The sequence below is a fragment of the Roseateles saccharophilus genome (assembly GCF_004342485.1).
In the GTDB taxonomy this organism is placed as follows: domain Bacteria; phylum Pseudomonadota; class Gammaproteobacteria; order Burkholderiales; family Burkholderiaceae_C; genus Pelomonas; species Pelomonas saccharophila.
In genome coordinates this window covers 56,613-114,283 of record NZ_SMBU01000013.1, presented here as the reverse complement: position 1 = coordinate 114,283, position 57,671 = coordinate 56,613, and the positions used below count along the sequence as shown (strand labels likewise).

Below are 57,671 nucleotides of genomic sequence, written 5' to 3'. Positions count from 1 at the left end.
GAGGCGTTGGCTTCGTCCGGCCGGGCCTGGCCCAGCGCCGGCGCGCCGGCGAGCAGGACCGGCAGCGCTTCGAGTACGGTGCGGCGGCGGAGGTCCGCCGGGCTGTCGGTAGTCATGATCGGATTGCCTGGGTTGGGACTCATGGCTCGCAGCCGAGCGTCGCGGTCGGCGTGCAGCCCTCGGGCGGGCGTATGCCTTCCTTGCCGATGGTGGCCGGGCGGCCGGCGCCGACTTCCGCGATGACGCCGGAGCGCAGCCGGATGGCGACGTTCTCGGTGCGCACCGCTTCGTCGAAGCGATCCTTGCGGGCGCCCTCAGACACCGCGACGGTGGCGGAGATGGAGCCCTGGGCTTCGGGCGTCGACGGTGCGACGCCGTTGTACACCACCGGCACTTCGGTGCTGCGGCGGGCGCCGTCGTAGAAGAACTGGTAGCCGTTGGTGCCGACCGCCGGCCCGTTGGCGTAGATGGCGGTGGCGCCCAGGTTCGCCGGCTTCTTGGGCAGGATGGTGATGAAGCCGGCCGGGGTCGTCGAGGCGCTGCTGCCGACATCGATGCCCAGCGCGTTGCCGTCACCGGGCGCGCCGAAGCTGTAGGTCTGCGTGAACGCGGCATCGCGCAGTTTGAGCGTCAGGCCGGGCAGCTGCACGGCGAAGCCCAGCGCCGAGCTGTAGGGGATGCGGGCGCGGATGCTGCTGCCGGTCGCGGCGCTGAGCTTGGCAGCGTCGATGACGACGAGGTCGCCGTCGATGCCCGCGCCGTTGACGCGCAGCGCGTCGCCGCTGAGGCTGATGCGGCTTTGCCGAGCCACGGTCTGGTCGGCGCTGGAGTTGGCGGTCCAGGCCGCGCCGGCGGTGCCGCTGACCGCGGATATGCCGCCGCTGAGGTCGTTGGCGGAGCCGTCCAGCAGCGTGATGGAGCCGCCGCCCTTGGCCTGCAGCGCCAGTGCGCCGGATGCGGCGTGGATGAGGCCGCCGGTCTGGCTGATGGTGGCCCCGGCGACGGCCAGTTGCTGGGCGTTGGCGGCCTGCTTGCCGGCTTCGGCCCCATAGGCGGCGGGTGCGGCGGTGGCCACGAGGCTGGTGGTGCCGCCGGTCAGCGTGACGTTGCCGGTCAGCTCGATGGTGCCGGCCGCGATCGCCGAGTCCGCCGCGAGGCTGACGGTGCCGAGCTTGAGCGCGGCGCTGTCGGCGGTCTTGAGCTGCACGGACTGCGCGCTCAGCGACAGTGGCTGGCCGCCCAGCGCGTTGCCGGTGTTCTGCGCGTCCAGGTGGCTGACGCTCAGGCTCTGCGGGCCGCTGCCGGTCAGGCCCAGTGTGCCGCTGATCTTCACGTCGCCGGCGCTCGTGAGGTTGCCCTTGAGCTCGACGTTGCCGGCGCTGGTGAGCGAGCCCAGCGTCTCGTTGCCGCCCAGCTGCAGCTGCGCGCCGGCGTCCACCACGACATTGCTGGCGTTGGCGATGCGTTCGTCGCCGGGGGTGACGAGGCTGCCCTTGCTGACCTTGGTGACGCCGGAGGTCTGCAGCGCGGTGGCCAGCGTCAGCGTGCCGGTGCCGGCCTGTTCGACGCTGCCGCTGCCGGAGACGGCCTGGTTCAGCGTGACGGCGTCGCTGCGCTGCAGGCGCAGCAGGCCGGCGTTGTCGACAGCGCCGCTGCCCAGCGAGCCGCTGCTTCCGTCCGCGCCGACCTGCAGCGTGCCGGCGGCGATCTGCGTGCTGCCGGTGTAGCCGTTGTTGCCGGTCAGGACCAGCGTGCCGGCGCCTTCCTTGCGCAGCGAGCCGGCGCCGCTGTAGACGCCGTCGTACTGGCTGTCGCCACGGCTGCCGACGGCCAGCGTGCCGGCGCCGGCCGTGATCGCGCCGGCGCCGGCCAGGCTGCCCAGCGTCTGGCTGCCGTTGAGCGCCAGCGTGGCGCCCGCGGCCAGCGTCGTCGCCGGGGCGGCGCCGAGCTGGTTGCCGCCGTCCAGTTGCAGCGTGCCGCCGTTGACGTTGAGCGTCTGCGCGCCGACGTTGCCGGAGATGTAGACGGCGCCGCTGGTGGCCAGGGCGCCGCCGCCCAGGCTGGCGAGCAGGCGGGCGCCGTTGCCGGCCGTCGTCGTCGTGGCGCTCAGCGTGTCGGCCGCGCCGGTCCTGTCCAGCGTGCCGGCGATGGCCAGCGTGCCGACCGTGCCGTTGCCGTTGAGTTTCAGCGTGGCGCCGCTGGCGACGGTGACCGCGGCGGTGTCGGCCAGGCGGTCCGCGGCGCCGAGGCTCAGCGTGCCGGTGGCGACGTTGACCGTGGTGGCCGCCGCCGTGCCGTTGAGGGCGACGGCGCCGTTGCTCGTCAGCGTGCCGGCGCCGAGGTTGGCGTTGACGGCCGCGCCGTTGTTCAGCGCGTAGCTGGCTGCGCTGAGGGTGTCGCCCGCGCTGGTGCCGGCGAGCGTGCCTGCGGCGGTCAGCGTGCCGACCGTGTCGTTGCCGCCCAGCTTGAGCGTGGCGCCGTTGGCGACGCTCACAGCGGCGCTGCTGGCCAGTCGGTCGGCGGTACCCAGGGTCAGCGTGCCGCTGGCGACGGCGATGTCGGCGCTCGCGGTGCCGTTGAGGGCCACCGCACCGGTGCTGGTCAACGCGCCTGCGCCGAGGTTGGCGACGACGACGGCGCCATCGTTGAGTGCGTAGCTGGTGGCGGTCAGCGTGTCGGTGGCGCCGGTCTTGTCCAGCAAGCCGGCGGACGTGAAGCTGGCGACGGCGTCGTTGCCGTTGAGTTTCAGCGTGGCGCCACTGGCCAGCGTGACGGCGGCGCCACCGGTCAAGCGATCGGCTGCCCCCAGCGTCAGCACGCCGGTGGCGATGGTGATGGCGCTGGCCGCGGACGTGCCATTGAGCGCGACATTGCCGTTGCTGCTCAGCACGCCGCTGCCGAGGTTGGCGTTGACGACGGTGCCATCGCCGAGCGTGTAGGTCGTGGCGGTCAGCGTGTCGTTGGCGCCGCTCTTGGCCAGCGTGCCGGAACTGTTGAGCCTGCCGACGCTGTCGTTGCCGTTGAGCTTGAGCGTCGCGCCGCTGGCCAGCGTGACGGCGACGGTGTTGGTCAGGCGGTCGGCGGCGCCCAGCGTCAACGTGCCGGTCGCGATGTCGAGGTCGGCGGCAGCCGTGCCGTTGAGGGCGACGCTGCCGTTGCTGGTCAGCGTGCCGGCGCCGAGGTTGGCGTTGACGACGGCGCCGTCGTTCAGCGTATAGCGGGCGGCGGTCAGCGTGTCGCCGGTGCCGGTGCCGGCGAGCGTGCCGGCGCTGGTCAGCGTGCCGACGCGTTCGCTGCCATTGAGCTTGAGCACTGCGCCGCTGTCGATGACGACATTGGGCAGCAGCGTGAAGCGGCCGGCCGAGCCCAGCGTCAGCGTGCCGGTCTCCACCGTCACGCTGGTGGCCGAGGACTGGCCATTGAGCACGCTGTTGTCGCGGCTGATCAGCGTGCCGCCGGTCAGATTGCCGTTGTAGGTCGCGTTGTCCAGCACATAGCTGTTGGCGTTGAGCGAGCCGCTGCCATTGACGATGGCGCCGGTGCCCAGGCTGATGGAGGTCACCGTGTTGTTGCTCTGCAGCGTCAGCGTGCCGTGGTCATTGACCGTGATGGCAGGCGCGCCGATCAGGCGGTTGTCGGGCGCGGCGAGCACCAGCGTGCCATGGCTGGCGACCGTCAGCGTCGGCGCGCCGAGGCTGCCGTTGATCGTGCTGCTGCCGGCGGCCGTCAGCGCGCTCTGGCCGCCCAGGTTGGCGCCGGCGAGGGTGGTGGCGTAATTGAGCGCATAGCCCGCCGTCGCGGTCAGTGTGGACGGGCTGGCGGCTTCGAGCTGGGCGGGCAGGTTGAGCTGGCCGGACAGGTTGAGCTGGCTGATGGTGGCGTCGCCGCCCAGCCTGAGGGAGGCGCCGCCGCTGACGTTGACCGTCGCGCCGCTGGCCAGCAGATTCATGCCGACAAGACTCAGGCGGCCGGACAACGCATTGACGCTGAGCGCGGCCATCGGCGCATTCACGGTGACGGTGGCGCCATCGCTGTTGACGGTGCCGATGCCCAGGTTCGCGTTCACGACGGCGCTGTCGTGCAGCGTATAGGTGTTGGCCACAAGCGTGTCGCCGGGGGTGGTCACGTCCAGCGTGCCGCTCAGGCTCAGGCCGCCGGTCGCGATGTTCTCGCCGCCGTTGAGCTTCAGCGTCGCGCCGCCGGCCACCGTGATGGCCGGCGCATTGGCGAAGCGGTCGGCTGCGCCCAGGCTCAGCGTGCCGCTGTCCACTTTGACCGCCGTGGCGCTGGAAAGGCCCAAGAGTGTCGCGTTGCCCTGGCTGGTCAAGGTGCCGGTGCCGAGGTTGGCATTGATGATGGCACCGGTGTTGAGGGTGTAGTTGCCGGTCAGGGCGGTCAGCGTGTCGGTCGCACCGGTCTTGTCCAGCGTGCCGGCGGTGGTGAGCGAGCTGACGGTGTCGTTGCCGTTGAGCTTGAGCGTGGCACCGTTGGCAATGGTGACGGCGGCGGTATTGGCCAGGCGCTCGGCCGAGCCCAGCGTCAGCGTGCCGCCGGCGACGGCGACGCCGGTGGCGGCGGACGCGCCGTTGAGGGCGACCGTGCCGGTGCTGCTCAGCGTGCCGGTGCCGAGGCTGGCGTTGACGATGGCGCCGTTGTTCAACGCCTGTATTGGCGCGGTCAGCACACCGGTCGTGCCGTTGACGATGGCGGACTGCACCGTGAGGCTGCTGACGGTGTTGGTGAACGTGGCGATGTCCAGAATGCCGCCGTTCACCGCGAGGGCGCCGCTGCCCAGCGCGCCGTTGGCACCCAGCGTCAGCTGGCCGGCGTTGATCGAGGTGCCGCCGCTGAAGCTGTTGCTGCCGGACAGCGTTAGCGTGCCGGCGCTCTGCTTGACGAGGTTGCCGCTGCCGCCGATGTTGTTGGCGACGGCCGAGGCATCGCTGCGGTCGAGGATCAGCGTGCCGTTGTTGTTGACGGCGCCGGAGCCCAGCGAGCCCGTGGTGCCGCCATTGCCGACATCGAGGCTGCCGCCCGACGCGATGCTGGTGCTGCCGCCGTAGCTGTTGGCGCCGGTCAGCGTCAGCGTGCCGGCACCGGACTTGGTCAGCGAGCCGCCGCTGCTGGTGAGCGCCGAGGCGAGCGTGACGGCCTGGCCGTTGGTGTCGAGGTTGTAGGCCTGGCTGGCGGCGTTGCTGAAGCGGGCGGAGTAGTCGGTGGTGTTGCCGGCGGAGAACTGCAGCGTGCCGCCGTTGAAGGCAATGCTGCCGGCGGAGCCGAGGGCGGCAGCGCTGCCCAGGGCCAGCGTGCCGGCCGCGAGGGTGGTGCCGCCGCCATAGCTGTTGGTGCCACCGAGGGTCGCAGTGCCGGAGCCGGCCTGCTCCAGCGTGCCCGAGCCGGAGATGTTGTTGTTCACCGTCAGCGCGTCGCTGCGGTCCAAGACCAGCGTCGCGTTGTTGCTGACATTGCCACCACCCAGGCTGCCTGTCATGCCGCCCGCGCCGATTTGCAGGCTACCGGCGCTGATGGTGGTGCTGCCGCCGTAGCTGTTGGCACCGGTCAGCGTCAGCGTGCCGGCACCGGACTTGGTCAGCGAGCCGCCGCTGCTGGTGAGCGCCGAGGCGAGCGTGACGGCCTGGCCGTTGGTGTCGAGGTTGTAGGCCTGGCTGGCGGCGTTGCTGAAGCGGGCGGAGTAGTCGGTGGTGTTGCCGGCGGAGAACTGCAGCGTGCCGCCGTTGAAGGCAATGCTGCCGGCGGAGCCGAGGGCGGCAGCGCTGCCCAGGGCCAGCGTGCCGGCCGCGAGGGTGGTGCCGCCGCCATAGCTGTTGGTGCCACCGAGGGTCGTGGTGCCGGAGCCGGCCTGCTCCAGCGTGCCCGAGCCGGAGATGCTGTTGTTCACCGTCAGCGCGTCGCTGCGGTCCAAGACCAGCGTCGCGTTGTTGCTGACATTGCCACCACCCAGGCTGCCTGTCATGCCGCCCGCGCCGATCTGCAGCGTGCCGGCGCTGATGGTGGTGGCGCCGTAGCTGTTGGCGCCGGTGAGCGTGGTGGTGCCGGACCCGGCCTGTTCCAGCGAACCGGAGCCGGAAATGGCGTTGGCGACCGTCAGTGCGTTGCTGCGGTTGAAGACCAGGGCCGCGTTGTCGCTGACGTTGCCGCTGCCCAGCGTGCCGGTGCTGCCAGCGGCGCCGACCTGCAGCGTGCCGGCGCTGATGGTGGTGAGGCCGGCGTAGGTGTTGGTGCCGGACAGCACGATGGTGCCGGTGCCGGACTTGGTGAGCGCAAGCGCGCCGCTGCTGTTCTGGATGGCACCTGCGAAGTTGCCCGTGCCGTTGTTGGCGCCGACGGTCAGCGTGACGGCGCTGGTGTTGGAGTTGTCGATGACGCCGCTGCCGGACAGGCCGTTGATGGCCTGGCTGAGGCCGGCCAGGTCCAGCCTGCCATTGACGACCAGGTCGCCCTTGCCGCTGCCACTGGGCAGGGCGGTGGCCGAGCCGAGCGCCAGCGTGCCGGCACTGATGGTGGTGTTGCCGGCGTAGCTGTTGTTGCCGCTGATCGTGGCGGTGCCGGTACCGGCCTGCGCCAGCGAACCGGCGCCGGAAATGGCGTTGGCGACCGTCAGTGCGTCGCTGCGGTTGAAGACCAGGGCCGCGTTGTCGCTGACGCTGCCGCTGCCCAGCGTGCCGGTGCTGCCAGCGGCGCCGATCTGCAGCGTGCCGGCGCTGATGGTGGTGGCGCCGTAGCTGTTGGCGCCGGTGAGCGTGGTGGTGCCGGAACCGGCCTGCTCCAGCGAACCGGAGCCGGAAATGGCGTTGGCGACCGTCAGTGCGTTGCTGCGGTTGAAGACGAGCGCCGCGTTGTCGCTGACGTTGCCGCTGCCCAGCGTGCCGGTGCTGCCAGCGGCGCCGATCTGCAGCGTGCCGGCGCTGATGGTGGTGAGGCCGGCGTAGGTGTTGGTGCCGGACAGCACGATGGTGCCGGTGCCGGACTTGGTGAGCGCAAGCGCGCCGCTGCTGTTCTGGATGGCACCTGCGAAGTTGCCCGTGCCGTTGTTGGCGCCGACGGTCAGCGTGACGGCGCTGGCGTTGGAGTTGTCGATGACGCCGCTGCCGGACAGGCCGTTGATGGCCTGGCTGAGGCCGGCCAGGTCCAGCCTGCCATTGACGACCAGGTCGCCCTTGCCGCTGCCACTGGGCAGGGCGGTGGCCGAGCCGAGCGCCAGCGTGCCGGCACTGATGGTGGTGTTGCCGGCGTAGCTGTTGTTGCCGCTGATCGTGGCGGTGCCGGAACCGGCCTGTTCCAGCGAACCGGAGCCGGAAATGGCGTTGGCGACCGTCAGTGCGTCGCTGCGGTTGAAGACCAGGGCCGCGTTGTCGCTGACGCTGCCGCTGCCCAGCGTGCCGGTGCTGCCAGCGGCGCCGATCTGCAGCGTGCCGGCGCTGATGGTGGTGAGGCCGGCGTAGGTGTTGGTGCCGGACAGCACGATGGTGCCGGTGCCGGACTTGGTGAGCGCAAGCGCGCCGCTGCTGTTCTGGATGGCACCTGCGAAGTTGCCCGTGCCGTTGTTGGCGCCGACGGTCAGCGTGACGGCGCTGGCGTTGGAGTTGTCGATGACGCCGCTGCCGGACAGGCCGTTGATGGCCTGGCTGAGGCCGGCCAGGTCCAGCCTGCCATTGACGACCAGGTCGCCCTTGCCGCTGCCACTGGGCAGGGCGGTGGCCGAGCCGAGCGCCAGCGTGCCGGCACTGATGGTGGTGTTGCCGGCGTAGCTGTTGTTGCCGCTGATCGTGGTGGTGCCGGTACCGGCCTGCTCCAGCGAACCGGAGCCGGAGATGTCGTTGGTGATCGTCAGCGCATTGCTGCGATTGAAGACCAGCGCCGCGTTGTCGGTGACGCTGCCGCTGCCCAGCGTGCCGGTGCTGCCAGCGGCGCCGACCTGCAGCGTGCCGGCGCTGATGGTGGTGAGGCCGGCGTAGGTGTTGGTGCCGGACAGCACGATGGTGCCGGTGCCGGACTTGGTGAGCGCAAGCGCGCCGCTGCTGTTCTGGATGGCACCTGCGAAGTTGCCCGTGCCGTTGTTGGCGCCGACGGTCAGCGTGACGGCGCTGGCGTTGGAGTTGTCGATGACGCCGCTGCCGGACAGGCCGTTGATGGCCTGGCTGAGGCCGGCCAGGTCCAGCCTGCCATTGACGACCAGGTCGCCCTTGCCGCTGCCACTGGGCAGGGCGGTGGCCGAGCCGAGCGCCAGCGTGCCGGCACTGATGGTGGTGTTGCCGGCGTAGCTGTTGTTGCCGCTGATCGTGGTGGTGCCGGTACCGGCCTGCGCCAGCGTGCCGCTGCCGGAGATGTCGTTGGTGACTGTCAGCGCATTGCTGCGGTTGAAGACCAGCGCCGCGTTGTCGGTGACGCTGCCGCTGCCCAGCGTGCCGGTGCTGCCAGCGGCGCCGATCTGCAGCGTGCCTGCGCTGATGAGGGTCGTGCCGGAGTAGGTGTTGGCCCCTGATAGCGTAGCGGTACCCGAGGTGGTCTTCGTCAGGCCGACGTTGCCGTCGAGGATTGCGCTGGCGCTGCCGGCCCGCACGTCAAAGTCGGTCGTGCTGGTGAGCACGCCCGTCGTGCCGGTGATGGAGCCAGTTTGCAGCGACACGCCGGAAACCGTGTTGGTGCTCGTGTTGATGTCCAGCGTGCCGCCGTTGACGACAACCGCGGCGTTGGGCAGCGTGCCGCTCGCGCCGAGCGTCAGCGTGCCTTGACTGATGGTGGTGGTGCCGGTGTAGTTGTTGTTGGTGTTGGACAGCGTGACCGAGCCATTGGTCGTCTTGGTCAAGCCCACGCTGCCGGCCAGTTGGGCACTGACCGTGCCGGCCTGCATGTCGAAGGTCGACGTGCTGGTGAGCGCGCCAGTGCCGCCGGTGATGCTGCCGCTTTGCAGCGACACCCCCGCCACGGTGGGATTGCGATTGGCAATGTCCAGCGTGCCGCCGTTGATCGTGACGGCGCCGCTGCCCAGCACGTTGCTGGCCCCCAGCTTCAAAGTGCCCGACGTGACGGACGTGCCACCGCTGTAGGTATTTGAACCGCTGAGCGTGAGGATGGCAGAGCCGGCCTGGGCAACCGCCAGGCTGCCGGTGAAATTGGCACTGACGGTCTGGTTGTTGCTGCGGTTGAAGGCCAGCGTGCCAGAACCGTTCACCGTGGCGCCGTTGTTGATGCTGCCCGTGGTGCCGCCATTGCCGGCGGTGAGCGTGCCGGACCCGATGGTGATCGTGCCTGCGCTGGCCGCACCAGTGAGCGTGCCGTTGCCGTTGAAGGTGAGCGTGCCGTTCGTCGTGATGTTGCCGCCCAAGGAGTGGGCGTTCGTGCTGCCGTTGCTGGTGATGGAGATCGCGGCGCCACCAGTGCTGGTGAGGTCCGCGGTCGTCACCACGCGGCCGTTGGCTTGTGTGCCCCCGAGGTCGTTGGCTGAGAGCGTGATGCCATTGGCAGTGACGGCCGCGTTGATGGTGATGTCACCACCGGCCTGCAATGTCAGCGCCCCTGTGCCGGCGCCACCGGAACCGTCGACCGTGTTTGAAACCGTGATGGTGTTTTTTGCCTGCAGGACAACGCTGGTCGACTGCAGCAGCTTGCCCAGGCCGCCGGGCACGGTGCCAGCTTCGACGGTGACGGCTCCTGAGGTTCCGAAGCTGAGGTTGCCAGCCGCAGAGCCGCCGGTTGCGATCGTGATGTCGTCCGGATCCAGCAGCAAGCTTCCGGTCGCCCCCTTGGTCGCCCGCAGGTCCGCGTCACCCCGGAATTCGAGGGACTCCCTGCCCGAAACCTCGGCTGAACCACCGTCGCCGCCGAGTGAGCCGCCCTTTGCACTGAGCGAGCCATAGAAGCGGGTGGACTTGTCTGACCACAGCACGACCTGCCCGCCATTGCCGGACACGCCCGCGTCTGCCGTCAGCGTCGCGCCCGGTCGCGCCACGAGCATTTCCGCATTGCGCACTTCGGCATTGGCGCCATGGAAGTCCCCGCCCACGCGGATGCGCCCGCCGCCCGTGTCGCCCGAGGCGTCGAGCTGCGCATGGCCGTCGAGCATGACACGCTGGCCCTGCACCAGCACATCGCCGCCGGCGTGCCCCGTGCCGCCGCTGGCGTCGATCTTGCCGTTCACCCAGGTCACGCCCTGGCTGCCGCCGTCGATGACGACGCGGCCGGACACGCCTTCCAGCGAGCGGGCGCGCACCATGCCTTCCATGTTGAGCACGGTGTCGGCAAATCCGGCGCGGGCCACGGCGCGCAGTTCGGCGCTTTGCGAGGCGTTGATGGTGCCGAGCGCGTCCAGCCGCGTCTGCAGCTGGTCGTCGTTGCGGACCTTGAACAGCACGAGGCCGTCGCCCTCGACGTCGACGCTGACCTGGCTGGCCGCGGCCAGCGCCACGCGGCGGGCGTCGATGTTGCCGCCGACGGTGAGCCGCGGCGCGACGAGGGCCACGGTGTCGGCGGCGCGGATGCGGCCCTCGGCGCGCAGTTCGCCGGCGCCACCGGAAGCCGCGCCCAGGCGCAGCACGCCGCTCTGCAGGTCGGCATCGCTGATGCCCAGCGTCGTGGCGACGAGACTGCCGACATCGACCTGCGAGTCGGCCGAGAAGTAGACGCCGCGCGGGTTGCTGAGCACGACGCGGCCGTTGGCATTGATCTGGCCCAGGATGCGGGTGGGGTCATAGCCGATGACGCGGTTGATCAGCAGCGCCTGCGAGTTGGGCTGGACGATGTTGACGGTCTCGCCCTTGTCGACCGAGAAGCTGCGCCAGTCGACGGCGGCCGTCTGCGTGGACTGGTTGATCAGCATCAGCCCGGTCTGCGGCGTCTGGATGGTGGCCGCGCCCTGCTTGACCAGACCGTCCTGCGGCAGCGCGCCGGCGGCGATGGGGGCGAGTGCCGCGGCGACGGCCCAGCTGAGCGGGTGGATGCGGTGACGCCGCTGGCGGCTGCCCTGATGCGAGTTGCGGTCAAAAGGCATAGTGATCTCCCGGATTTCTGTGCTGGGCGGCCGCGCCGCCGACGAGCCTGTGCTGCTACCTGATGAAATAGGTGAGCTGGGCGTAGGCGCGGGTGCTGCCCCCCTTGGTGTCGCTCTTGGGCGTACCCTGGGTGCGGCTGGCCACGCTGAGCCGCAGCGCGAACTCCCCCGGGCGCACCCAGGTCGCTGCAATGCCGGCACCGCCCAGCATTGCGCTATTCACGAAGGTCTCGTCCTGCTGGATCTGGGCGGACGGATCCTTGCGGTACTTGATGCGGCCGACGTCGTAGAACAGGCTGACGACGGACTCGCGGCCGATGCGCCCGAAGATGGATTCGGGGGGCAGGAAGCGCAGTTCCAGGCTGCCGATGAAGCCGCTGTCGCCGGTGCCCTCGCCGGGGGCGAACGCGCGCACACCGTCCGGGCCGCCGAGGCGGAACTGCTCGGTGGTGTCCAGGTTTTTCAGGCCGACCTGGCCGCGCACCGCGAGGTAGGCGAGCAGGCGGTTGGTGATGATGTTCTGCAGCCGCGTGAAGCCGGCGGTCAGCTTGCTGAAGTTGGCGGGGTCCTGGCCCGGCTGCTGCACCGCGAATTTGAGGCGGCCCGTGACGGCCGAGAATTCGTAGGTGTTGACGCCCCCGCTCAGCAGGCTGTCGCGGAAGTCGCCGTTGCCGCCCAGGGCCAGCGTGTCCGAACTTTTGTTGATGGGCAGGGTCGCGGCGCTCTTGTCGCTGAACTGCTTGTGCTCGACGGACAGCAGCGAGAAGAGGTTCAGGTTGCGTGAGCGGATGACGGGGTAGAGGCCGAAGCCGGTGAGGGTCACGGCATCGCCGGAGAGATTGAGCGGGAAGGCCTCCTTGTCCAGTTGGTAGCGCACGGCCGAGAGCGACGCGCCGAGCTTGAAGCCCCTGCTGCCGACGGGCGTCGTGTAGTTCACCAGGCCGAAGTACAGGCCCCGCGTGGTGGACGTCAGCACGTTGCCGGTCAGGCCGTCGCCGCGGCCGAAGGGGCTGTTCATCGTGGCCAGACCCGTCAGCCGGAAGCGGCCAAGGAAGCGCGAGCCGTTGGTGTCCAGGTCGGCGCGGGCCGTCCAGGTGGCGTCGGCCCGTGGCGTGACGACCAGGGTGGCAGTGCCGGGCTTGCTGCCGGCCTGCACCTCGACCTGTGCGGTGATGCCGCGCAGGTCGTTGACGAGGAAGACGGCGCGCTCCACGTCGCGCACCTTGAGGATGCTGCCGGGCACCAGTTCGTCCAGATAGGCCTGGACGACTTCTCGCCGTACCGGCAGGCCCTCGCTCCAGTTCAGGCGCACTTCGTCCAGCCGGCCTTCCAGCACCGCAATGCGCACGACGCCGCCGACGGTCTTCTGCTCCGGGATGTAGGCATAGCCGAGGTAGTAGCCCAGTTCGCTCTGCAGGAAGCGCGTCACTTCCGCCGCCGCGTTGGCCAGGTCTTCAAAGCTGCGTGCCTTGCCGACGAACGGGGCCGTCAGCCGGGCCAGCGAGGCCCTCAACTCAGGGGGGGCGTCATCCGCAACGCTGAAGGACTCGATGTCGATGCGCAGGTCGTCGGCGGGCTTGCCGAGTTCGCGCGGCGGGGGGGGGCGTGGCATGTCGACGCTGCGTGGCGCCTGGGGTTTGGGGGCCAACTCGCCGGGGGTGGGCACGGTGCCCGGGGGCGGCGTCGTCTGTGCCCTCGCCAAGATGAGCGACATCGACAGCCCGATGGCGAACAGCGCCCTCCCGATCCTGCGAGCCGTCTTCATTGATTCACGCCCCTCCGCTGTAATGGCCGAGAGGCTATCCGAAGTGCATGACGGCGGCCACGGCGGCAGCCCTCAAACCTGACGGTTTCCTAGCGTTGACCCCAGTCGGAGGGACATGCTTTGAAGCTATCGTATTGCCGGTCGTGATCTGATTGCGGCTGGTCGTCAACTTGTAGGGGTGAGAGCTTGAGCGCTTCGTCGGAGCTTGTCGCGCAGGTCGAGAGCTGGTTGCGGCCCTTGGCGGATGACTCTGCGCCCTGCGGGCCGGACCTGGAGTACGACAACGCCTTTCTGGAGTTGACGCAGGCGGCCCAGGGCAAGCCCGAGTCGCAGTTCGAAGCCGCCGTGCCGGCGGACTGGCGCGACGTGCGCCGCCGTTGCGAGCAGCTGTTCGAGGCGAGCCGCGACCTGCGCGTCGCGGTGTTGTGGATGCGTGCTCTGCTGAGGCTGGACGGCGTCGGCAGCCTGGCACCCAGCCTTCGCCTGCTGAACGGGTTGATGGCCAACTTCTGGGACAGCCTGCATCCACGGCCCGATCCGGACGATGGCGACCTCTACGCCCGCGCCAACGTGCTGGCGCTGCTCGTGGACCCCGATGCGGTGCTGGCCGACCTGCGCGATGCCAACCTCGTCAGCCTGCGTGGCGTGGGCGAGATCAAGGTGCGAGCGGTCGACATCGCGTTGGGGAATATTACCGCGCGCGACGACGAGAACTCCTGGAGCCGCGCCCAGGTCGAGCAACTCTTCGCCGACGCCATCGCACAAGGTGCGGGCCTGGCCACCGACATCGCCGACGCCCAGAGCGAGCTCGCGGCGCTGACGACGCTGCTCGGCGAGCGCATGGACCACTCGCAGGCGCCGGATCTGAAGCCCCTGCGCCAGACGCTCGCCGCCATCGCCGGCCTGCTGCCCCAGGCCGGCGGCGCCAGCGCTGAAGCGGTGGATGTCGCACAGGTGGGTGATATGGCGTCTGTAGGTTCTGGCAGCGGCGGTCAGGCGCTGAGCGGACGGATCAATTCACGCGCCGAGGCGCTGCGCGCCATCGAAATGGTTTGCGACTACCTCGAGCGTGCCGAACCGACCAACCCGGCGCAATTGCTGCTGCGTCGCGCAGGGCGCCTGCTCGGCCACAACTTCCTCCAGTTGATGAAGGAGCTGGCCCCGGATGCGCTGAGCGAGGTCGCGCGCATCATGGGCGTCGATCCGTCGACGGTCGAGATTGACGGCTGAAACTGATTCGAGTGATTGACACCGCCAAGTTGTACCCTTTCCACTCCTAGGCTCCACGGAGATCAAGATGGCCACCAGCAGCCAAAAATTCATTGCCCGCAATCGCGCCCCGCGCGTCCAGATCGAGTACGACGTCGAGCTCTACGGCGCTCAGAAAAAGGTCCAGCTCCCCTTCGTCATGGGCGTGCTGTCCGACCTGTCGGGCAAGCCCGTGGACCCGCTCGCGCCCGTGGCGGACCGCAAGTTCCTGGAGGTCGACGTCGACAACTTCGACTCGCGCATGAAGGCAATGAAGCCGCGCGTGGCCTTTCAGGTGCCCAACACGCTGACCGGCGAGGGCAACCTCAGCGTCGACATCACGTTCGACAGCATGGAGGACTTCACCCCGGGCGCGATCGCCCGCAAGGTCGACTCGCTCAACAAGCTGCTCGAGGCACGCAACCAGCTGCAGAACCTGGTCACCTACATGGACGGCAAGACCGGCGCCGAGGAGCTGGTGTCCAAGGTGCTGGCCGACCCCGCGCTGCTGGGCTCGCTCGCGAACTCCGCCAAGCCGACCGAATAACGACCGGCGCGCAAGACGCCCCAATGCCAAGGAGATCCTGAATGGCTGAGCAACAGACGACATCGCCACTGGCGTCGGTCAATTTCGAGGGCAGCGACCTGGCTTCGCTGCTGAACAAGGAATTCAAACCCAAGACCGAAGAGGCGCGCAGCGCCGTGGAATTGGCCGTCCAGACGCTGGCCCAGCAGGCGCTGGCCCAGACGCAGCTGATCAGCGGCGACACGGTCAAGTCCATCGAGAGCATGATCGCGGCCATCGACCGCAAGCTGTCGGAGCAGATCAACCAGATCCTGCACCACGCCGACTTCCAGAAGCTCGAAGGTGCCTGGCGCGGCCTGCATCACCTGGTGAACAACACCGAGACCGACGAGCAGCTCAAGATCCGCGTCATGAACATCTCCAAGGCGGAGCTGGGCAAGACGCTGAAGCGCTACAAGGGCACGAACTGGGACCAGAGTCCCCTGTTCAAGAAGGTCTACGAAGAGGAATACGGCCAGTTCGGCGGCGAGCCCTTCGGTTGCCTGGTGGGGGACTACCACTTCGACCAGAGCGCGCCCGACGTGGAGCTGCTGGGCGAGATGTCCAAGGTGGCCGCCGCTGCCCACTCGCCCTTCATCACCGGCGTGTCCCCGACGGTCATGCAGATGGAGTCCTGGCAGGAGCTGGCCAATCCGCGCGACCTGACCAAGATCTTCACGACGCCCGAGTACGCCGCCTGGCGCTCGCTGCGTGAGTCCGAAGACGCGCGCTATCTCGGCCTGGCCATGCCGCGCTTCCTGGCCCGCCAGCCCTATGGCGCGCGCAGCGCCCCGGTCGAGGAGTTCAACTTCGAGGAAGACACCGGCGCCGCGGACCACAGCAAGTACACCTGGGCCAATGCGGCCTATGCGATGGCCGTGAACATCAACCGCTCCTTCAAGGAATACGGCTGGTGCTCGCGCATCCGTGGCATCGAGTCAGGCGGTGCCGTCGAAGGCCTGCCGACGCACAGCTTCCCCACCGACGACGGCGGCGTGGACATGAAGTGCCCGACCGAGATCGCCATCTCGGACCGCCGCGAGGCCGAGCTGGCCAAGGCCGGTTTCATGCCGCTGGTGCATCGCAAGAACAGCGACTTCGCCGCCTTCATCGGTGCCCAATCGCTGCACCAGCCGGCCGAGTACGACGACCCGGATGCGACGGCCAACGCCAACCTGGCGGCGCGCCTGCCCTACCTGTTCGCCACCTGCCGCTTCGCCCACTACCTGAAGTGCATCGTGCGCGACAAGGTTGGCTCCTTCAAGGAACGCGATGAGATGAATCGTTGGCTGCAGGACTGGATCATGCAGTACGTCGATGGCGATCCGGCGCACTCCAGCGAGTCCACCAAGGCCAGCAAGCCACTGGCTGCGGCCGAGGTCGTGGTGGAGGAGATCGAGGGCAACCCCGGCTACTACTCGTCCAAGTTTTTCCTGAGGCCTCACTATCAGCTCGAAGGGCTGACGGTTTCGCTGCGTCTCGTGTCCAAGCTTCCCTCAGGGAAAGCCGGCTGAGCGGCGTAGCCGCTTGGGCATGCCGCCAACCGGCGCACGACCTGCAGCGGTATTTTTGTTCGGTGATTCACAAATGAAGGAGAAGGGATCATGGCTGTAGACATGTTCATCAAGTTCGATGGCATCGACGGCGAGTCCATCGATTCGAAGCATGCCAAGTCGATCGACGTGCTGGCCTGGAGCTGGGGCATGAGTCAGTCCGGCACTATGCACATGGCGACGGGCGGCGGCGCCGGCAAGGTCAATGTCCAGGACCTGAGCGTGACCAAGTACATCGACAAGTCGTCCACCGTGCTGATGACGCATTGCGCGACCGGTCAGCACATCAAGGAAGCCAAGCTGACCGTGCGCAAGGCAGGCAAGACGCCGCTCGAGTACCTGGTTATCACGCTGAAGGGTGTGATCGTCAGCAGCGTCAGCACCGGTGGCAGCGGCGGCGAGGATCGCCTGACGGAAAACGTCTCGATCAACTTCGCTTCCTACGAAGTGGCCTACCAGCAGCAGAACGCGGAAGGCGGCAAGGAAGGTGGCCAGGTGTTCTCCAAGTTCAACATCGCGAAGAACACGGTCGTCTGAGCGTCCTGCGCGGCAACTCCCGCGCGTGGCGGGGGCTGCCGGCGAACATCGGCTGCCGTGCTTGCGCTTGGGTGGCTGCCGGGTCCTTCGGGCTCGGCGGTCGCCGGCGGCGAGCCAGTCCAGCTGAATGGCGGCCACCGCTCGCGGTGGCCGCGTTGCTTCGATGCCCATGCCCGGCTGTCGCCGACGCCTGGCCATCGCCGATCCCGCCGCGGGGTCGCAAACCGGTGAGGTTGAGATGTCGAAGAAGGACATGTTCCTGAAGCTCGAGAGCAAGCGCGGCGGCGCCGTGAAGGGCGAGAGCGAAGACCCCGCCCACCCCGCCGAGATGGTCGTGCTGGACTTCAGCTGGGGCATGACCAGCGTCGTCAGCACCGGCTTCTCCGGCAAGGAGACCAAACCGGCGCAGCTGGAGCTGCGCATCGTCAAGAACGTGGACACCGCCTCCACCGGCCTGATGTCGGTCATGAGGACCAATGACGAGATCAAGAAGGCGGTGCTGACCGTGCGCAAGGCCGGCGGCAAGCAGGAGGACTACTTCTCCATCACGATCCAGGGCGGCCGCATCACTTCGCTGGAAGTGAGTTCGGAGGGCGATCATCCGCTGCTGACCGAGCGCTTGTCGCTGACCTTCAACAAGATCGAAGTGCAATACAAGGCCCAGAGCGCCACCGGCGCGATGAAGGGCGCATCGACCTTCCAGGACGAGGTGACACCGGGATGAGCCAAGCCGAACAAGCCCTGCGTGACGGTGACCCCGAGCTCGCACTGCGCCTGCTGCAAGACCAGGTCCGCGCCAATCCGGCCGACGCCAAGCTGCGCGTCTTCCTGTTCCAGCTGCTGAGCGTGCTGGGGCGCTGGGACCGTGCGCTGAATCAACTCAACGTCGCCGGCGAGCTGGATGCGTCCACGCTGGCCATGGTGCAGACCTACCGCGAGGCGCTGCAGTGCGAGCGCCTGCGTGCCCAGGTCTTCGCCGGCCAGAAGCTGCCCATGCTGTTCGGCGAGCCCGAGCCCTGGACGGCGCTGCTGCTCGAGGCGCTGCTGCGCGAGGGGCGTGGCGAGGCCGAGGCCGCCCAGACGTTGCGCAGCCAGGCCTTCGAGCAGGCGCCGGCCTGCCCGGGCACGGCCGACGGCCAGGCCTTCGAGTGGCTGGCCGATGCCGACATGCGCCTGGGGCCGCTGCTGGAGGCCGTCATCAACGGGCGCTACTACTGGGTGCCGTTCGGGCACCTGAGCGTGCTGCGCCTGGAGGAGCCCGCCGACCTGCGCGACAAGGTCTGGGTGCCGGCGCAGCTGCAGTTCAGCAACGGCGGCGAGACCGTGGCCCTGGTGCCTACGCGCTATGCCGATACCGACCTCGGCGTGCCCGAGCTGGCGCTGGCGCGCCGCACCGAATGGCGCGAGCAGCGGCCCGGTTTCTTTACCGGCCAGGGCCAGCGCCTGCTGACTACCGACGCGGGTGACCTGGCGCTGCTGGACCTGCGCGAGATCAGCTTCGCCGAGGCCTGATCCCAGCATGACGGCCAACAAGGTCATCGATCGGCTGCAGCCGGCCCTGCTGGACCGGCTGCGCGACGACCACCCCGAGCAGCGGGTGGAGCCGGCCGACGCGCGCGTCATGAGCCGCCAGCGGCTGCGCGACGCCGTGCTGCGCGACCTGGAGTGGCTGTTCAACGCGACGGCACCGGCCAGCGTCGAGGGGCTGGGCGACTTCCCGCGCGCCGCGCGCTCGGTGCTGGGCTTTGGCCTGCCCGCGCTGTCGGGCACGACGGCCTCGTCCATCGACCCGCCCTGGCTCGAAGCCCAGGTGAAGCGCGCCATCCTCGACCACGAGCCGCGCATCCTGGCCGACAGCCTGCGCGTGGAGGCGCTGGTGTCCGACCTGCAGATCGGTCACCGCAACCAGATCAGCATCCGCATCAGCGGCCAGATGTGGGCCCAGCCCGTGCCGCTGGAGCTGCTGCTGCACACCGACTTCGACCTCGAGACCGGGCGCGTGCAGATCCGCGAACTCGCCCGCTAAGACCGCCCTTCATGGACCCGCGCCTCATCGGCTATTACGAACAGGAACTCCAGCATCTCCAGGACATGGGGAGGGAGTTCGCCGAGCAATTCCCCAAGCAGGCCGCGCGTCTCAGGCTGGGCAAGGACGTCGAGGTCGCCGACCCGTATGTGGAGCGGCTGCTCGAGGGCTTCGCCTTCCTGGCGGCGCGCGTGCAGCTGAAGCTGGACGCCGAGTTCCCGCGCTTCACGCAGCACCTCGTCGAGATCCTCTACCCGCAGTTCCTCGCGCCGCTGCCGTCCATGCTGATCGCGCAGGTGCAGCCCGATCCCGGCGATGCCGGCCTGCTGACCGGCGTGACGCTGCCGCGCGGCAGCATGCTGCGCGGCCAGTCGACGCGTGCGGGGCTGACGGACTGCCGCTTCCGCACCGCGCACGAGCTGGTCATGTGGCCGCTGGAGCTGACGGCCGCCGAGTATTTCAGCCACGCTTCCAACCTGCCACTGAACGGGCAGGACGGCTGGCGCAAGTTCTCGTCCGGCCTGCGCATCAGGCTGCGCACGACAGGCGGTGCCGACTTCAGCCAGCTGGCACTGCAGGACCTGCGCCTGCATTTCTCGGCCGGCGGCGAGCTGGGCTATGCCCTGCATGAGCTGGTCTGCGGCCACACGCTGGGCGTCATCGTCAGCGCCGGCGCGAAACACGAGACCGTGGCGCCGACCTGTGTGCGCGCCGTCGGCTTCGAGGAAGACCAGGCGCTGCTGCCGGTCAGCCCGCGCGGCTTCGGCGGCTACCGGCTGCTGCAGGAATACTTCGCCTTCCCGAGCCGTTTCATGTTCTTCGACCTGGCCGGCATCGGCGACACGCTGCGCCGCCTCGGCGGCCAGGAGGTCGAGATCGTGCTGCTGTTCTCGCGGGCCAATGGCGCGCTGTCGCAGTCGGTCGACGCGAGCTCGCTGGCGCTGAACTGCGTGCCCGCCATCAACCTGTTCGAGCAGCGCTGCGACCGCGTGCAGATCGGGCCACAGGGGCACGACTATCACGTCGTCGTGGACCGCGCACGGCCGATGGACTTCGAGATCATCGACCTGCTCGACGTGACCGGCCACGGCAACGACCTGGCGCGCGAGCGCCGCTTCTCGCCGCTGTATGCCGCCTTCCACCAGGAGGACGAGGAACGCGGCGCCTATTACACGCTGCAGCGCGAGCCGCGCCTGCTGTCGCCGCGGCAGAAGGATCTGCGCGGCACCGGTCCGCGCTCCAGCTACATCGGCAGCGAGATCTTCGTCTCCATCGTCGACACGAAGGAAGCGCCGTTCAGCGCCGACCTGCAGCAGCTCAGCGTGAAGGCGCTGTGCTCCAACCGCGACCTGCCGCTCTTGATGAGTACCGGCACCGACGACGACCTCGGCCTGGAAGGCAGCGCGCCGATCAAGGGCATCCGCGTCGTCAGGGGGCCGTCGCGGCCCCAGTCGGCGCTGCGCGAGTCCAACCTGACCTGGCGCTTCATCAACCAGCTGTCGCTGAACCACCTGAGCCTGTCGGACACCAATGAGCACGAGGGTGCCGCGGCGTTGCGCGAGATGCTGCGCCTGTACGCCCGCGAGGGCGACGAGGCGGCCCAGCGCCAGATCGAAGGCGTCCGCTCGGTGAAGACCGAATCCGTCGTGCGCCGGCTGCGCAAGCCCGGCCCCATCGCCTTCGGGCGCGGTGTGCAGATCTCGCTGACCGTCGACGAGCTGGCCTTCCAGGGCGGCTCCGCCTTCCTGCTGGCTTGTGTGCTGGAGCGCTTCTTCGGCCGGCATGTGTCGATGAACGGCTTCACCGAGCTGCACATGAGCGCGCCGTCGCGCGGCGTCATCTTCGCGGGCCGTCCGCAGGACGGTTCCAGGCCCTTGCTATGACCAGGTCGCCGGCAGCCATCGCAGATTTCTGGCGGCAGCTGCACGAGGCGCCGTGGGACCACGACTTCTTCCATGCGCTGCGGCGGCTGGAGAACCTGCACCCCGACCGGCCGCGGCTGGGCACGGCGCGGCGCCCGCAGGACGAGGCGTTGCGGTTGGGGCAGTCGCCCGAGCTGTCGTTCGCGCCGGCGGCGCTGCATGCGGCCACCGGGCCCAGCGCCAGCTCGCCGGGCCGCATCGACGTGCGCTTCTTCGGCCTGTTCGGTCCCAACGGTCCGCTGCCGCTGCACCTCACCGAGTACGCGCGCGAGCGGCTGCTGCATGCCAACGATGCGGCCTTCACGCGCTTCGCCGACCTGTTCCACCACCGGCTGCTGCTGCTGTTCTACCGTGCCTGGGCGCAGGCCCAGCCCACCGTCAGCCTGGACCGCGAGGGCGACGACCGCATTTCGGCCTTCATCGGCTCGCTGGTGGGCATAGGCACGCCGGCGCTGCGCGGCCGCGACAGCGCCGACGACCATGCCCGCCTGCACTTCGCCGGCATCCTGTCCTCGCCGGTGCGCAGCGCCGAGGGGCTGGCCAAGATGCTCAGCGGCGTGTTGCAGCGCCCGGTGCAGGTGGAGCAGTTCGTGGGCAACTGGATGCCGCTGCCCGAGTCCGAGCGCACGCGCATCGGCCGCAACACGCTGGGCGAGCGCGCGCACAGCGGCAACTGCGTCGGCGGCGGCGCCGTGCTGGGCCGCGCCGTGTGGGATCGCCAGCACAACTTCCGCATCCACGTTGGCCCGCTCGACGCCAAGGCCTTCGCGGCGCTGCTGCCCGATGGCGACAGCCTGCCGCGCATCGTGCCGCTGGTCATGCATTACGTCGGCGAGGAACTGCACTGGGATCTGCGCCTCGTGCTGGACCGCGACCAGGTGCCCGCGACGCGGCCCGGCATCGCCGGCCGGCTGGGCTGGACCAGCTGGCTCGGCCAGAAGGAGCGTTCGCACGATGCCCACATCGTGTTGACGCCCGGACCCGCCATTCAGCGTCTGTTGAAGAACAGCCGTCCGCACGGCGCGGCTCATCCGAATTAGCTCAGAGGAGAGAACCATGGCTGAAATCAGTCGCGTCGCCGTCTTCGGCAAGCTCAACGCCCTGACCTACAAGGCGGTCGAGGGCGCAACGGTGTTCTGCAAGCTGCGCGGCAACCCCTACGTGGAGCTGGAGCACTGGATCGCGCAGATCGTCCAGAACCCCGATTCGGACTGGCACCGCATCCTGCGGCATTTCGACATCGACGACGCCGTGCTGGCCAAGGACATCACGACGGCGCTGGACCGCCTGCCGCGCGGCGCCACGGCCATCTCCGACATCGCCGAGAACATCACCAACGCGATCGAGCGCGGCTGGGTCTACGGCTCGCTGATGTATGGCGACACGGCGGTGCGCAGCGGCTATGTGCTGCTGGGCATGCTGAAGACGACCTTCCTGCGCAACGCGCTGTTCGCGATCTCGCGCCAGTTCGAGCGCGTCAAGGCCGACGATCTGGCCGAAGGCATGGCCAAGATCGTCGCCGGCTCGCCCGAGGACGGCCAGACCGCCAGCGACGGCTCCGGTGCCGGCGCTCCCGGCGAGGCCAGCGGCGCCATCGCGCCGGCCGCGATGGGCAAGCAGGAGGCGCTGAAGAAGTTCACGGTGGACCTGACCGAGCAGGCCCGCAGCGGCAAGATGGACCCCATCGTCGGCCGCGACGACGAGATCCGCCAGGTCGTCGACATCCTGATGCGGCGCCGCCAGAACAACCCCATCCTGGTCGGCGAGGCCGGCGTGGGCAAGACGGCCGTCGTCGAAGGCTTCGCCCAGCGCATCGCGCGCGGCGACGTGCCGCCCAGCCTGAAGGATGTGGAGCTGCGCGCGCTGGACGTGGGCCTGTTGCAGGCCGGCGCCAGCATGAAGGGCGAGTTCGAGCAGCGCCTGCGCAGCGTCATCGACGAGGTGCAGGCCAGCGCCAAGCCCATCATCCTGTTCATCGACGAGACCCATACGCTGGTCGGTGCCGGCGGCGCGGCCGGCACGGGCGACGCGGCCAACCTGCTGAAGCCGGCGCTGGCGCGCGGCACGCTGCGCACCGTCGGCGCGACCACCTTCGCCGAGTACAAGAAGCACATCGAGAAGGATCCGGCGCTGACCCGCCGCTTCCAGACCGTGCAGGTCGACGAGCCCGACGAAGTGCGTGCCGTGCTGATGATGCGCGGCGTGGCCGGCACGATGGAGAAGCATCACCAGGTGCAGATCCTCGACGAGGCGCTGGAAGCCGCGGTCAAGTTGAGCCACCGCTACATTCCGGCGCGCCAACTGCCCGACAAGAGCGTCAGCCTGCTCGACACCGCCTGTGCGCGTGTGGCCGTGAGCCTGCACGCGACGCCGGCCGAAGTGGACGACTCGCGCAAGCGCATCGAGGCGCTGGAAGTCGAGCTGGGCATCATCGGTCGCGAGGCGGCCGTGGGCATTAACGTCGGGTCGCGCGAGGCCGTCGCCCGCGAACACCTGGCCGCCGAGAAGGCCCGCCTGGAAGCGCTGGACGCCCGTTGGGCTGCCGAGCGCACGCTGGTGGACGAGGTGCTGGGCCTGCGCGCCAAGCTGCGCGCGGCGTCGCAGCCGGTCGAGGGCACGGGCAGTGCGCTGGAGGCGGAAGCCAAGACCGATGCAGCAGCCCCCGCCGATGCACCGTCCGCCGAGGAGCGCGCCGCCTGGCTCGAACAACTCAAGACTGCGCAGGACAAGCTCGCCGAACTGCAGGGCGAGTCGCCGCTGATCCTGCCGACCGTGGACTATCAGGCCGTCGCCGCCGTCGTCGGCGACTGGACCGGCATTCCCGTCGGCCGCATGGCGCGCAACGAGATCGAGACCATCCTGAAGATCGCCGACCACCTGGGTCAGCGCGTCATCGGCCAGGACCACGCGATGGAGATGATCGCCAAGCGCATCCAGACCTCGCGCGCGGGCCTGGACAACCCCAGCAAGCCCATCGGCGTCTTCATGCTGGCCGGCACCTCCGGCGTCGGCAAGACCGAGACCGCGCTGGCGTTGGCCGAGGCCCTGTATGGCGGCGAGCAGAACCTCATCACCATCAACATGAGCGAGTACCAGGAGGCCCACACGGTCTCCACGCTCAAGGGCGCGCCTCCGGGATACGTTGGCTACGGCGAAGGCGGCGTGCTGACCGAGGCCGTGCGCCGCAAGCCCTACAGCGTCGTGCTGCTGGACGAGGTCGAGAAGGCCCACCCGGACGTGCACGAGATGTTCTTCCAGGTCTTCGACAAGGGCTTCATGGAAGACGGCGAGGGCCGTTTCATCGACTTCAAGAACACGCTGATCCTGCTGACGACCAACGCCGGCACCGACCTCATCGCCAGCCTGTGCAAGGACCCCGATCTGATGCCCGATCCCGAGGGCATGGCCAAGGCGCTGCGCGAGCCGCTGCTGAAGATCTTCCCGCCCGCACTGCTGGGCCGGCTGGTCAGCATCCCCTACTACCCGTTGTCTGACGAGATGCTGGGCAAGATCGTCCGGCTGCAGCTGGGCCGCATCAAGAAGCGGGTAGAGGCGCGCTACAAGATTCCGTTCGAGTATGGCGACGATGTCGTCAAGCTTGTGGTCAGCCGCTGCACCGAGAGCGAGTCCGGCGGCCGCATGATCGATGCCATCCTGACCAACACCATGCTGCCGGATGTCAGCCGTGAGTTCCTGAACCGGATGATGCGCGGCGAGGAGATCAAGGGCGTGACGGTCGGCGTGGCGGACGATGGGTTCGGCTACGAATTCGCCTGACGGACTCGATGTCGATCTGGCACGCAACGCCATGCAGAAATCTGGCAGCCGTATCCCGGCCCCCGCGGACACCCCCGTGTCCACCGGCGGTGTCCGGTACGAACAGGTCAAGAACGGCTTGACGGCCGGCTTTGACCAGATGGGCGGTTACCTGGCCGCCTACGACGAGGCCTCGGGCCAGCAGCTGTGGACGCTGAAGGTCTTTGACAACCAGCGCCTGCCTGGCAAGGAAGGCGACGTGCAGGACGTGTTCTTCAAGTCCATGACGCTGCAGGCAGACGGCACGTTGCTGATCGAGAACGAACGCCGCGCGCGCTTGGTCGTCGATCTCGAAACTAGAACCGGCACTGCTGCGCAGTAGGGCTTGCCGAGGCCCTCGCATCACGGCTTTTACTGGAGCAAGCACCATGACCGCATTCCTCAGCCACTACGCGAACAAGCAGCTCAATCAGATCGTCTTCCCCGGCTCGCACGACGCCGGCATCTACGGCCAGGGCAAGAGCAACGTCATCACCCAGAGCCTGGACATCGCGGGCCAGGCCAACGCCGGGGTGCGCTTCTTCGACATGCGCATCGCCACCGTCAAGCGCAGCGACGGCAGCTTTGACCAGAAGTCCTACCACCTGGCCAAGGGCGTCATCGACAACAAGCACAAGGGCGCCAGGCCCGGCGAGGCGCAGTCGCACCAGAACGTGGGCCACCTCGGCGGCTGGGGCCAGGACACGCTGACGGACATGCTCACGCAGGCCAAGACCTATGTGGCGGCGAACCCGTCGGAGTTCCTGATCCTGAAGTTCTCCAAGTGCTACAACCTGAAGGACGTGGTCGACACCTGCGTGCGCGTGCTGGGCGACACCCAGTTCAACCACAACACCTCGGGCGGCGCCAAGATCAACCTCAACACGCGCACGGTCGGCAGCCTGGCGGGCAAGGTCATCACGCTGTTCGACCCCAAGGAGCTGGAGAAGCTGGGGCCCGTCATCAACGGCCAGATCTACAGCGGCTGCCTGTCCTTCGGCGAGCTCTTCGACAAGGAGACCGGCGCGTCGCGCCAATACCAGAAGGACTTCCACGGGCTCCAGTACTTCGGCAAGTTCAGCAGCACCGACGACATCAAGAAGAACACCAAGAAGCAGGCGAAGCAGATGGGCAGCGGCGTCACCTGCGACCGCGACGCCATGGGCATGATGTACTGGACCACCACCGGCATGCTGGCCAGCATCAAGGACCGCAACGACAAGATGTGGTCGGGCGTGAACGTGCAGGCGCTGCGCGACGTCTGGGAGGCGGGCTACAAGAAGGCCATGATGAACCAGCTGGGCGCGCTGAGCTTCAAGGACCTCTACAGGAGCAACAGCCACCTGTACGTGGCCAACAAGAACAGGTGGACGAGCTTCACGCCCAACATCGTGATGATCGATTTCGCCGACTACCAGAAGTGCGTGACGATCTACAACCTGAACCGCGTCAGGAACGAGATGCTCGAGACCTTGATGCAGCAGTCGGGCCATGCGATCGAAGGGCTTTGAATCCAATGATCGAGAGGTGTCCTGTGCAAGTTGCAGCAAGTGGCCGCCGCTGGCGCAAGGCATTGATGGCGTTCATCGTCACGCTGGGCGTGAGCGCCTGTACTGAAGGACATGCGATGGGAAAGATGGTGTTGTTCTCCGCCGTGCGCGGAACCGTTCTGCAAGATGGCAAGCCGGTCGCTGGCGCCACCATCGAGCGCGAGTTCGACTGGGCCTGGAAGAGCGAGAAGGGCAAGGACAGCACGACGACCGACGCGGCGGGCGCGTTCTCGCTGCCGGCCATCGTGCGCAGCTCCTTCCTGGGTTCCTTGCTGCCGCACGAGCCGCTGGTCAAGCAGACGATCACGATCATCCACGCCGGCAAGAGCCACAAGGCCTGGGTGCTGTTCAAGCGGGACTACGACGACAACGGCGAGCTGGACGGCAAGCCCATCGTCATGACCTGCAAGCTGGGCACTGAGCCCCAGCGCCGTGGCGAAGTCTTCGGCATCTGTGAGCTTTCCTGAGGAGCGAGACGATGGGCGTTCTGAATCCTTCCCAGGCCGCGGCGATCGCGTCGGGCGTCTACCAGCTGCGCGAATCGAGCGTGACTGAGCTGCACGAAATCCAGGCTCCGCTGGGTTGCGAAGGCATGTTCGCGGTGGCGGACAACGGCCGCTTCACCGGCAGGAGCGGGGGCGGCCCGTTCAAGAAGATCAGCGGCTTCGGCTACGTCGCGGCGGGTGAAGGCGCCTTTGCCGGCGAGGTGCTGATCTCGACGCGCGGCACCGCGCAGACAGCGGACTGGCTCAGCAACCTCAACATCGGCATGCAGCTCGGGCCCAGCAGCCATCTCGTGCACGCCGGATTCCATGAGGTGTGGAAGAGCTTCAAACAGGAGATCTTCGACTTCCTGCGCAACCGCAACCCCAGCCGCATCCATTGCGTGGGGCACAGCCTGGGTGGCGCCCTGGCCATGCTTAACGCCGACGCGCTGAGCGCGCAAGGACTGCCGGTGAGCCTCTACACCTTCGGCGCGCCGCGCACCGGCGACGTGTTCTTCTCCCGCTCGATGACCAAACGCCTGGGCGCCGACCACATCCATCGCGTGTCGGCCACGTCCGACCCGGTGCCGATGATCCCGCTGTTCCCGTTCTGCCACATGCCCTTCGACGGTGCCGGCAACGTCATCCAGAGCACGGGCCTGATCAGCGTGGCCGCGCACAACATGAAGCGCAGCTACATCCCCGGCGTCAGGGACCGTAGCTGGCAGACCCTGGCGGACGAGAACCACCCCGACGAGGAGCAGAACGTGAAGTCCTGGCTGGAGCAGGCCGCCGAGGGCAAGGGCAGCATCCTGATGGGTTCGGCCAGCGCGCTGACGATGATCGGCAAGGGCCTGCGCTGGCTGCTGGCGCGCCTGAAGGACCTGCTCGTCGGCGCCGTCGGCGTGACGCTCGCCGTGTCGGCAACGCTGCTCGACCAACTGGCCTGGCTGCTCGCCAAGGGGGCCGCGGCGTCCAAGGAGGTGGCGGGTCAGGTGACGGGGTTGATGAAGGCCATCTTCCGCTTCCTCGGCCGCGTGACGATGGCCGTCACCGACCTCACGGTCGGCTTCCTTCGCTGGGTGCTCGACCTGCTGTTCTCGTCAGTGCGTGTCGTCGCGGAGCGTGCCCTCGCGTTCCTGAATTGACGGTTCCTTGCTGCCCGCGACCCGGTCGCTGGAGACCCCTGACCTCGGCTCGCCAGCGCGCACCGAGACTGTGAAGCCGATGTCCAAGACCAAATCCCATCGCCGCGCCATCCCGTCCAACCCGCCGCAGCCGCAGCGGGCCGAGCTGAGCTACGACGAGGCCTTGCGGTTGGCCATCGCCATGCACCAGGACCGGCGTGTGCTGGCCGCCGAGAAGCTCTACCGCAAGCTCGTCGAGGTGCGCCCGGACGACCCCAACCCGCTGCACTTCCTGGGCGTGCTGCTGCATCAGGACGGCAAGAGCGAAGAGGCGCTGGCGATGATCGACCGCTCGCTGGAGATGGACCCTGGCGTCGCCTCCTGGCACAACAACCGTGGCAATGTGCTGCTGATGCTGCAGCGTGCCGACGATGCCCGCGCCGCCTACGAGCGCTGCCGCGAACTCGAACCCGCGAACCCGGCCGTGGCCAACAACCTCGGCTGCCTGCTGCGTGCCATGGGCGAGGTCGATGCCGCGGAGGCGCTGTTCCGCGAGCTGCTGGCGCGCGAGCCGGCGTTTGCCGACGCGCACACCAACTTCGCCAACCTGCTGGTGGAGACCCGCCGTGTGCAGGAGGCCATGCATCACTTCGGCACCTCGCTGGAACTGCGGCCCGACGACCCCAAGGCCAACCGCATGATGGGGATGATCTTTGCGCACAGCGGCCAGCCCGAGAAGGCCGCCCAGGCCTTCGAGCGCTGGATCGCGGCCGAGCCCGACAACCCCCAGCCGCGCCACCACCTGGCGGCCGTGACCGGCAGGAACGCACCCGAGCGGGCGTCCGACGACTACGTCAGCAAGCTGTTCGACTCCTTCTCGCTGAGCTTCGACGAGCGCCTGGCCTTCCTCGAGTACCGGGCCCCCAGCCTTGTGGCCGAGCTGCTGCAGCGCCTGGCGCCCGAGGCCCGCGGCGACCTGGCGGTGCTGGACGCTGGCTGCGGCACGGGCCTGTGCGCGCCTTTCCTGGCGCCCTATGCGCGCGAGCTGATCGGCGTCGATCTGTCCGGCGGCATGCTCGACAAGGCCCGCGAGCGTGGCGGCTATCACGAGCTCGTGAAAGCCGAGCTGGTGGGCTATCTGCAGCACCACCCCGCCCGCTTCGACCTCATCGTCAGCGCCGACACGCTGTGCTATTTCGGCCGCATCGACGCCGCCATGAAGGCGGCGGCCCAGGCGCTGCGGCCCGGCGGCCGGCTCATCTTCACCGTCGAAGCCTTGTCCGGCGAGGTGCCCGAGCCGGCCGGCTACCGCCTGCAGCTGCACGGGCGCTATGCGCACGAGCGCGCCTACGTCGAGGCCTGCCTGGCCGAGGCCGGGCTGCAGGTGTCGGCCGTCGAGTCCGTCGTGCTGCGCCAGGAAGTGGGCGAGCCCGTATCCGGTTGGCTGGTCGGCGCGCAGCGGCCCGCAGCATGAGAGGCGCCGTCCTTCGCGCGGGGGATTGCCGCGGGCACCCTGCTGCGACACCATGCCTGCTGACTGCCGAGCCGCCTTCGTCGACCCGCGTCCCCAGAGCTCGCCAGGAGAGCCCATGACCTCGCCGCCTCCCTTCACCCTCCACACCCAGCCCGACCAGCAGCTGCTGTTCCAGTCCCTGAACGCCACCGAGGAATTGGGCCGGTTGTTCGAGTTCAACGTGCTGGCGCTCGCCGAGGCCAAGGCCAACGTGGATCTCGAAGGTCTGCTGGGCAAGAAGGCCTATGTCAGCCTGCAGATCGACGACAGTACGCAGCGCCATCTGCACGGCGTCGTCGCCAGCGCAGGCCTGGACGGCGCCAGTGGTGGCTACGCGGCCTATCGCCTCACGCTGCGGCCCTGGCTGTGGCTGGCCACGCTGCGCGCCGACACGCGCATCTTCCAGAACATCGGCATCGAAGCCCTCATCAAGAAGGTGCTCCAGCCCTATGGTGGCGACATCGAGTTCAAGCTGCAGGGCAGCTATCCCACCTACGAATACTGCGTGCAGTACCGCGAGTCGGACTTCAACTTCGTCAGCCGCCTGATGGAGCAGGAAGGCATCTACTACTTCTTCAAGCACACCGACAGCAAGCACACCCTCGTCGTCGTCGACAAGATGAGCTCGCACGAGGCCTATCCCAAGCACGACAGCTTCAAGTTCCGGCAGGGTCTGGGTGACGGCCAGCATGCTGGCGTCGTCAGCGAGTGGCGTCACTTTTTCGAATTGCAGTCGGCCAAGACGACGACCAACGACTACAACTACCTCACGCCGAGCACGGCGCTGCTGAAGGACAGCACGTCCATGCACTCGGGGGCGCCAGCCGCGCTGGAGGTCTACGACCCGCCGGGCGAGTACCTCACGGTCGCCGAAGGCCAGCGCTACGTGAAGCTGCGCATGGAGGAGTCCGACGCGCGCTATGCGGCGGCCAGTGCCAAGACCAACATCCGCGGTGTCGCCGTGGGCGCCACGTTCAGCCTGACCGACCACCCGCGCGACGCCGAGAACGCCAAGTACCTCGTCGTCAGCACGCGCATCGACGCCGTCTACAGCGGCTACGAAGCCGGCCAGCGCGACTCGCACTTCAGCTGCAGCTTCAATGCGCTGCGCGCCAAAGATCTGTTCCGCAGCCAGCGCATCACGCCCAAGCCGCACATCAGCGGCACGCAGTCGGCCGTCGTTGTCGGCCCCAAGGGCGAGGAGATCTACACCGACCAGCATGGCCGCATCAAGGTGCAGTTCCACTGGGACCGCCTGGGCAAGAGCGACGAGAACAGCTCCTGCTGGCTGCGCGTGGCCACGCCCATCGCCGGCAAGGCCTGGGGCATGATTTCGCTGCCGCGCATCGGCCAGGAAGTCGTCGTGCAGTTCTCCGAGGGCGACCCGGACCGGCCCGTCATCATCGGCAGCGTCTACAACGCCGAGCAGATCCCGCCCTATCTGCTGCCCGACCACGCCACCGTCTCCACCTTCCGATCGCGCTCCAGCAAGCAGGGCGTGGCCGCCAATTTCAACGAACTGGCCTTCGAAGACAAGATCGGCGACGAATACATCCGCCTGCACGCCGAGAAGGACCTGCTGGAGATCGTCAAGCACGACGCCCACCTGGAGGTCGGCAACGACCAGTTCCGCAAGGTGGCCAAGAACCTCACCGAGGAATTCGGCGAGAACGTGGAACGCACGATCGGCAAGAACCTGGCCGACACCATTGCAGAGAACGTCCAGGTCACCATCGGCAAGGACGCCAGTGCCGACATCGGCGGCAAGCATGGCGTCAACGTCGCGTCGGACGCCAGCTATGCCAGCGGCGCATCCATTTCCGTCGAGTCCGGGGCGGGCACCGACATCAAGGTCGCCAGCAACCTGCACATCAAGGCCGGTGCCAACGTCGTCATCGAGGCCGGCGCCACGCTGACGCTCAAGGGCGCCATGATCAACATCGAGGGCAGCGGCCCGGTCAGCATCACCGGCGCGATGGTGAAGATCAACTCGGGCGGCGGCGGTGGCGGCGGCAGTGCCAGCCCCCAGAAGCCTGGCAAGCCCGAGAAGGCCCAGAAGCCCGAGGCGCTGAAGACCTTCAAGGACAAGGTCGCGGACGATCTGGGCAAGAAGCGCTGAGCCCGGTCGGAGCGAGACTGCCTTGGCCAACTACCGCATTCCCGGGCCACTCGACGCGAGTCGAGGTAACCACGACGTGCGCGACGGCACCGGCCAGCGCAGGGCCGGCGTCACGCCGGGATTCATCAACGGCGCGGCCGCTGGCAACACCAGTGCTTGGGATGCGTTCCTCAAGAATGCGGAACGCGTCGAGGCGGTCTACGACGCCGTGGGCATTGGCCAGCAGCGTGCAGGTGCTGCCATCCTGCGCGAGACGGGGCACGCACTGGAGGAACTGGTCAAGGGCCTGATTCCGGGGCTGCTCATGATGATGGTGGTGCTGGTGGCCACGACGGTCATCGGCGGCGTGATCGGTGCGGTGATCGGTTTCTTTGCCGGCGGTGCCGGTGCCGCGCCCGGTGCGGTGATCGGTGCCGACCTGGGTGTCTCCGCAGGCGTCACCATCCTCACCTGGCTGGGCCTGGGTTTCCTGGTCGTTGGCATCGCCCAGGGGTTTGGCGAGCTGATCGGCGCCTTGAGCCACGCCACCACGCGGGCCTGGAACGCGCCCGACAGCCCTCGCACCCGCGCAGAGGTCGATGCAGCGGGCGACGAGTACGCCTATGCGGTTGCCCTTTTGTTCAAGCTCATCCTGATGGCCATCGTGGCGCGGCTGACGATGGGCCAGGGAAAGGCGTCTGCCGAGGAGACGTTGGCGCTGCTGCGCAAGAGCAAGTTGGGTGAGGGGTTCGCGGAGTGGGTGGCGAAGAACCAGGATGCGTTGCTCAGGAATCCTCGGTTGAGGCCCAAGCCCAAGGCCAAGCAAAGCGAGGCGCCGGTACAGGAGGCGCAATCGCCGAGTCAAGTCCAGAAGCAGGCTGGGAAAGCTGAGGCGGCGGAAGAGGTCGCCCAGCCTGGTATGAAGCAAAAGAAGGTGAAATGCTTCAAGAAGAACGAGAAGGGCGATCCAGCCGAATATGACCGCCAACTTTCGGGCCAGGAGAAGGGGCTGAATGATTTGACGGTCAAAGAGTATTTGGACGGGCGCAAGCGCTACTCGGAGATCGGACGCGAGGGAACTGGCGCCGCACAGAAAGAGGCGCGCGACAAATACTCGAAAGAACTCCAGGCGCAGTATGAAAAGCAGCTGGGTGAAGACGGCATATTCGGAGATGAAGCAGCTCAGAAGGCTGCTGCCTTGACCGCCGAGCGCATGAAGACACTGGCCGCACTCCACAATCCGGACATGATTGCTGGAGGCAAGGACGTGGTGACCTCAATGGGTGACAAGGGCGTCAATTCATCGATTGGTTCGCAGTGGAAGAACGGTGCTGACGAACTTGGGCGCAGTCGCGTGGAAGCGCTGGATGACGCTGCGAAAACCGTGCCGGAAAACGCTCGTGGCGCCACCAAGATGAATGCCAGCCTCAAGCGGTGCAAGTGATCGAAAAGATAGGAAGTCTCATGGATCAGTTTTTTGAAAACTTCTTGGGCTACAAGCAGTTCGGGCCCGCTTCTGCGCGCAGAGATGTGTCGTCAGAGAAGATCGAGCAATTTCGCGGCCAGTTGCCGGACAAGCTGCTTGAATACTGGCAAGAGCATGGCTGGTGCGCATATGCGCAGGGCCTGCTCTGGACCGTGGATCCCGCTGAGTGGGAGGATGCACTCGATAGCTGGATCGGCGAAACCAAGTTCATGGAACTCGACTCGTTCCATGTGATCGCCCGCACGGCTTTCGGGGAGTTGATCCTCTGGGGAAAGAACACGGGGCAGTCGCTGAAGATCGTCCCGGCATACGGATGGGCTTTCCCCGCGTTTGACGCGGAGACCTTCGCGCGCCGAGGGGCCGACAAGGAACTGCAGCTTTTCTTTTCCAGCAGTTCGCGTGAAGCCTACGACATGAAAGATGTCGACGACCAGCCATTGTTCGAGCGTGCGCTGGCCAAACTGGGACCGCTCGACCACGACACCATGTACGGCTTCGTACCCGCGCTGGCGCTTGGTGGCGAAGCTTCGCTGGACCGGCTGCAGAAGCTGAAGGCCCAAGTTCACCTCGATATCCTGGCGCAAATGACCGAGTTGCAGGTCATGGCGGACGTCGCGCAGGCGGCCAAGGGGTGAGCACGCGCCAGGGGCGCTAAATCCCACCAGCGAACGAACACTGGTCGGGGCCATCGTCACGCAATTGTTCGAGACGCAGCGGCGCTTTTCGAGCCGGCAGGGACCGCCATCGCGATGGCCGAAGGTTTTGGCGAGCTGCTCGGCCTGTCGAGCCACGCCACCATGCGCGCTCGGAAGGCTCCCGATGGCAGCGGCCCCGCACCAAGATTCTTCAATGTCGGCCGGCCGCCTGTGCAGCGACTTATCAGACGTAGCGCAGCGGCACGCGCTTGACGTTGCACAGCAGCTCGTACGAGATCGTGCCGGCGCACCGGGCGACCTCGTTGACGGAGACCTGCTGGCCCCAGAGCTCGACGCTGCTGCCGATGCCGGCGTCGGGCATCTGCGTGAGGTCCACGGTCAGCATGTCCATCGACACGCGGCCCAGCAGCCGCGTCATCTGCCCCTGCACGGCGACCGGCGTGCCGGTGGACGCCGCGCGCGGATAGCCGTCGGCGTAGCCCATGGCCACGATGCCGACCCGGGTCGGGCGGTCGGCGACGAAGGCGCCGCCATAGCCCAGCGCCTCGCCGGCCGCGAGCCAGCGCGTGGCGAAGACCTGGCTGCGCAGCGTCATGACGGCCTGCAGGCCGTTGTCGGCGGCGGGCATGGGGTCGGCGCCGTAGAGCAGGATGCCGGGTCTGGCCCAGTCGCGGTGGCCGGCCGGCCAGCCGAGGATGCCCGCGGAGTTGCACAGGCTGCGCGCGCCGGCCAGGCCCTCGGTGGCGGCGTCGAAGACGCGCAGCTGTTCCAGCGTCGCGTCCGCCGCCGGTTCGTCGGCGCGGGCGAAGTGGCTCATCAGCACGACCTCGGCCACCTTGCCACTGGCCAGCAGGCGTGCATGCGCCTCATGCACCTGCTGCGGTGAAAACCCGGCGCGATGCATGCCCGTGTCGATCTTCAGCCAGGCGACCAGGGCCCCGGCCGGCAGCTTCGAGCCCTCGATCATCCGCAGCTGCTCGGGCTGGTGGACCACGACCCAGAGCCGATGCTCGACCGCGAGATCGAGCTCCTTGCCGTCGAAGACGCCTTCCAGCACGAGGAGGGGCGCCGACACGCCAGCGCGGCGCAGCGCGACGGCCTCGTCGAGGAAGGCCACCGCGAAGCCGTCGCATTCGTCGCCCAGCGCCTGGGCGCACCTGACGGCGCCATGCCCGTAGGCATTGGCCTTCAGCACGCCGAGCTGCCGGCCACCGTGGCGCGCTCGCGCCAGCCTGGCGTTGGCGCGCAGCGCCTGCAGGTCGATGACGGCTTCGGCCGGACGCGTCATGCCGCCGCTCCGGCGGCGACGCCCGTGCGGCTCTGGCCGGTGGGGCCGCCGGTATAGCGGTCCATCGCAAGGCCGTCGGTGCGGATGCCGGGCTTGCGGCCGGTGACCAGGTCGGCGAGCAATTGGCCGGAGCCGCAGGCCATGGTCCAGCCGAGGGTGCCGTGGCCGGTGTTGAGGTAGAGGCCTTGCACGGAGGTGGCGCCGATGATGGGCGTGCCGTCCGGCGTCATCGGGCGCAGGCCGGTCCAGAACTGCGCCTGAGGCAGGTCGCCGCCGGGGAAGAGGTCGGAGACGACCATCTCCAGCGTCTCGCGCCGGCGCGGGTTCAGCCTCAGGTCGAAGCCGCCGAGCTCGGCCATGCCGCCCACGCGGATGCGGTCGTTGAAGCGCGTGATGGCGATCTTGTAGGTCTCGTCGAGCACCGTGGACACGGGCGCGCGGGACTCGTCAACCAGCGGGATGGTCAGCGAATAGCCCTTGAGCGGGTAGACCGGCACCTTGAGGCCCAGCGGCGCGAGCAGCTCGCGCGAGTAGCTGCCCAGAGCCAGCACCACGCGGTCGGCCTTCAGCACCTCGCCATTGGCCAGGCGCACGCCGCTGATGCGGCCATTGTCGACCAGCAGTTTCTGGATGCCGGTGCCGAAGCGCAGGTTCACGCCCAGGTCGACCAGCTTCTGCGACAGCGCCGTCGTGAACATTTGGCAGTCGCCGGTCTCGTCATTGGGCAGGCGCAGGCCGCCGACCAGGCGGTCGCGGGCATGGGCCAGTCCCGGCTCGACCCGGGCCAGGCCGTCGCGGTCGAGCAGCTCGAACGGCACGCCGCATTCGCGCAGCACGGTGATGTCCTTCTCCACCGCATCGAGCTGGGCCTGCGAGCGGAACACCTGCAGCGTGCCGCCGGTGCGCTGCTCGTAGGCTATGCCGGTCTCGGCGCGCAGCTCGCGCAGGCAGTCGCGGCTGTACTCGGCGACGCGCATCATGCGTTCCTTGTTCGTCGCGTAGCGCCCGGCCGTGCAGTTGCGCAGCATCTGCGCCATCCACTGCAACTGGAACAGCGAGCCATCGGGGCGGATGGACAGGGGCGCGTGGCGCTGGAACAGCCACTTCATCGCCTTCAGCGGGATGCCGGGTGCGGCCCAGGGCGTCGAGTAGCCGGGCGAGACCTGGCCGGCGTTGGCGAAGCTGGTTTCCAGCGCCACGCCCGGCTGCCTCTCCAGCAGCGTGACCTCGGCGCCGCCGCGCGCCAGGTAGTAGGCGCTCGTCACGCCGATGACCCCACCACCCAGAACCAGAACCTTCATGGCCATTCCCAGCAAGTCAGTGAATAGATGAAGTCTATTTTTTTGATTGCAGTGAATATCACTGAAATATTTAGGATGTTGGGTGAATGTGTGGAGACAATCCGGCCGTCGCCACGGCCTGGAAGTGAAAAATGCAGGAACTCGACCGCATCGACCTGAAGATCCTGGACATCCTGCAGCGCGAGGGCCGTCTGCCCATCACCGAGTTGTCGGAGCGCATCGGCCTGTCCGCTTCGCCCTGCACCGAGCGCGTGCGCCGGCTGGAGCGCTCGGGCGTCATCACGGGTTACCACGCACGCGTGGACCCGCATGCGCTGGGGCGGTCGCTGCTGGTGTTCGTGGAGCTGACGCTGTCCACCAAGTCCGAGGACATCTTTGCCCAGGTCAAGCGCGAGCTGCAGCTTGTGCCCGAGGTGCTGGAATGCCACCTTGTGTCCGGCGGTTTCGACTACCTCGTGAAGGCGCGGCTGGGGCAGATGAACGACTACCGCCAGCTGCTCGGCAAGATCCTGAAGAAGATCCCCGTGCCGGCCCAGTCCCACAGCTATGTGGTGATGGAAGAGGTCAAGGAGACCTTGATGCTGGGCGTCCTCTAGCGGCCGGCGACGCGTTGCGCTGCCAGCTCGGCGCGCAGCTTCTCGGCCTGGTCCTCGAAGCGCACGGCCGTCAGGCCCAGCACCGGGTCCTGCTGCAGCGCCGTGTCCAGCCTGGAGCGGCCGGTGTAGAGCTGCACCAGCTGCTGGCCCAGTGCGTAGAGCTGGTGGTTCCTGGCCTCGGCGTCGGCGAGGGCCGCGGTGCTGCGTTCCAGCAGCTGCACCAGCGACTGGTTGGCCTGCTGGCGGGCGCCACCCTCCTGCCGGGCGGCGAGCAGCTGCTTCTGCAGCGCCTGCTCGCGCTCGGCGGCCTGGGCCTCGGCCTGCTGCTGCGCGTCCTTGGCGGTCTGCAGCTGCGCGCGCAGTGCGTCCAGCTCGGCCTCGCGGGCCTTGAGGCGGGCGGCGCCGCCGGCAATCTGGGCGCGGGCGGCGGTGGCGTCCTTGTGCGCCGTGGCCGCATCGGCCTCGGCCCTGGCCTTGTCGGCCTGCAGCGTGGACTGCTGCTCCTGGGCGGCACGCAGCGCGGCCTGGGCGCGGCGCAGCGCCTCGCGCTCCCTGGAGGGCTTGGCATCCTCGGCGTGGGCCGTGAGCGCGGCGACGACGAGCAGGGCGATGGCAGTGCGCTTCATCGTCAGAACCTCGCATTCAGGTCGAACTGGAAGACGTCGATCTTCAAGGGTGCGCTGCTCAGGTTGCCGCTGACCGAGGTCGGGTCGCTCGGCACCGCCAGGAAGCGCACGCCGTCGTCGAGGTTGCGGGTGCTGGTCCAGCGGCCGCTGAGCCAGAAGTTGCGGTCCAGGCCATAGCTGGCACCCAGGCTCCAGCCCTTGTAGTTGGTGCCGCCGAGGTGCCAGGTGGTGTCGGTGAAGCCGTCGACCCAGGCATCGCGCTGCACCAGGCGCCAGGCCGCGAAGGCCTGCCAGTCGCCGCGGCGGGCGAGCTTGTTGGCGCCGACCTGGATGCGGGCCTGGGCGGCATTGGTCTTCTCCTTCAGGTCGGGCAGCGGCACGCCGGCGCGGGCCTCGATGTCCTTGATGTCGAAGCCGGTGTTCTTGATCAGGTCCAGCGTCATGCCGACGGGCACGGGCAGCACGCCGTCCAGCTGCAGGCCCAGGGTCAGGTCGAGCGGGCGGAACTTGGACGCCAGGCCCCAGGTCGGCGCGGCCGTGCTGCTGGGGTCGTTGATGTTGATCAGCGTGTTGCCCTTCAGGCGCAGGCCGCTCGAATACTGCGACGCGAAGTAGTTCGTCGCGCCGCTGCGCGGCCCGCTGGGCGGCGGGTCGGTCTCGCGCTGGCCCTGCATATGGCGGAAGTCGTAGGCCGCCAGGCCCAGCTTGAACTGCACGCCGCGGGCGAGGTCGAGCTCGCCGCCGAGCTGGGCGCCGAGCAGCCATTTGTCCTTGGTGCTCAGCTGCAGCTCCTCCAGCGGGAAGACGCCGGCCGTCGCGAACACTGAGCGCTCGGGCTTGAACGAATGGCTGAGCCGCGCCGCCACGCCGTCGAAGGCGAGGTCCTCGGGCCAGGCCAGGTCGGTGCCGTAGAAGGGGTTGGGCATGCGGCCGAAATCGGCGGACAGGCCCTTGCCGAGCACGTCCGGCTGCCAGCGGATGTAGGCGCGGTCCAGGCCCAGCGTGTAGCGGTTGAAGTCATTGCCCAGGGTCTGCGACGTGGACGTGGCGCTGCTGCCGGTGCTGCCGGTCGCGATGCGCAGGCCGGCCTGCACCTCGTCGCTGAGCCTGGCGTTCACTTCCAGGCGGCCGCGCAGCGTCAGGCGCTGCCGGTCGGTCGTCGTGTTCACGAGGTCGGGCGACCAGGCCGGCGAGGCCGTCTGCGCGCGGTAGACCTCGGCCGGCACATTGCCCTTGTCGAAGAACTCGCTCTGGCCGCGCACACGCAGGTCGCCGCCAACCTGGATGCGGTCTATCCATTCGGGCAGCGCATCGGGCTGGCCCCAGCGCTCGCTCTTGGCCTGGGCCAGCACCTCGGCCTTGATCTCGTCGCGCATCTGCGCGCGCACCGTCTCGGGCACATAAGGGATGCGCAGCACCTTGGGCGCCGCGGCATCGGCCTGCGGTTGAGGGGCCGGCGCGGCGGCCGTGGCCTGGGCCTGCTTCAGGATGGCCTCGGCCTTGTCGCGCGTCAGCAGGCCCTGGGCCACGAGTGCGTCGATCAGGGCCTGGGTTGTCGCGCGCAGGCGGGCGAGTTCCTCCTTGTCGGAGGCCGGAGCCGTCTGGGCCTGGACGGAGGTCGCGATGAGGCTGGCGAGCAGCAGCGTGAGGATGGGTTTCATGGGGTCGGAGGTCAGGCTTGCGGTCGCACGTTCAGGCGAAAGCGCATGGGTTGGGACAAGGCCAAGGCGGGCGGCGGCGGCAGCTTGAACTGACGGCGGGTCTCGTCGAGCGCGGCGCGCATGGCGCTGTCGTTGCCGTCGTTGCCGCTGGGGGACAACTCGAAGCGCTGGATGCCGCCGTCCTTGTCCAGCCAGATCGCGAAGGTCGCGGTCAGCTGGTCGGCGTCGGCCTTCAGATGCTTCTCGATCTCGCCCTGCAGCAGCTGGCGGGCGGTGTTGGCATAGAAGCGCTCCTGCGCACGGTCCGAAGCCGTGCCGGCCGGGCCACCGGAGCCCGTGCCCGGCGAGCCCCCGGCGTAGTCCCTGTTGACGCTACCCGCGCCGAAGGCGCTCGGCCCGTCGCCGGCCGCGCCTTCCATCTTGATCGCCTCGGCCGGCTTGGGCGCCTCGACCTGCTTGATCTGCTCCTCGCGGATGAGCTGCTTGGGCTCTTCCTTCGGCGGCTCGGGCTTCTTCTCCTCCTTGGGCGGAGGAGGAGGCGGCGGCGTGTCGGGCAGGATGGAGATCTTGGCGACCTGGCGCCTGGGCGCCTCGGCCTTCATGTGGGTGACGCCCCACCACGCCGTGAAGGCCAGTAGCACGAAACCGACGGCGGCGAGGAGCTTGAGATGGAGGGGCTTCATCGTCAGGTCCCGATCCGGCTCGTCACCAGGCCCATGTTGACCTGCAGCTTGTTGCACAGGTCGATGACGGCGACGACGCTGGCGTACTGCGTGCGCGCATCGCCCTTGATCGCGACGGACATCTGCGCGTCGCGCTGCTTGGCGGCGTTGAGCTGGGTCTCCAGTTCCGGGAAGCTGACGCCCACGCCGTTCAGCAGCACGCCGCCGTCGGGCATCACCTGCACGATCTTCAGCTCGTGCTTCTCGGTGCTGGGCTTGTTGCTGGGCTTGGGCATCGTGATGCCGAGGCCCTGCACCGAGGCGGTCGTCATCAGGATGAAGACGACGAGCAGCACGTAGGCGAGATCGAGCATCGGCGTCACGTTGATGGTGTCGTAGGGTTTGGCGTCCTGGTTGACTTGCATGGCCTCACTCCACGGCGGCTCGTTTGGTGACGAGCCCAATCTCGGTGATGTCCAGCTTCTTGGCGACTTCCAGCACCTGCATCACCTTCTCGTACTGCGCGCTCGCGTCAGCCTTCAGCACGACGGGCAGTGCCGGGTTCGCCGACTTGTACTGAGCCAGAGAGGTGCGCAGTTGCTCCATGTCCACCGGGTAGGCGTCCAGGTAGACGCCGCCGTCCGCCGTGATCGTGATGGCGCGGGTCTGCGGCTTGGCGAGGTTGTTGGCCGCCTGCGTTTCGGGCGACTTCACCTTCACGCCCTGTACCGACGCGGTCGTCAGGATGATGAAGGTCACCAGCAGCACATAGGCGAGGTCCAACATCGGCGTGATGTTGATGTCGTCGTAGGGCTGGTTGTCTGACTTGACGTCACCGGCCATGGCGATGGCTCCTTCCCGCGGGCCGAGCGCCGGGCCGCTCCCAAGCCGGCCCGCCATGGCGATGTGCCTGCGGCTCAACGCCGCAGGCATCGCCGTCCCCGCGGGGGACCGGCCAAGGTACTCCTTGGACGAGGGGCTTCATCACCTTGAGCCGTAGAGTTCAGCGACCCGAGTGATGAACTCGTCGATGAAGATCTGCATGTCCGACGTCGCGTTCTTGATCTGCGACGCCAGGTAGTTGTAGCCAAACAGCGCGGGGATGGCGACGCCCAGGCCGGCCACGGTCGCGAGCAGCGCCGCCGCAATGCCCGGCGCGATGGCGTTCACGTTCACGTCGCCCGCCGCGGCGATGGCGGCGAAGGTGATCATCACGCCCACCACCGTGCCCAGCAGCCCGAGGAAGGGGCCGCCCGAGATCGCGATGGTCAGCAGCACCATGCCGGAATTGAGCTGCGCGTTCTCGCGCACATAGTCGGCATCCACCGAGGCCTTCACCGCATCCAGCGACGCGCCCGACAGCGGCTTGGCGCCTTCCTCGCCGACCTTGCGCTTGGCCAGCTCGCGCACGCCGGCCTGGTAGAGGCGGTAGATGGGCGAAGCGGGATGCGGCGCGTGCTGCTCCAGCTTCAGCAGCTCGTCGCTCGCCTCGCGAAAGCGCAGCACGAAGCTGCGGTTGGCCCTGGCCACCTTGTTCACGAGCAGGCCCTTGCTGACCATCACCCACGCCGCGATGGCGAACATCACGGCGAGGATGAGGATCACCGCCCAGGCGTCCGGCGTGAGGTTCTTGATCAGGATGCCCATATAGCCGTGGCTCTCGCCCTCGGCCTCGGCGCTGTCCTTGGCCTCGCGCGCCGAGGCCACGAGCTTGCTCTCGGCGCCCTGGGCGCCGGCGGCCACGGCGATCCAGTCGGCACTGCGCAGCGCGGCGGCCACCTGCACCTCGTCCATCAGGCCGCGCGCGCCTTCGCCCAGGCGCAGGCTGCTGCCCAGCGCCGGCGTCGCAAGATCGCCCTGCGCCACCTGGGCGCCGTTGACGAACAGCGTCGCCTTGCCCAGGCCCAGGCGCACGGCGACCTGGGTCCAGCGCGCCACCGGTACCTCGCCGCCGCCGACCTCGGCCTTGTCGGCGTGCACCACCAGCTTGCCGCCGTTCAGACTCAGCGTCAGCCCGCCCCAGTTCAGCAGCGTCGCGCGCTGCACATCGTCGAGCTTGACCCACAGGCTGGCCGTGAGCTGGTTGCCGGCGTCCACCACGGGCTTGTCGGACAGCGCATAGACGATGGCCTCGCCCGTCAGCTTGGCGCTTGCGGCCAGCAGGCCGTTGGGCTCGGTCACCAGCGTGCCCTGCGGCTTCACGGCGCCGAGCTGGTCGCCGCCGGCCGGCTTGTCGCTGAAGTGCAGCGCGATGACCGTGGCGGCATCGAAGCCGTTCGCATCGCCTTCCGCCGCCGCCTTGCCATTGCCGCCGTAGACATAGAAGACGTTCTTGTCCGTGCCCGGCAGCACGCTGGGCAGCTGCACCCACAACACGGCCAGCTCGTTGACCGCGTCGAAGCGCTCGATGCTGAACTTCAGCGGCGTCTTGTCGTCGCCGGCCACGACGCGCAGGTCGCTGCCGTCCTCCTTGGCGGCCGTGAAGTCGAAGTTGCCGCTGTGCAGGCGCACGGCCACCGCCACACCGCTGGCGGCCTCCTTGGTCTCCAGGCCCTGGGCCGAGGTGTTCAGCGTGATCCTGGCGCGCTCGCTCCAGTCGGCGTTCCACCAGGCGTGGGCGGTGGCCGGCAGCAGCGCGGCCAGGAGAAGTGCGGTGAGTGCTTTGCGCATGGTGTGGTCTCTCGGGAAATCAGGAGCTGCCGAAGCCCAGGAACTCCAGCAGCAGGTTGCGGCGGCGGCGGCGCTTCTTTCTGTTGTCGTCCTCGGCGTCTCCACCGGTGAGGCCTGCATTGGTCTGCGTCTGGGCGGTATTGGGCGGCGCTGAAATGACAGTCGGTGCGGCATCAACCTTGCCTCCGCCTGTCACCTTGCCGCCGACCTGGATGTCGATGGCGTTGACCACCCGTTCGGCAGCCAGGAAGGCATTGCCCTTGGAGCGGATGCCCGCCTCGCCGGCATTGATGTCGCCGGCCGGCGCATAGAGGTCGAGGTCACTCGTGGCGTTGAGCACCGCGATGCCCGACCCGCTGAACGAGCCCGACGTGTCGAAGACGAGCCGTCCCTGGTTGTCCAGGCGCAGGACGGGGGCCGGCGCGCCGACGACGGTCTTGGCACCGCGGCCGGCGTCGATGCTGCCGGCTTCGGAGAACAGCAGCAGGTCGCCCTTGGCCAGCGTGAACACCCGTGACTGGTTGACCGCGAAGTCGTCCCGCACGAGCGCCGAGATGTTGCCGCCATTGACCGTGACGATGCCCAGCTGGCTGGGCGACCTGGCGATGCCGCTTGCCACCACTTCGCCGGCGTTGGCGCCTCCGCCTGGTGCGAGCAGCGTGATGTCCGCCTGTTGCACGGTCTTGATCTGGCTGGCCGGCAGCAGCAGGTCGCCGCTCGGGCGTTGCGGCAGCCCGTCCAGCGGGAAGACGGTGTTCACCGCCAGGTAGCCGCTGGCGTAGGCCTGCCAGCGTGCGTCGCCGTCGAGCGCGGCCGCCGCGCGGCCGGCGCTGCGCAGCTCGCTCACCAACTGGCGGTTCAACCAGGGCACCTGGCGCGCGAGGGGCAGGCCATCGAAGGCCGCGAGTGCATCGGCGTCGGACAGCTGCGGCTGCGAGGTCACCTGCCGGACGTAGTCGCCCAGGGCCTTGAGCTGCTCCGGCCTGGCGGCGTCGAGCAGCACCTGCTGGCGGGTCGCCGCGGGCAATGCGGCGAGGCGCGGCAGCAGCAAGGCCGTGACGGCGCCGGCCCGTTGCCCCTCGGGCAGGCCCGCGAAAGCCTGCGCGGCCTGCGCGACGCTGAGTTCACTCCAGGCCGGCAGCGTGAGCTTGCCGACCGCCTTGGCATAGGCCGCAACCGCCGGGTCGCCCGCCGGCTTGCCCAGCAGGGCGGCGATGCGCAGGCTCTGGTCGCCGGCGTCGGCGCGCGCGGGCAGGGCGCGGACATAGTTGCCGATGCCGGCCTGGTAGGCCGCGCTGCCGAGCAGGGCGCTTACCGCGTCGAGCTGGCCCGCCACGGGCAGGGCCGCGAAGCCCGCCGCGTCGCCCGTGCCGCCCACGGCCCGGTAGAGCGTGCCGAGCCGGCCTTGCCAGCCGCTCACGCCCAGCAGCTGGAAGCCCTGCAGTTCCGCGTTGCGATAGTCGGCATCGTCGGCCCGCAGCCCGGCCACCACGGTGATGTTGGCGCCCTGGCTGGGCAGCAGGGTGCTGTTGTTGACGCTTCCCGATGCGACCACGCCGGACTTGGTGCCGGTGTCGAGCACGATGTCGCGGCCCGCCATCAGCACGAGGTCGCCGGGGCCGGCCACGTCGATGCTGAGATTCGTGATGTCGCGGCCGGCCTTGAGCAGCGACAGCTCGCTGACCGGGGTGGGCGCGGCCGGGTTGTCGAGCCTGCGGTCCTGGTGCTGAACGTTCACCGTGGCCGTGGTGCCGCTGAAGACGATGTCCCGGCCCGCCTCGATGTCGACGGGGCGCGCGGAATAGAAGGTGTTCGTCAGCGTGACGTCGCCCTGCACGGCGGCCACCCGCACCGGACTGCGGTCGCTGGCGTCCAGCACCGGCGTGGCCGGCGCCGCGGCCGTGGCGCCCATGTCGGGCACACGGGCCGGCGCGACATAGCCCTGGTAGGCATTGCTGACGGCCGCCAGATAGGCCCCTCGCACGTAGGCGCCGATCTCGAGCGCAGGCCCGAGCGAGCCCACCGCGACGTTGGAGAGCGTGATGCCGGACTGCGCCAGCAGCACCGTGCCCGCATTGCCGCTGGGGTTCTGCGTGAGCGGTTGTTCGAGATTGATGCTGCCGTCCGCCGCGGTGATCTGCACCATGCCGGGCATCTGCAGGTCGAGTGCGTCCGTGGTGCCGTCGCGGCGGCCGATCTCGCTGCGCACACGCACATCGCCGGCCGCGCTGAGCATGCTCAGCGCGGCCTTGGTGTCGAGGCCGCCGAGCACCAGGCGGCCCAGCGTGTTGTTGGCCCCGGACAGGGCCGATGGCGCAGCCAGTGCCGCGCTGCGCACTGCGGCGATGTCGATGTCCGTCGCGGCCTGCACCTGCACGCGGGTGCTGCCGTACAGCAGCTGCAGCCGTGCGTCTTCCGTCGTGACGCCGGCCGTCGTGTCGCTGCCGATGCGGCGCCCCGAGCTGACGTCGAGCTCACCCTGGCTGGCGAAGAGCCGCCCGGCCAGCACGTCGCGGCCGGCCTGCAGGCTCACGCTGCCACCGCCCCGGGTGAAGGCGGTGGTCGCCGTGCCCGACGAATCGGTGGGCACGCCGCGCCAGCCGTTGCTCGCGGCCGATGCATGCACCTGGATCGCGTCGCGACCGGCGCGCAGCGTGATGTCGCCGCCGCCGAAGGTGGCGATGCCCTGGCTGAAGAGATCGACGCGCGACCACCAGGCGGTGGGCACGCTCGGCGAAAGCCCGGCCCGCCACCACCATTGCGTGACGTCGCGCTGCGTCGTGCCCAGCGTGGCACCGCGCAGGTCGCGCCCGGCGTTCACCTCGACCCGGCCGCCCGCCTGCAGGAAGGGGCTGCGGCCGGCGACCTGCAGGTTGGCATTGAGGGCGCTCAGCGGGATGCCCAGCTGCGCCACCGGCAGCGGGTCGCTGGTGGGCGCGGGCGTCGGTGCTGGGGTTGGCGCGGGGGTGGGGGCCGGTGTCGGTGCGGCTGTCGGCGCAAATGTCGGAGCTGGCGTCGGTGCTGCCGTGGGTGCCGGGCTGGGCGATGGCGCGTTGCCTGTCGAAGCGAGCGGAGGTGCTGGCGGCAGGGTCGTGCGCGTCGTGCCGTTGCCGTTGCCTGCGGACGGTGCGGAGGGCGCGGAGGCATCGGCCGTTTTCGCGAGCGCGCCGGCGCTGGCTGGCGCTGCAGCCGGTGCCGCGACGGGGGGCGGTGGCGGCAGGGTCGTGCGAGTGGTGTTGTTGCCGTTGCCGTCCGATGGCGTCGTGGGCGCCGGCGTCGGAGCGGGTGTAGGTGCGGGCGTGGGAGCTGGTGTCGGCGCAGCCGTGGGAGCCGGTGTGGGGGCAGGCGTCGGCGCGGCTGTGGGGGATGGCGTGGGGGCCGGTGTCGGTGCGGCCGTGGGAGCCGGTGTGGGGGCAGGCGTCGGCGCGGCTGTGGGGGCTGGCGTGGGGGCCGGTGTCGGTGCGGCCGTGGGAGCCGGTGTGGGGGCAGGCGTCGGCGCGGCTGTGGGGGCTGGCGTGGGGGCCGGTGTCGGCGCGGCCGTGGGAGCCGGAGTGGGGGCAGGCGTCGGCGCGGCCGTGGGGGCCGGCGTGGGGGCGGGTGTCGGCGCAGCCGTGGGCGACGGAGGCGCGGCCGGCAGGAGCCCCAGGGAATCCTGGTCGGATACCGGGATGCCGGTCGTGTAGACCTTGGCGCCGATGTTGGTCAGCGTCACGTCACCCGAGGAGGCGAGCTGCAGGGATCCGGTGGTGCTGCGCACCGTCACGGTAGGCATGGCCGTGCCGGTCGATGCGCGGCCGATGCTCAGCTGCGCGGTCGGTGCGTCCGGGCGGACGGCGAGCGCATCGGCCGACCCGATGTCGGCGCCGGCGACGAGGTGAAGGCTGCCGGCCAGGCCGCTGCTCGCGACCCAGGTGTCCAGATTGCCCGCCGTACTGGCCTGGGACGGGGCGAAGCCGCTGCTCAGGCCGTACTTGACGAACAGGGAGCCGGCCGCGCGCAGCGTGACGGCGGTTTCCGCGGCGTGGGGCGTCACAGCGCGGTCACCGGCCAGCAGCAGTGGCAGGTTCCAGTCGGTGGCCAGCGTCAGGTCGCCGGTGGAGCGGATCTCGACGAGCGGGCGAACGCGCGTGAGCGGCAGCAGGGCGGCCTGGCCCTGCATCAGCCGGTTGGCGATGTTCTCCGCGGCCGCGTTGACGAAGCTTCGGCTCTCGGCGTCCAGCGACTGGATGCCCAGCACGGTCGGCGCGGGCGCGGGCGTCGGTGCGAGTGTCGGCGCCAGCGTGGGCGCTGTCGTTGGCGCCGGGCTGGGCGAAGGCGCGTTGCCTGTCGATGCGAGCGGAGGTGCCGGCGGCAATGTCGTGCGTGTCGTGTCGTTGCCGTTGCCTGCGGACGGTGCGGAGGGCGCGGTGGCATCGGCCGTTTTCGCGAGCGCGCCGGCGCTGGCCGGTGCTGCGGCAGGCGCCGAGACGGGTGGAGGGGGCGGCAGCGTCGTGCGGGTGCTGCTATTGCCGTTGCCGGCCGATGGCGTCGTGGGGGCCGGCGTCGGAGCAGGCGTGGGTGCTGCGGTTGGCGCGGGTGTGGGCGCTGCAGTTGGTGCCGGCGTGGGCGCAGCGGTTGGCGCCGGTGTGGGCGCGGGCGTGGGCGCAGCGGTTGGTGCCGGCGTAGGAGCGGGCGTGGGCGCAGCGGTTGGTGCCGGCGTGGGAGCGGGCGTGGGCGCAGCGGTTGGTGCCGGCGTGGGAGCGGGCGTGGGCGCAGCGGTTGGTGCCGGCGTGGGAGCCGGTGTGGGTGCTGCGGTTGGTACCGGCGTGGGAGCCGGTGTGGGTGCTGCGGTTGGCGCCGGCGTGGGAGCAGGTGTGGGTGCTGCGGTTGGCGCCGGCGTGGGAGCAGGTGTGGGTGCTGCGGTTGGCGCCGGCGTGGGAGCGGGTGTGGGTGCTGCGGTTGGCGCCGGCGTGGGAGCGGGTGTGGGTGCAGCCGTTGGCGCCGGTGTGGGCGTGGCTCCGGCCACGATCTGGGTGACGCCGCTGTAGACCTTGACGGCCTGCACGTCGACGAAGCCGATGCCGAGCAGGTCGGACCCGACGGGCGCGATGCGCACATCGCTGCCGGCGCCGCTGCCATCGACCGCCAGGCCGGTCCGCGTGGCGCGCAGGGTCAGGACAGCGCTCGCGGCGCTGCCGGCGGGCCCGCTGCCGAGGTCGATCACCGAGGTCGGCAGCAGGCTCAGCAGCCCCGAGGTGCTGCTCAGTTCGGCGCTGCCGCCGCGGCCGTTCGCGTCGGCGCTGGCCAGCAGGCGGGCGCCGGGCTGCAGGGTCAGGTCGCCGCCGGCGGCCAGGGTCAGGCGGCCCGAGGCGCCGGCGCGGGTGTCGAGGGTGCCGGCCACCTGCAAGCCACCCTGGTCGCTGACCAGCGTGATCTGTTTCGCGGCCAGCGTGGTGCCGGACGCGACCTGCTGATCGCCCTGGCGGTTGCGGATGTAGAGCGAGTTGCCGAAGTTGTTGCTGCCGCCGGCAGCGATCTGCGCGGCGAGCTGGCCGAGGTCCGTGGCGATGGCGCCGTCTAGCGTGAGGCTGGCGCTTTGCGCGCCCGCAGCCGCCGTGCCGTGCAGGTCGCCAGCGGTAGTGATGCGGCCTTGCGGTGCGGAGATCGAGAGCCCGCCGGCGTCGCCCAGGCCGGCACCGGACACGTCGAGGACCGCGCCGCTGTTCAACATGACCGAGCCGCTGTTGCTCTGCATCGTGAGCGCACCGGCGGGAAGGTCGACGGAGGTGTCGCCGAGCTTGACGCTCGTGCCGCGCACCGACACGCGCGAGCCCGTGCCCAGCACGAGGTCGCCGGTGGTGGCGGTGAGCTGGACGCTGCCCGCGGCGAAGTCGATCACGCCGCTCTGCACGATGTCGCTGGCGCTGACCTGCAGCCGGCCCGAGGGGCTGAGCGCGGCGGCTGCGTCGCCGGCGGCGGCGGCTCCGGAAACGCTGAAGCGGCCACCCACGGCCAGGTTCGCATCGGCGCCCGAGCCACTGCCGACGATGGGCGCCGTGACCTCCAATGCGCCGCTGAAACTGGCGCTGCTGGCGCCGTCGAAACGAAGCAGGGAGCCGGCCCGCCATTGCGTGATCGCGGCCTCCGTGCGCTGGGCACCCGAGGCGACCGACAGCAGGCCGGAGGCATCGACGGACAGGGTGCCGCCGGGCAGGGATGCCGTCGGGCTCGCGGTCGGCTGCAGCCCGCTGCTGTTGAGCAGGCTGATGCGGCTGGCGACAAGCCTGGCGCCGCCGCTGTCCGGGGCCCGAAGCAGTGGGCTGTCCAGCACGAGGTCGCGCAGGTTCGCATTGCCCAGCGTGCTGCCGGTGCCGAAGTCGATGGAGGCGTAGCCGCGCAGCGTCAGGCTGCTGCTGGCGCCGAGGCCGGTGAACCAGCCGGGGTCGACCAGCCAGCTCGTGGTATCGCGTGCGCTGCCCACGGCCAGCCGCTGGGCGCCCAGCGTCATCGCGGCCGCATTGACGGCGAGGCCGCTGCCCGCGGCGGCCGTGCCGGAGCTGTCGAGCGTGAGCGTGCCGGCGCCGGCATCGAGCTTGAGGTTCTGCCCGAGCACCAGTTGCGCGGAGCCCGTCAGCGTGGGGCTGCGCAGCAACGCGACATCGGGCTGGCTGGACAGGCGCAGCGCGGCGCCGTCGCCGGTGATGCGCAGGTCGCCGATGGACGTCGCGCCGAGCCTGGAAGGGTCGGGCTTGGCCTGCAGTTGGGCGCCGTCGCCGAGCTGCAGTGTGCCGGTCGCGGCCAGCACGAGATCGTTGGCCTGCAGATGCGCGCCTGGCGCCACCGTGAGGCTGGCTGCCGTGACGTTGAGCCCGCTCGCATCGGCCGCAGCAGGGCCGGGCGTTGCGCCCAGCACCAGCAGGTTGGCGCCCAGGCTGTTGAGCTGGGCCGGGTCGAGCAGCAGCGTCGAGGCATCCGGCGCGCTGCCGCCCAGCTGCATGGCCGAGGCGGCGAGGTAGACCTGCGATCCGCGGCCGGGCAGCGCGTCGCCGGAGGGCTGGGGCGTTGTGCCCGGCGCGCCTTGCAGCGTGAGCCCGAGGTCGAGCGTCTGGCTGCTGACGACCAGGCGGCCGGCATCCGTACTGAGCGCGGGGATGGGCGCGCCGTCGCGCTGTGCTGCGGCGCTGAAGAAGCCGTCCAGCGTGGTGGTGCGGATCTCCGAGTGCTTGAGGGCCTGGGCCGATGTCTGCACGGACCAGGTGCTGGGCAGGGCGCTGCGCAGCTGGGTGCCGGCGTCGGCCAGCAGCGCGCCGACGTAGACGCTGCCGTCCGGCTGTGTGAGCGCGGTGCCGAGGCTCAGGGGCGTGCCGCCGGACACGGGGCGCACCAGGTAGGCACCGTCGAGGATGGCATAGCGCGCCGGCAGCAGCGTGTAGTTGCCGGCGGGAATCGGGCCTCCCTGCCCGATCACGAGCTGCCTGCCGAGGGTCGGCGTTGCGCCCTGCAGCGTGAAGTCGAACGCGCCCTGCAGATGCAGGCCGGGCAGCAGCGCGAAGGCGCCGTCGCTGCCGGAGAAGGCATCCGTCGAACCGCCGGGGCCGGGGATGAACTGCCAGGCCAGCAGCTGGCCGCCGCCGCGCAGGTCGACGCTGCTGCCGGTTTGCAGGTCCACCGTCGGTGCGCTGAGGCTGATGCTCTTGGCCAATGGCGCGGTCAGCGAGCTGCCGTTGCCGCCCACCTGCTGCGGCGAGAACCACTGGCCGCTCGCGGACTGCCCGTAGATCAGGGTCTGGCCCGCCGAGCTGACGGAGATCGAGGCGCCGGCGTGTTCGCGGATGGCGGACGTGGCGGTCAGCGCGATGCTGCCGGCCGGCGCGCGTACGGTGCCGGAGACATCGATGGTGCTGGCGAGCAGATTGAGCGAGCCGCCGGCGCTCAGCGGTGCATCGGGCGTTGTCGATGCGGTCGGGCCGTTCAGCGCCAGGGCGTGGCCGCTGGCGTCGATGCTGAAGCGGGTGTCCGACGCGGGATACAGCTGCGCCGCCGAGATCGTCGTGTCCGCCTGGGTGAGCAGGGCGCCGGTGAGGGCGTTCTGGCTGTCCAGCACCCGCGCCTGCAGGCGCAGGTCCTGGCTGGCGCTCAGGCCCAGCGTGGCGATGCCCTGGGTGACGACGCGCTCGCCCAGCACCAGGTCGGTCGCCTGGAGCTGTAGTTGCGCACTGCCGCCGCTGGCGTTGGCCACCCGCAGCGCGCCACTGTCACCGAACGAAGGCTTCTGGGCGAAGCCCCACTGCAACTGGGTCGCCGCCAGCGTGGCGGAGCCCGTGCCGTCCAGCCGCAGCGAGGGGGTATCGATGGCGAGCTGGCGCGGCATCGCGAGGTTGACACCGTTCTCGATGAAGAGGCCGTCCTGCGTCGAAAGACCCAAGTCGGCCGCGCCCGATGCCGCGACCTGGGCGGCGGAGATCGAGGCGCGTGGCGACAGGTTCAGCGCGTTGGGGAGCTGCGTCGGGTCCAGCGTGGCCGTGAGCTGCGTCGGGGCCTGCGTGAGCGCAAGCTCGATCGGCGTGGCGACGCCCACGAGGCTGGCACTACCGCTCAGCAGTGCCACGTTCACCTGGCCTCCCGCGCTCGACCCGCCGCCGCTGGCGGCGCGCAGCGTGCCTTCCAGCAGCATCTGGCCGTTGCCGCTGAAGCTGATGCTGCCGCCCGCGCTGCTGACCGTCTGGCGCTGCGTCACGTTGCCGCCCTGGTTCTGCAGCGAGACATCGAGCGGGCCGGAATTGCCGCTCGCGTCGATGACGCTGCCAGCCTGCCAAATCAAGCTGGAGCGCAAGTCGTTGGCGATGGACAAGTTGACCGAGCCGCCGTCGAGCACACGCCCGCGCAGCAAGCCGTCGCTGGTGGGCGTGCGTTGCAGGGTACCGGCAACGTCCAGTCGGCTGTCGGCGCCGAGCCAGAGGAATCGGGGTACCTGGCTGTCGGCGTTGAGGAGGACGCCGGCGGTCAGCGCGATCCGCCCGCCCGGCGCGCGGGCCTGGCCGTCGAAATAGATGCTGGTGGCGGCCGACAGCGCGAGGCTGGCCGTGGGCTGCAGGTCGAAGCGGCTGCCTGCGGCCACGCTGAGTTTGCCTTCGGCCTGGTCGACGCCGAGACCGCTCGAACGCAGGTCCAGGCTCACCGTCTGCGGCAGCTGGTTGGCCGCTAGGCCGACGCCGGCAAAGGCCTTGCCGGCGAGCGCGCCGCTGGGCATGCCGCGGGTCGCTGGCCCCTGCAACCACAGCGCGGCGTTGGGTGCGATCGTCGCGCCCGCCTCCACCGCCAGCGCACGCCGGCCATCCAGCGTGTATTTGGAGAAGCCGCCCGTGCCGAAGAAGTCGGTCGACAGCCTGAGGCCGTCCGGCATCTGGGCCGCGTCGTCGGCGTTGACCGACAGGGCCGTCGAGAAACTGCCGATGTCCACGTAAGGAGCCGTCAGGCTCAGGCTGCCACCACGGGTGCTCGAGTAGCCGCGCAGGTCGACCCCGGCGATCGCGAGATGGCGCAGCGGCGACTGGTCGAGGGAATCGCCCTGCAGGCTCGGCAGGCCGGCGCTCAGGATGATGCTGCCGCCGAGGCCGCCGCGCACCGTGCCGCCGGTGTCCACCAGTGCTCCGCCCGAGACGTCGAGGACAGCGCCGGCCGCTGCGATCACGCTGCGCTGCGAATTGAGCGTGATGCTGCCGCCCGCCGTGCCGGCGCTGGAGCCGGCACCGTCGAGCTGGGCGTTGACCCAGGCGCCGGAGGCATCCAGCGTCACGCCGCTGGCGACCGTCACGTCGCCGGTCAGCAGCGTCTGCGCGGTGAGGCTGCCGCCGGGCAGGCGCACCGAGCTGGCCAGCGCGACCTGACCCTTCTGCGAGTTCAGCACGAGGCTGCCGAGCCTCGGCAGCGTGAGCTGCCCGACCTCCGACAGCAGCGCCAGGTCGCCCACCGTGCTGATGACGATGCTGCCGAAGCCGCTGGCCTCCAGCTGCGCCGCTGAGACGGCCGACTGCCAGCCGCTGGCGGGGGCCGGCGCGCTGGCGGAGGCGAACAGGCCGTCCCACGTTGAGCCGCTCAGCGAGACCGGCTTCGCGGTGATGCTGAGAGAGCCCAGCACGGCCCCGAGGTAGCCGATGTCGTTGAACGCATAGCCGTGGAAGCTCGTGCCCAGCTCCAGCCGGGCCGGCGTCGCGAGCGCGTCGACCCCGTTGGCCTGCCGCAGGCCGGCCGTGGTGCTGCCCAGCAGCGTGCCGCCCAGCACGACGTTGGGGGCGAGCACGAAGAGCGAACCGCCGGCGCTGCCGGCCACATAGCCGGCTTCGACCCGGCCGGGCGAGCGCAGCCCGAAGCCCACCGAGGCGCCGTTGCGGTCCCAGCCGTTGACGTTGCTGAAGGCGTTGGCGACGCCGGTGTAGAGCAGGTCCTTGGGCGCGTCGTTGAGGCTGTAGGTCCTGCCGGTGCTGGCCGTCAGCACGGTGGGGCTGACGACGGCATCGGTGTAGCTGATGCGGCCTCCCGAGACGTTCACCGATGCGCCGTTGGCCATCAGCACGGCCTCGCCGGCCAGCAGGCTGAGCTCGCCGCCCACCGACAACCGCTCGCTGGCGCTGCGCTGCAGCGCGCTGCGGTAGCCCCCCAGGCTGCCGAGGATGGGCGAGCTGCCGCGCACATCCAGCGTGACCTTGTTGCGGTAGAGCAGGCCGCTCTTTTGCAGCGGCGCGTCCGCCAGGTCGTTGCTGCCCAGCAGTTCGGTCGTGACGAAGAAGCGGCCGGCGCTGAGCGTGGTGTCGGTGGTGCCCGAGAGGTCGATGCCCGCGCCCGCGCCGATCAGCACCCGCCCGGCGTCGGGCTGGAAGGGGTCGATCTTGCCGGGTGCGGCGACGTAGACCGGCGTGGCGGTGGCGCGTATCGACGCCTGTGCGCCCGGCGCCACCACCTGGGCCCCGCTCTCCAGCGTGATGTTGGCGCCGTTGAGCTGCAGCCGCGATGTGACGAAGGTCGAGTTGTCGTCGGAGGTCAGCGGCTTGCCGTCCGCGCCGTTGTCGTCGGCCAGGATCTCCGTGCGGCTGCCGCTGCCGAGCACGAGATTGCCGTTCAGCAGGGCGCGCTTGTAGCCGGGGTTGCCGGTGTTGCCGACGGGGGCCGTGGCACCGCCCTGGGCCAGCAGCAGGATGGAGCCGTTCTGCGACACGCTGGTGGTGGCGCTGACGCGGCCCGACTGGTTCACGGCCATGCCCACCAGCGTGACGTTGCCGCGCGGCGACGAGACGACGCCGCCCGCCTGGTTGGCGACGCTGCCGTCGCCCGCCGCCGCGAGGTCGGCCCGGCCCAGGTCCACCAGCAGGCCGCGCACCGACGGCACATTGGGGTTGACCTCGGAGGCATAGAGCGTGTCGCCCGTGGGCAGGCGCAGATAGGCCTCGGCGCCGGCGCCCAGCACCACCTGGCCGCCGGGCGAACTGATGTTGCCGGCGTTGCTCACCTGCTTGGCGAACAGGAAGATGCGCCCGCCCTCGGCGCTCGTGAGTTGCGCGCCGGGCGCGACCTGCACGAAGCTGCTCGAGAACAGGCCCGCCGAGTTCTCGCTGTCGTAGCGGTAGGAGAAGGCCGGGTCGCCGCCCAGCACGTTGCCCGAGAAACCGCTCTTGAAGTCGTCGTCGCGCGGGCTCAGTGTCGTCGCGATGAGGCTGCCCACATTGACCTGCGCGCCGCCGCCGAACAGGATGCCGTTGCGGTTGTAGAGGACGATCTCGCCGCCGTTGGTGGCCTTCAGGCTGCCGAAGATCAGGCTCGGGTTGGCGTCGTGGATGCGGTTGAGCGCGCTCGACCCCGACTGCGCCATGTCGAAGGTGACCGAGCTGGCCTCGCCGATGTTGAAGCTGGCCCAGTTGTAGATGGCGCGCTGGCTCGCCTGCTGGACGGTCATGTCCTGGCCGCCACGCGCATTGGGTGTGATGAGGGGCGCGTTGCCACCGTTGCCGAATACGCGCCAGCCGCTGGTCACTGGCTGCGGCACGGCATTGGCCGCCGGCCTTGTCTGGGCATCGGCGTGCCAGGGCATGGCCGCCGCCAGGGCCACGAGCAGCGGCTGCAGCAGCGCGTGCCGCGCATGCGGCCACGGCGGCGTCGCGCGCGCGCCGACGGCCACCGGCCGCGGCGGGGGAGTCAGCGGAGGCAGCGTGCGGGTGTCGTGGCGGGCCATGGTCAGAACTTCACGGCCATGCGCGCATGCGCGCGACGGCCTGGTTTGGGGGCACCGGCGATGGCCCGGTGGGGATCGGCAACCTGGAAATCGAGGGTGACCCCACTGCGGCTGGCGAAGCGCACCCCCACGCCGCTACCCAGCAGCGGCTGGTGGCTGACCTGGCCGGCCCCGGGGTTGAGGGTCTGCAGGTTGCCGGCGTCAACGAAAGCCAGCACGCTCAGCTCGCCAAGGTCGTTGAAGGCGTCGCTGGGGTGGTGCCTTTGCAGCCAGGATGCGAGATTGGCGCTGCGCAGTTCCAGCGATGCGAGCACGCCGTGGTCGCCCACGGCGGCGCTCTCGTGATAGCCGCGCACGCTGTCGGCGCCGCCGAGCACGAACTGCTCGGCGCTGACCAGGGGCTGCGAGGCCAGTTGCCCGGCCAGCCGGCCCGCGATGCTGAAGTCGGCAAAGACCTCGGTGTGGCGCAGGTCGACGCGCAGCGTCGAGAAGCCGCCGTCCGCGCCCTTGCGCGAGCAGCGGAACTGGTCGTCCACGCCGATGCTGCCGTCCTCCAGCTCGCAGCCGCCGATGCGGCGGGCCAGCAGTGGCTTCAGGCCCCAGCTCATCGACAGCGTGAACTGCCCCTGCCGGCTCGGTTCGAACCAGTTGGCCGTGTAGCCAGCCTGCAGCGGCAGGTAGCGCAGCGGCTTGCTGATGCTGGACGCACCGAGCTTGACCTGCTGCTGCACGTCGCGGTAGTCCAGGCCCAAGGTCGCGCCCTGCACGCTGTGTTCCGTCGCGCCGAGGTTGATGGCGTAGCGCAGGCCCAGGGTGTCGCCCTTGCCCAGCACCTGGGTGCCGCCCAGTGCATTGACGTTGCTGTTGGAGTGCGCCTCGTAGAAGCTGAGGTTGTTGCCGCCGTCCAGCGGTATGCCGTAGTTCAGCACCGAGACCGTCGTCTGCGACGGATCGGTGGGCGCGGTCGTCAGCGTCAGGCCGATGCTGTGGCCGAGCTGCCAGAGGTTGTCGTAGCGGACGCTGGCGGTGGCCCTCTCCATGGTGGTGTTGGCCGTGTTGGCGTTGCTGACCTCGAAGGAGCCGGACAGAGGCAGCTTGTCCTTCACCTGCAGCTCGGCCTCGACGGTGCCGGGCAGCCGGCCCGGCCGCAGGATGGGCTGCACCTGGCGGTCCTCGGTGGTGTTGACCGTGGCCAGCTGCTTCTGCACCTCGTTGAAGTTGGGCACGGTGCCCGGTGCGAGCTCTGCCACGCGCTGGCGGATGCGGCCCTGGTCGAAGTAGCGCGAGCCCGTCACGGCCAGCCGCTCGATGCGGCCCTCGATCACCTTCAGCCTCACCACGCCGCCGTCCACGCTCTGCTCGGGCAGGTCCACGAACACGCTCAGGTAGCTGGCGCCCTGGTAGGCCTTTTCCAGCGCGGCCCGGGCCGCTTCGGCGTCTCCCACGCTGCGCTGCGGGCCCATGAAGGGCATCACCACGCGCTCGACGGCGACGGCGCTCAGCACGGTATTGCCTTCCACCTCGAACTCCAGGATGTCGAAGCGCGGCGCATCGGCGGCCGGCTGCGCCTGTGCCAGGCCAGCGCAGGTCCAGGCCAGTCCGGCCAGCGCGGTGGCTGCCAGGCGGCATGAAGCGAAACGACGAAAACAGAGAAGAGGCGGCTTCAAAAACTATCCGGCCCCTTGTGCAAGGGGCCGGCTCCCGAAAAGTGGATTTCAGTGTCGCGAGCCGCGGCGAAGGGGCGATGAAGCGCGACGCAGCGACGTAGTCCGAACGGACTACGCGCCTGCGAGGAAACGCCTGTTCAGGCGCGGTGCGAGAGGCCGGCGCTGCGGCGCTCGCGGCGCGCGCGTGCAGCCACCAGCAGGCCGCCCAGTGCCATCAGGCCCCAGGTCTGCGGCTCGGGCACGGGGCTGACGCTGGCGGCATTGGCAAAGGCCGCCACCTGGATGCCGGCGTTGGCGATGTCGTCCTGGCCGACCGTGAGCAGACGCGTGGGCCCGGCGCTGGCGCTGTAGTCGGTGATCGACAGGCGCGCACGGCCGGCGTCGGTGCTGACCAGGCTCTTGGGGTTGGAGCCGGGCAGGGTGTAGCTCAGCACGTACTTGTTCGAGTTCGGGTCCTTGATGAAGCCCCAGTAGCCGTCGTTGGTGAGGTTGTCGAACTCGTCGACGGCGACTTTGCCGATGTTGCTCGTCGAGGACAACTGGGTTCGATAGAACCACGACGACGTGCCGACAGGATTCCCTACGCACAGCCCGCTGCTGTAAAGGCAATCACCATCGCCGTTGTTGGCAGCGTTCGCCCAGCCATGCACTTTGTTGGCGTAGATGGAATCGGATGCCGTGGCTAGGCTGCTGCCAAAGGATGACGCTGTTTTCAAGGTCGTCATCGTGATGAGGTGAGGGTCGGTGGTGGCGTTGTTCAGCGCACCGAGGTAGCTTGCCAAGGCGTTGTTTTGCCGAAGGGTGCCATTGGTGGTCTTGAACAGTGCGTCGTAATTCGCGGCCTGAGTGGCCACGTCTCCGTTGTTGGTCATCGTGCTGTAGAGCACTCTGTTGGCGGCGCCGGACAGTGGATCGTTGAATCCAAGTACGGCCCAGCGAGTGGTGCTGAGGTTGGTCCCGGCTGCATTCACGAAGGTCTGAAGCGCGGCGTCCGTACTGGGATCAAGCGTGAAGAAGAGGTAGCTGCCGCTGTCCTGCTGGGCATTGATGAAGAACGTTGCGGCCCTGACGTTGAGGTCGAGGGTGTAGGTCATCTGTGCCGTGGTCTGATCCAGTAGGGTCAGGAACAGCTCTGGATTGTTCGGATACTGTGCCGAGAATCCCATGCCAATGCCAATGCCGATCTCAGCCAATGCAGCCTGCGAGGTGAGGCCAAGGCACAGAAGGCCGGTGGTCATGCAGGCGCGGCGCACGAGGCAGCGGGTTGTCTGGAGTGCGGTCGGGTTCATGCGGTGTCCTCGTGAGCGCGGCGAAGCGGTAGGTATCTGTCAGCCTTGCGGAAACGTATCAGCTGGAGTGCCGGCTCTTTGATTGAATGTCTCGGGCCTTGGAGTCCGGGCTATCAAAGCAGTTTCCCGAGGCAGGCGGTAGGCATCCGCCCCGGGCGATGCCATGCTTAGAACGTGGTGTAGGCCGAACAGCTATCGCTCACGCCGTTGCTCTGGATGGCGTGCAGCAGGCGCGAGGCGTAGGGCTTCTGGGCTGAGGTCAGCTGGCTCCAAAAAGGTGCGATGTTGAACCACACCAGCGGGCTGGCCATTACGCCGTCGAGCGAGTTGGCCGATGAGGTGACAGGCAATGCGGCGATCGCGGCCGGCGTGTTG

35 protein-coding genes (2 of these 35 cut by a window edge) are annotated in these 57,671 nt (G+C 69.2%); 20 read left to right on the top strand and 15 right to left on the bottom strand.

The window, feature by feature from the left end; all coding sequences use genetic code 11:
* The 3 genes in view from EV671_RS13095 to EV671_RS13085 are tightly spaced (at most 55 nt apart) and all read right to left on the bottom strand, a layout consistent with a single transcriptional unit that may run on beyond the window.
* Positions 1-116, bottom strand: the beginning of a protein-coding gene (locus tag EV671_RS13095) for a caspase family protein (RefSeq protein ID WP_165917554.1). It extends 1,264 nt beyond the left edge of the window; 116 of the gene's 1,380 nt are visible here — the first part of the coding sequence; the start codon lies at positions 114-116; its stop codon lies beyond the left edge, outside the window.
* A 23-nt stretch (positions 117-139) separates the two neighbouring features.
* Positions 140-11,008: an autotransporter-associated beta strand repeat-containing protein gene (locus tag EV671_RS13090; RefSeq protein WP_132572014.1), complete on the bottom strand. Its 10,869-nt coding sequence runs from the start codon at positions 11,006-11,008 to the stop codon at positions 140-142.
* Between the two features lie 55 nt (positions 11,009-11,063).
* Positions 11,064-12,620 carry a ShlB/FhaC/HecB family hemolysin secretion/activation protein gene (locus tag EV671_RS13085; RefSeq protein ID WP_165917553.1) on the bottom strand — a complete coding sequence of 519 codons (1,557 nt, stop codon included), beginning with the start codon at positions 12,618-12,620 and terminating at the stop codon, positions 11,064-11,066.
* 91 nt (positions 12,621-12,711) lie between these two features.
* On the opposite strand from EV671_RS13085, the gene EV671_RS26740 reads away from it, so the two are divergent.
* The 19 genes from EV671_RS26740 to EV671_RS12995 all read left to right on the top strand — a co-directional run bounded on the left by EV671_RS26740 (position 12,712) and on the right by EV671_RS12995 (position 33,313).
* Entirely contained in the window at positions 12,712-12,855 is a 144-nt protein-coding gene (locus EV671_RS26740) for a hypothetical protein (protein ID WP_165917552.1), read from the top strand.
* A gap of 104 nt (positions 12,856-12,959) precedes the next feature.
* Positions 12,960-14,003, top strand: coding sequence for a type VI secretion system protein TssA (gene tssA / locus EV671_RS13080; protein WP_132572008.1), 1,044 nt, complete (start codon positions 12,960-12,962; stop codon positions 14,001-14,003).
* A 61-nt stretch (positions 14,004-14,064) separates the two neighbouring features.
* Complete coding sequence (gene tssB, locus EV671_RS13075; RefSeq protein ID WP_462938178.1) at positions 14,065-14,568, top strand: type VI secretion system contractile sheath small subunit; 504 nt, start codon at positions 14,065-14,067, stop codon at positions 14,566-14,568.
* Positions 14,569-14,609: 41 nt separating this feature from the next.
* Positions 14,610-16,100: a type VI secretion system contractile sheath large subunit gene (gene tssC, locus EV671_RS13070; RefSeq protein ID WP_132572002.1), complete on the top strand. Its 1,491-nt coding sequence runs from the start codon at positions 14,610-14,612 to the stop codon at positions 16,098-16,100.
* A gap of 90 nt (positions 16,101-16,190) precedes the next feature.
* Positions 16,191-16,676 (top strand): Hcp family type VI secretion system effector, encoded by a 486-nt coding sequence (locus tag EV671_RS13065; RefSeq protein ID WP_132571999.1) that lies wholly within the window; start codon positions 16,191-16,193, stop codon positions 16,674-16,676.
* Positions 16,677-16,914: 238 nt separating this feature from the next.
* Positions 16,915-17,400: an Hcp family type VI secretion system effector gene (locus EV671_RS13060; protein WP_165917551.1), complete on the top strand. Its 486-nt coding sequence runs from the start codon at positions 16,915-16,917 to the stop codon at positions 17,398-17,400.
* Positions 17,397-18,188, top strand: coding sequence for a type VI secretion system accessory protein TagJ (locus EV671_RS13055; RefSeq protein WP_132571993.1), 792 nt, complete (start codon positions 17,397-17,399; stop codon positions 18,186-18,188). The genes EV671_RS13060 and EV671_RS13055 overlap by 4 nt, the downstream gene beginning before the upstream one ends.
* Before the next feature lie 7 nt (positions 18,189-18,195).
* A complete protein-coding gene (gene tssE / locus EV671_RS13050) occupies positions 18,196-18,702 on the top strand; it encodes a type VI secretion system baseplate subunit TssE (protein WP_132571990.1) in 507 nt (168 codons plus the stop codon).
* An 11-nt stretch (positions 18,703-18,713) separates the two neighbouring features.
* Positions 18,714-20,585 (top strand): type VI secretion system baseplate subunit TssF, encoded by a 1,872-nt coding sequence (gene tssF, locus EV671_RS13045; protein ID WP_132571986.1) that lies wholly within the window; start codon positions 18,714-18,716, stop codon positions 20,583-20,585.
* Positions 20,582-21,664 carry a type VI secretion system baseplate subunit TssG gene (tssG, locus tag EV671_RS13040; protein ID WP_132571983.1) on the top strand — a complete coding sequence of 361 codons (1,083 nt, stop codon included), beginning with the start codon at positions 20,582-20,584 and terminating at the stop codon, positions 21,662-21,664. The genes tssF and tssG overlap by 4 nt, the downstream gene beginning before the upstream one ends.
* Positions 21,665-21,680: 16 nt before the next feature.
* A complete protein-coding gene (tssH, locus tag EV671_RS13035; protein ID WP_132571980.1) occupies positions 21,681-24,401 on the top strand; it encodes a type VI secretion system ATPase TssH in 2,721 nt (906 codons plus the stop codon).
* A 76-nt stretch (positions 24,402-24,477) separates the two neighbouring features.
* Complete coding sequence (locus tag EV671_RS13030; RefSeq protein WP_132571977.1) at positions 24,478-24,762, top strand: hypothetical protein; 285 nt, start codon at positions 24,478-24,480, stop codon at positions 24,760-24,762.
* Positions 24,763-24,808: 46 nt separating this feature from the next.
* Positions 24,809-25,930, top strand: coding sequence for a PI-PLC domain-containing protein (locus EV671_RS13025; RefSeq protein ID WP_132571974.1), 1,122 nt, complete (start codon positions 24,809-24,811; stop codon positions 25,928-25,930).
* Between the two features lie 116 nt (positions 25,931-26,046).
* Positions 26,047-26,436, top strand: coding sequence for a DUF6795 domain-containing protein (locus EV671_RS13020; protein WP_132571971.1), 390 nt, complete (start codon positions 26,047-26,049; stop codon positions 26,434-26,436).
* 11 nt (positions 26,437-26,447) lie between these two features.
* Positions 26,448-27,602 carry a lipase family protein gene (locus tag EV671_RS13015; RefSeq protein ID WP_132571968.1) on the top strand — a complete coding sequence of 385 codons (1,155 nt, stop codon included), beginning with the start codon at positions 26,448-26,450 and terminating at the stop codon, positions 27,600-27,602.
* Between the two features lie 79 nt (positions 27,603-27,681).
* The gene (locus EV671_RS13010) at positions 27,682-29,055 is read left to right on the top strand and encodes a tetratricopeptide repeat protein (protein WP_132571965.1); all 1,374 of its coding nucleotides are present in this window, start codon (positions 27,682-27,684) and stop codon (positions 29,053-29,055) included.
* Between the two features lie 115 nt (positions 29,056-29,170).
* The gene (locus EV671_RS13005) at positions 29,171-31,213 is read left to right on the top strand and encodes a type VI secretion system Vgr family protein (protein ID WP_165917550.1); all 2,043 of its coding nucleotides are present in this window, start codon (positions 29,171-29,173) and stop codon (positions 31,211-31,213) included.
* 22 nt (positions 31,214-31,235) lie between these two features.
* Positions 31,236-32,636: a polymorphic toxin type 15 domain-containing protein gene (locus EV671_RS13000; protein ID WP_132571959.1), complete on the top strand. Its 1,401-nt coding sequence runs from the start codon at positions 31,236-31,238 to the stop codon at positions 32,634-32,636.
* 20 nt (positions 32,637-32,656) lie between these two features.
* Positions 32,657-33,313 (top strand): GAD-like domain-containing protein, encoded by a 657-nt coding sequence (locus EV671_RS12995; protein ID WP_132572050.1) that lies wholly within the window; start codon positions 32,657-32,659, stop codon positions 33,311-33,313.
* Between the two features lie 244 nt (positions 33,314-33,557).
* On the opposite strand, the gene alr is transcribed toward EV671_RS12995, so the two are convergent.
* Together alr and EV671_RS12985 are read right to left on the bottom strand one after the other, a co-directional pair.
* Positions 33,558-34,622, bottom strand: coding sequence for an alanine racemase (gene alr / locus EV671_RS12990; RefSeq protein ID WP_132571956.1), 1,065 nt, complete (start codon positions 34,620-34,622; stop codon positions 33,558-33,560).
* Entirely contained in the window at positions 34,619-35,923 is a 1,305-nt protein-coding gene (locus EV671_RS12985; protein ID WP_132571953.1) for a D-amino acid dehydrogenase, read from the bottom strand. Before EV671_RS12985 ends, alr begins: the two co-directional genes overlap by 4 nt.
* A 131-nt stretch (positions 35,924-36,054) precedes the next feature.
* Here EV671_RS12985 and EV671_RS12980 point away from each other — a divergent pair, with 131 nt between their 5' ends.
* Complete coding sequence (locus EV671_RS12980) at positions 36,055-36,519, top strand: winged helix-turn-helix transcriptional regulator (protein WP_132571949.1); 465 nt, start codon at positions 36,055-36,057, stop codon at positions 36,517-36,519.
* Here EV671_RS12980 and EV671_RS12975 read toward each other — a convergent pair.
* The 10 genes from EV671_RS12975 to EV671_RS12930 all read right to left on the bottom strand — a co-directional run.
* Positions 36,516-37,145 carry a coiled-coil domain-containing protein gene (locus tag EV671_RS12975; RefSeq protein ID WP_132571946.1) on the bottom strand — a complete coding sequence of 210 codons (630 nt, stop codon included), beginning with the start codon at positions 37,143-37,145 and terminating at the stop codon, positions 36,516-36,518. The genes EV671_RS12980 and EV671_RS12975 overlap by 4 nt on opposite strands.
* 2 nt (positions 37,146-37,147) lie before the next feature.
* Positions 37,148-38,806 (bottom strand): putative porin, encoded by a 1,659-nt coding sequence (locus EV671_RS12970; RefSeq protein ID WP_132571943.1) that lies wholly within the window; start codon positions 38,804-38,806, stop codon positions 37,148-37,150.
* Positions 38,807-38,817: 11 nt separating this feature from the next.
* Positions 38,818-39,489, bottom strand: coding sequence for a TonB C-terminal domain-containing protein (locus EV671_RS12965; protein WP_132571940.1), 672 nt, complete (start codon positions 39,487-39,489; stop codon positions 38,818-38,820).
* A gap of 2 nt (positions 39,490-39,491) precedes the next feature.
* Positions 39,492-39,893, bottom strand: coding sequence for an ExbD/TolR family protein (locus tag EV671_RS12960; protein ID WP_132571937.1), 402 nt, complete (start codon positions 39,891-39,893; stop codon positions 39,492-39,494).
* 4 nt (positions 39,894-39,897) lie between these two features.
* On the bottom strand, positions 39,898-40,311 hold the full coding sequence (locus EV671_RS12955) for an ExbD/TolR family protein (RefSeq protein ID WP_132571935.1): 414 nt from the start codon (positions 40,309-40,311) through the stop codon (positions 39,898-39,900).
* Between the two features lie 141 nt (positions 40,312-40,452).
* Positions 40,453-42,138: a DUF2341 domain-containing protein gene (locus EV671_RS12950; RefSeq protein WP_132571932.1), complete on the bottom strand. Its 1,686-nt coding sequence runs from the start codon at positions 42,136-42,138 to the stop codon at positions 40,453-40,455.
* Between the two features lie 19 nt (positions 42,139-42,157).
* Positions 42,158-54,340: a filamentous haemagglutinin family protein gene (locus tag EV671_RS12945; RefSeq protein WP_132571929.1), complete on the bottom strand. Its 12,183-nt coding sequence runs from the start codon at positions 54,338-54,340 to the stop codon at positions 42,158-42,160.
* Positions 54,341-54,342: 2 nt separating this feature from the next.
* Positions 54,343-56,007 (bottom strand): ShlB/FhaC/HecB family hemolysin secretion/activation protein, encoded by a 1,665-nt coding sequence (locus EV671_RS12940; RefSeq protein ID WP_132571926.1) that lies wholly within the window; start codon positions 56,005-56,007, stop codon positions 54,343-54,345.
* A 137-nt stretch (positions 56,008-56,144) separates the two neighbouring features.
* Entirely contained in the window at positions 56,145-57,296 is a 1,152-nt protein-coding gene (locus EV671_RS27000; protein ID WP_207911146.1) for a PEP-CTERM sorting domain-containing protein, read from the bottom strand.
* A 167-nt stretch (positions 57,297-57,463) separates the two neighbouring features.
* Positions 57,464-57,671, bottom strand: the final stretch of a protein-coding gene (locus tag EV671_RS12930) for a hypothetical protein (RefSeq protein WP_132571923.1). The gene runs 1,283 nt beyond the window's last position; 208 of the gene's 1,491 nt are visible here — the last part of the coding sequence; its start codon lies beyond the right edge, outside the window; the stop codon is at positions 57,464-57,466.

Excerpts from the sequence above, each read along its gene's own strand:
- EV671_RS13005 (WP_165917550.1), top strand. The coding sequence starts at position 29,171 with ATGACCTCGCCGCCTCCCTTCACCCTCCACACCCAGCCCGACCAGCAG.
- EV671_RS13020 (WP_132571971.1), top strand. The coding sequence starts at position 26,047 with ATGGGAAAGATGGTGTTGTTCTCCGCCGTGCGCGGAACCGTTCTGCAA.
- EV671_RS12985 (WP_132571953.1), bottom strand. The coding sequence starts at position 35,923 with ATGAAGGTTCTGGTTCTGGGTGGTGGGGTCATCGGCGTGACGAGCGCC.
- EV671_RS13065 (WP_132571999.1), top strand. The coding sequence starts at position 16,191 with ATGGCTGTAGACATGTTCATCAAGTTCGATGGCATCGACGGCGAGTCC.
- alr (WP_132571956.1), bottom strand. The coding sequence starts at position 34,622 with ATGACGCGTCCGGCCGAAGCCGTCATCGACCTGCAGGCGCTGCGCGCC.
- EV671_RS12995 (WP_132572050.1), top strand. The coding sequence starts at position 32,657 with ATGGATCAGTTTTTTGAAAACTTCTTGGGCTACAAGCAGTTCGGGCCC.
- EV671_RS13060 (WP_165917551.1), top strand. The coding sequence starts at position 16,915 with ATGTCGAAGAAGGACATGTTCCTGAAGCTCGAGAGCAAGCGCGGCGGC.
- EV671_RS12945 (WP_132571929.1), bottom strand. The coding sequence starts at position 54,340 with ATGGCCCGCCACGACACCCGCACGCTGCCTCCGCTGACTCCCCCGCCG.
- EV671_RS13055 (WP_132571993.1), top strand. The coding sequence starts at position 17,397 with ATGAGCCAAGCCGAACAAGCCCTGCGTGACGGTGACCCCGAGCTCGCA.
- EV671_RS13090 (WP_132572014.1), bottom strand. The coding sequence starts at position 11,008 with ATGCCTTTTGACCGCAACTCGCATCAGGGCAGCCGCCAGCGGCGTCAC.
- EV671_RS12975 (WP_132571946.1), bottom strand. The coding sequence starts at position 37,145 with ATGAAGCGCACTGCCATCGCCCTGCTCGTCGTCGCCGCGCTCACGGCC.
- tssC (WP_132572002.1), top strand. The coding sequence starts at position 14,610 with ATGGCTGAGCAACAGACGACATCGCCACTGGCGTCGGTCAATTTCGAG.
- EV671_RS12970 (WP_132571943.1), bottom strand. The coding sequence starts at position 38,806 with ATGAAACCCATCCTCACGCTGCTGCTCGCCAGCCTCATCGCGACCTCC.
- EV671_RS12950 (WP_132571932.1), bottom strand. The coding sequence starts at position 42,138 with ATGCGCAAAGCACTCACCGCACTTCTCCTGGCCGCGCTGCTGCCGGCC.
- EV671_RS12980 (WP_132571949.1), top strand. The coding sequence starts at position 36,055 with ATGCAGGAACTCGACCGCATCGACCTGAAGATCCTGGACATCCTGCAG.
- EV671_RS12965 (WP_132571940.1), bottom strand. The coding sequence starts at position 39,489 with ATGAAGCCCCTCCATCTCAAGCTCCTCGCCGCCGTCGGTTTCGTGCTA.
- tssG (WP_132571983.1), top strand. The coding sequence starts at position 20,582 with ATGACCAGGTCGCCGGCAGCCATCGCAGATTTCTGGCGGCAGCTGCAC.
- tssF (WP_132571986.1), top strand. The coding sequence starts at position 18,714 with ATGGACCCGCGCCTCATCGGCTATTACGAACAGGAACTCCAGCATCTC.
- EV671_RS13010 (WP_132571965.1), top strand. The coding sequence starts at position 27,682 with ATGTCCAAGACCAAATCCCATCGCCGCGCCATCCCGTCCAACCCGCCG.
- EV671_RS12955 (WP_132571935.1), bottom strand. The coding sequence starts at position 40,311 with ATGGCCGGTGACGTCAAGTCAGACAACCAGCCCTACGACGACATCAAC.
- EV671_RS26740 (WP_165917552.1), top strand. The coding sequence starts at position 12,712 with ATGAGCGACATCGACAGCCCGATGGCGAACAGCGCCCTCCCGATCCTG.
- EV671_RS27000 (WP_207911146.1), bottom strand. The coding sequence starts at position 57,296 with ATGAACCCGACCGCACTCCAGACAACCCGCTGCCTCGTGCGCCGCGCC.
- tssH (WP_132571980.1), top strand. The coding sequence starts at position 21,681 with ATGGCTGAAATCAGTCGCGTCGCCGTCTTCGGCAAGCTCAACGCCCTG.
- EV671_RS13025 (WP_132571974.1), top strand. The coding sequence starts at position 24,809 with ATGACCGCATTCCTCAGCCACTACGCGAACAAGCAGCTCAATCAGATC.
- tssE (WP_132571990.1), top strand. The coding sequence starts at position 18,196 with ATGACGGCCAACAAGGTCATCGATCGGCTGCAGCCGGCCCTGCTGGAC.
- EV671_RS12960 (WP_132571937.1), bottom strand. The coding sequence starts at position 39,893 with ATGCAAGTCAACCAGGACGCCAAACCCTACGACACCATCAACGTGACG.
- EV671_RS13085 (WP_165917553.1), bottom strand. The coding sequence starts at position 12,620 with ATGCCACGCCCCCCCCCGCCGCGCGAACTCGGCAAGCCCGCCGACGAC.
- EV671_RS13015 (WP_132571968.1), top strand. The coding sequence starts at position 26,448 with ATGGGCGTTCTGAATCCTTCCCAGGCCGCGGCGATCGCGTCGGGCGTC.